Source organism: Streptomyces sp. NPDC002125 (assembly GCF_053593715.1).
Genome location: NZ_JBSFDD010000011.1, coordinates 1 through 56,143, shown reverse-complemented (window position 1 = coordinate 56,143; position 56,143 = coordinate 1). Strand labels below are relative to the sequence as shown.

The 56,143-nt window shown below is 72.6% G+C and carries 52 protein-coding genes (1 of these 52 cut by a window edge); 29 read left to right on the top strand and 23 right to left on the bottom strand.

Annotation, left to right across the window (positions count from 1 at the left end; all coding sequences use genetic code 11):
• The 5 genes in view from ACWCQM_RS20110 to ACWCQM_RS20090 are tightly spaced (each overlapping or abutting the next) and all read right to left on the bottom strand, a layout consistent with a single transcriptional unit that may run on beyond the window.
• On the bottom strand, positions 1-367 hold the 5' end (the start) of the coding sequence (locus tag ACWCQM_RS20110) for a cytochrome P450 (protein WP_450916528.1). Its footprint begins 869 nt before the window's first position; the window shows 367 of its 1,236 coding nt (coding positions 1-367); it begins with the start codon at positions 365-367; its stop codon lies off the left edge, out of view.
• A complete protein-coding gene (locus ACWCQM_RS20105) occupies positions 364-1,017 on the bottom strand; it encodes a GTP-binding protein (protein WP_450916527.1) in 654 nt (217 codons plus the stop codon). Before ACWCQM_RS20105 ends, ACWCQM_RS20110 begins: the two co-directional genes overlap by 4 nt.
• A complete protein-coding gene (locus tag ACWCQM_RS20100; protein ID WP_073743968.1) occupies positions 998-1,369 on the bottom strand; it encodes a DUF742 domain-containing protein in 372 nt (123 codons plus the stop codon). Before ACWCQM_RS20100 ends, ACWCQM_RS20105 begins: the two co-directional genes overlap by 20 nt.
• On the bottom strand, positions 1,366-1,806 hold the full coding sequence (locus ACWCQM_RS20095; RefSeq protein WP_450916526.1) for a roadblock/LC7 domain-containing protein: 441 nt from the start codon (positions 1,804-1,806) through the stop codon (positions 1,366-1,368). Before ACWCQM_RS20095 ends, ACWCQM_RS20100 begins: the two co-directional genes overlap by 4 nt.
• A complete protein-coding gene (locus tag ACWCQM_RS20090) occupies positions 1,803-3,326 on the bottom strand; it encodes an ATP-binding protein (protein WP_450916525.1) in 1,524 nt (507 codons plus the stop codon). Before ACWCQM_RS20090 ends, ACWCQM_RS20095 begins: the two co-directional genes overlap by 4 nt.
• A gap of 519 nt (positions 3,327-3,845) precedes the next feature.
• Here ACWCQM_RS20090 and ACWCQM_RS20085 point away from each other — a divergent pair.
• Positions 3,846-5,648, top strand: a complete 1,803-nt coding sequence (locus ACWCQM_RS20085; protein WP_450916682.1) for an LCP family protein — start codon at positions 3,846-3,848, stop codon at positions 5,646-5,648.
• A 162-nt stretch (positions 5,649-5,810) separates the two neighbouring features.
• Here the strand turns inward: ACWCQM_RS20085 and ACWCQM_RS20080 are convergent, their stop codons facing one another.
• Both ACWCQM_RS20080 and ACWCQM_RS20075 read right to left on the bottom strand, forming a co-directional pair.
• Positions 5,811-6,974 (bottom strand): serine hydrolase domain-containing protein, encoded by a 1,164-nt coding sequence (locus tag ACWCQM_RS20080; RefSeq protein WP_450916524.1) that lies wholly within the window; start codon positions 6,972-6,974, stop codon positions 5,811-5,813.
• Between the two features lie 63 nt (positions 6,975-7,037).
• Positions 7,038-7,967, bottom strand: a complete 930-nt coding sequence (locus ACWCQM_RS20075; protein ID WP_450916523.1) for a LysR family transcriptional regulator — start codon at positions 7,965-7,967, stop codon at positions 7,038-7,040.
• A 160-nt stretch (positions 7,968-8,127) separates the two neighbouring features.
• On the opposite strand from ACWCQM_RS20075, the gene ACWCQM_RS20070 reads away from it, so the two are divergent.
• From ACWCQM_RS20070 to ACWCQM_RS20020, 11 genes are all read left to right on the top strand, one after another.
• Positions 8,128-9,072 (top strand): EamA family transporter, encoded by a 945-nt coding sequence (locus ACWCQM_RS20070; protein ID WP_450916522.1) that lies wholly within the window; start codon positions 8,128-8,130, stop codon positions 9,070-9,072.
• A gap of 92 nt (positions 9,073-9,164) precedes the next feature.
• A complete protein-coding gene (locus tag ACWCQM_RS20065; RefSeq protein ID WP_450916521.1) occupies positions 9,165-9,683 on the top strand; it encodes a DinB family protein in 519 nt (172 codons plus the stop codon).
• Positions 9,684-9,751: 68 nt separating this feature from the next.
• Positions 9,752-9,919, top strand: coding sequence for a hypothetical protein (locus tag ACWCQM_RS20060; RefSeq protein WP_450916520.1), 168 nt, complete (start codon positions 9,752-9,754; stop codon positions 9,917-9,919).
• A 184-nt stretch (positions 9,920-10,103) separates the two neighbouring features.
• A complete protein-coding gene (locus ACWCQM_RS20055) occupies positions 10,104-10,910 on the top strand; it encodes a TIGR03084 family metal-binding protein (RefSeq protein ID WP_450916519.1) in 807 nt (268 codons plus the stop codon).
• Positions 10,907-12,610, top strand: a complete 1,704-nt coding sequence (locus ACWCQM_RS20050) for an acyclic terpene utilization AtuA family protein (protein WP_450916518.1) — start codon at positions 10,907-10,909, stop codon at positions 12,608-12,610. The genes ACWCQM_RS20055 and ACWCQM_RS20050 overlap by 4 nt, the downstream gene beginning before the upstream one ends.
• Positions 12,607-14,202, top strand: a complete 1,596-nt coding sequence (locus ACWCQM_RS20045; RefSeq protein WP_450916517.1) for an acyl-CoA carboxylase subunit beta — start codon at positions 12,607-12,609, stop codon at positions 14,200-14,202. The genes ACWCQM_RS20050 and ACWCQM_RS20045 overlap by 4 nt, the downstream gene beginning before the upstream one ends.
• Before the next feature lie 8 nt (positions 14,203-14,210).
• Positions 14,211-16,184, top strand: a complete 1,974-nt coding sequence (locus tag ACWCQM_RS20040) for an acetyl/propionyl/methylcrotonyl-CoA carboxylase subunit alpha (protein WP_450916516.1) — start codon at positions 14,211-14,213, stop codon at positions 16,182-16,184.
• A complete protein-coding gene (locus ACWCQM_RS20035; protein WP_450916515.1) occupies positions 16,181-17,353 on the top strand; it encodes an acyl-CoA dehydrogenase family protein in 1,173 nt (390 codons plus the stop codon). The genes ACWCQM_RS20040 and ACWCQM_RS20035 overlap by 4 nt, the downstream gene beginning before the upstream one ends.
• Before the next feature lie 82 nt (positions 17,354-17,435).
• Positions 17,436-19,013, top strand: a complete 1,578-nt coding sequence (locus ACWCQM_RS20030) for a 4-coumarate--CoA ligase family protein (protein ID WP_450916514.1) — start codon at positions 17,436-17,438, stop codon at positions 19,011-19,013.
• Positions 19,010-19,744, top strand: a complete 735-nt coding sequence (locus ACWCQM_RS20025) for an enoyl-CoA hydratase family protein (protein WP_450916513.1) — start codon at positions 19,010-19,012, stop codon at positions 19,742-19,744. The genes ACWCQM_RS20030 and ACWCQM_RS20025 overlap by 4 nt, the downstream gene beginning before the upstream one ends.
• Positions 19,732-20,310, top strand: a complete 579-nt coding sequence (locus tag ACWCQM_RS20020; RefSeq protein ID WP_073743994.1) for a TetR/AcrR family transcriptional regulator — start codon at positions 19,732-19,734, stop codon at positions 20,308-20,310. Before ACWCQM_RS20025 ends, ACWCQM_RS20020 begins: the two co-directional genes overlap by 13 nt.
• Before the next feature lie 107 nt (positions 20,311-20,417).
• Here the strand turns inward: ACWCQM_RS20020 and ACWCQM_RS20015 are convergent, their stop codons facing one another.
• Positions 20,418-21,527, bottom strand: coding sequence for a citrate synthase 2 (locus ACWCQM_RS20015; RefSeq protein WP_450916512.1), 1,110 nt, complete (start codon positions 21,525-21,527; stop codon positions 20,418-20,420).
• Between the two features lie 261 nt (positions 21,528-21,788).
• Here ACWCQM_RS20015 and pdxH point away from each other — a divergent pair, with 261 nt between their 5' ends.
• The gene (gene pdxH, locus ACWCQM_RS20010; protein WP_450916511.1) at positions 21,789-22,421 is read left to right on the top strand and encodes a pyridoxamine 5'-phosphate oxidase; all 633 of its coding nucleotides are present in this window, start codon (positions 21,789-21,791) and stop codon (positions 22,419-22,421) included.
• 4 nt (positions 22,422-22,425) lie between these two features.
• Here pdxH and ACWCQM_RS20005 read toward each other — a convergent pair whose 3' ends face one another.
• Complete coding sequence (locus ACWCQM_RS20005; protein WP_450916510.1) at positions 22,426-23,025, bottom strand: TetR/AcrR family transcriptional regulator; 600 nt, start codon at positions 23,023-23,025, stop codon at positions 22,426-22,428.
• A gap of 102 nt (positions 23,026-23,127) precedes the next feature.
• Between ACWCQM_RS20005 and ACWCQM_RS20000 the strand changes: the two genes are divergently transcribed.
• On the top strand, positions 23,128-23,913 hold the full coding sequence (locus ACWCQM_RS20000; RefSeq protein WP_267074252.1) for an SDR family oxidoreductase: 786 nt from the start codon (positions 23,128-23,130) through the stop codon (positions 23,911-23,913).
• 380 nt (positions 23,914-24,293) lie between these two features.
• Positions 24,294-25,679, top strand: a complete 1,386-nt coding sequence (locus ACWCQM_RS19995) for a PAS domain S-box protein (RefSeq protein ID WP_450916509.1) — start codon at positions 24,294-24,296, stop codon at positions 25,677-25,679.
• Positions 25,680-25,823: 144 nt separating this feature from the next.
• Here ACWCQM_RS19995 and ACWCQM_RS19990 read toward each other — a convergent pair whose 3' ends face one another.
• On the bottom strand, positions 25,824-26,579 hold the full coding sequence (locus tag ACWCQM_RS19990; protein ID WP_450916508.1) for an SIS domain-containing protein: 756 nt from the start codon (positions 26,577-26,579) through the stop codon (positions 25,824-25,826).
• Between the two features lie 211 nt (positions 26,580-26,790).
• Here ACWCQM_RS19990 and ACWCQM_RS19985 point away from each other — a divergent pair, with 211 nt between their 5' ends.
• Together ACWCQM_RS19985 and ACWCQM_RS19980 are read left to right on the top strand one after the other, a co-directional pair.
• Positions 26,791-27,483: a metal-dependent transcriptional regulator gene (locus ACWCQM_RS19985; protein WP_073744010.1), complete on the top strand. Its 693-nt coding sequence runs from the start codon at positions 26,791-26,793 to the stop codon at positions 27,481-27,483.
• Positions 27,484-28,273: 790 nt separating this feature from the next.
• Positions 28,274-29,167: an alpha/beta fold hydrolase gene (locus ACWCQM_RS19980; RefSeq protein WP_450916507.1), complete on the top strand. Its 894-nt coding sequence runs from the start codon at positions 28,274-28,276 to the stop codon at positions 29,165-29,167.
• 85 nt (positions 29,168-29,252) lie between these two features.
• Here the strand turns inward: ACWCQM_RS19980 and ACWCQM_RS19975 are convergent, their stop codons facing one another.
• Genes ACWCQM_RS19975 through ACWCQM_RS19965 form a run of 3 tightly spaced genes read right to left on the bottom strand, consistent with a single transcriptional unit; the run spans position 29,253 to position 32,568 of the window.
• Positions 29,253-30,899, bottom strand: a complete 1,647-nt coding sequence (locus ACWCQM_RS19975; protein ID WP_450916506.1) for a transporter — start codon at positions 30,897-30,899, stop codon at positions 29,253-29,255.
• Complete coding sequence (locus ACWCQM_RS19970; protein WP_450916505.1) at positions 30,896-31,852, bottom strand: ABC transporter ATP-binding protein; 957 nt, start codon at positions 31,850-31,852, stop codon at positions 30,896-30,898. The genes ACWCQM_RS19975 and ACWCQM_RS19970 overlap by 4 nt, the downstream gene beginning before the upstream one ends.
• 38 nt (positions 31,853-31,890) lie before the next feature.
• Positions 31,891-32,568, bottom strand: a complete 678-nt coding sequence (locus tag ACWCQM_RS19965; protein ID WP_073744019.1) for a bifunctional DNA primase/polymerase — start codon at positions 32,566-32,568, stop codon at positions 31,891-31,893.
• A 256-nt stretch (positions 32,569-32,824) separates the two neighbouring features.
• Between ACWCQM_RS19965 and ACWCQM_RS19960 the strand changes: the two genes are divergently transcribed.
• Together ACWCQM_RS19960 and ACWCQM_RS19955 are read left to right on the top strand one after the other, a co-directional pair.
• Positions 32,825-34,207, top strand: coding sequence for a transcriptional regulator (locus ACWCQM_RS19960; RefSeq protein ID WP_450916504.1), 1,383 nt, complete (start codon positions 32,825-32,827; stop codon positions 34,205-34,207).
• A 160-nt stretch (positions 34,208-34,367) separates the two neighbouring features.
• The gene (locus ACWCQM_RS19955) at positions 34,368-35,933 is read left to right on the top strand and encodes a hypothetical protein (RefSeq protein ID WP_450916503.1); all 1,566 of its coding nucleotides are present in this window, start codon (positions 34,368-34,370) and stop codon (positions 35,931-35,933) included.
• 75 nt (positions 35,934-36,008) lie between these two features.
• Here ACWCQM_RS19955 and ACWCQM_RS19950 read toward each other — a convergent pair whose 3' ends face one another.
• The gene (locus tag ACWCQM_RS19950) at positions 36,009-37,277 is read right to left on the bottom strand and encodes an ABC transporter substrate-binding protein (RefSeq protein WP_450916502.1); all 1,269 of its coding nucleotides are present in this window, start codon (positions 37,275-37,277) and stop codon (positions 36,009-36,011) included.
• Between the two features lie 174 nt (positions 37,278-37,451).
• Between ACWCQM_RS19950 and ACWCQM_RS19945 the strand changes: the two genes are divergently transcribed.
• Both ACWCQM_RS19945 and purU read left to right on the top strand, forming a co-directional pair.
• Entirely contained in the window at positions 37,452-37,898 is a 447-nt protein-coding gene (locus ACWCQM_RS19945) for an SCO4402 family protein (protein WP_450916681.1), read from the top strand.
• A 28-nt stretch (positions 37,899-37,926) separates the two neighbouring features.
• A complete protein-coding gene (gene purU / locus ACWCQM_RS19940) occupies positions 37,927-38,826 on the top strand; it encodes a formyltetrahydrofolate deformylase (RefSeq protein ID WP_450916501.1) in 900 nt (299 codons plus the stop codon).
• A 49-nt stretch (positions 38,827-38,875) separates the two neighbouring features.
• Here purU and ACWCQM_RS19935 read toward each other — a convergent pair whose 3' ends face one another.
• Together ACWCQM_RS19935 and ACWCQM_RS19930 are read right to left on the bottom strand one after the other, a co-directional pair.
• Positions 38,876-40,105 carry a zf-HC2 domain-containing protein gene (locus ACWCQM_RS19935; RefSeq protein WP_450916500.1) on the bottom strand — a complete coding sequence of 410 codons (1,230 nt, stop codon included), beginning with the start codon at positions 40,103-40,105 and terminating at the stop codon, positions 38,876-38,878.
• On the bottom strand, positions 40,102-40,671 hold the full coding sequence (locus ACWCQM_RS19930; RefSeq protein WP_450916499.1) for an RNA polymerase sigma factor: 570 nt from the start codon (positions 40,669-40,671) through the stop codon (positions 40,102-40,104). Before ACWCQM_RS19930 ends, ACWCQM_RS19935 begins: the two co-directional genes overlap by 4 nt.
• 289 nt (positions 40,672-40,960) lie before the next feature.
• Here ACWCQM_RS19930 and ACWCQM_RS19925 point away from each other — a divergent pair, with 289 nt between their 5' ends.
• The 3 genes from ACWCQM_RS19925 (at position 40,961) to ACWCQM_RS19915 (ending at position 42,988) form a co-directional block, all read left to right on the top strand.
• Positions 40,961-41,335 (top strand): STAS domain-containing protein, encoded by a 375-nt coding sequence (locus tag ACWCQM_RS19925; protein ID WP_450916498.1) that lies wholly within the window; start codon positions 40,961-40,963, stop codon positions 41,333-41,335.
• Positions 41,336-41,429: 94 nt separating this feature from the next.
• Positions 41,430-41,966, top strand: coding sequence for an EF-hand domain-containing protein (locus ACWCQM_RS19920; RefSeq protein ID WP_450916497.1), 537 nt, complete (start codon positions 41,430-41,432; stop codon positions 41,964-41,966).
• A 551-nt stretch (positions 41,967-42,517) separates the two neighbouring features.
• The gene (locus ACWCQM_RS19915; protein WP_450916496.1) at positions 42,518-42,988 is read left to right on the top strand and encodes an ATP-binding protein; all 471 of its coding nucleotides are present in this window, start codon (positions 42,518-42,520) and stop codon (positions 42,986-42,988) included.
• 276 nt (positions 42,989-43,264) lie between these two features.
• Here ACWCQM_RS19915 and ACWCQM_RS19910 read toward each other — a convergent pair whose 3' ends face one another.
• Positions 43,265-44,254, bottom strand: coding sequence for a GlxA family transcriptional regulator (locus ACWCQM_RS19910; RefSeq protein WP_450916495.1), 990 nt, complete (start codon positions 44,252-44,254; stop codon positions 43,265-43,267).
• 62 nt (positions 44,255-44,316) lie between these two features.
• Between ACWCQM_RS19910 and ACWCQM_RS19905 the strand changes: the two genes are divergently transcribed.
• On the top strand, positions 44,317-44,742 hold the full coding sequence (locus tag ACWCQM_RS19905; RefSeq protein ID WP_450916494.1) for a ribosomal maturation YjgA family protein: 426 nt from the start codon (positions 44,317-44,319) through the stop codon (positions 44,740-44,742).
• A gap of 67 nt (positions 44,743-44,809) precedes the next feature.
• The gene (locus tag ACWCQM_RS19900; RefSeq protein WP_450916493.1) at positions 44,810-46,126 is read left to right on the top strand and encodes an MFS transporter; all 1,317 of its coding nucleotides are present in this window, start codon (positions 44,810-44,812) and stop codon (positions 46,124-46,126) included.
• A gap of 113 nt (positions 46,127-46,239) precedes the next feature.
• Here ACWCQM_RS19900 and ACWCQM_RS19895 read toward each other — a convergent pair whose 3' ends face one another.
• The 5 genes from ACWCQM_RS19895 to ACWCQM_RS19875 all read right to left on the bottom strand — a co-directional run bounded on the left by ACWCQM_RS19895 (position 46,240) and on the right by ACWCQM_RS19875 (position 50,700).
• Positions 46,240-47,427 (bottom strand): flavin-containing monooxygenase, encoded by a 1,188-nt coding sequence (locus ACWCQM_RS19895; RefSeq protein WP_450916492.1) that lies wholly within the window; start codon positions 47,425-47,427, stop codon positions 46,240-46,242.
• Positions 47,428-47,536: 109 nt separating this feature from the next.
• Positions 47,537-48,130 carry a PspA-associated protein PspAB gene (gene pspAB, locus ACWCQM_RS19890; protein WP_450916491.1) on the bottom strand — a complete coding sequence of 198 codons (594 nt, stop codon included), beginning with the start codon at positions 48,128-48,130 and terminating at the stop codon, positions 47,537-47,539.
• 9 nt (positions 48,131-48,139) lie between these two features.
• Positions 48,140-49,051: a zinc metalloprotease HtpX gene (htpX, locus tag ACWCQM_RS19885; protein ID WP_450916490.1), complete on the bottom strand. Its 912-nt coding sequence runs from the start codon at positions 49,049-49,051 to the stop codon at positions 48,140-48,142.
• A gap of 133 nt (positions 49,052-49,184) precedes the next feature.
• Positions 49,185-49,850, bottom strand: a complete 666-nt coding sequence (locus tag ACWCQM_RS19880) for a pyridoxine/pyridoxamine 5'-phosphate oxidase (protein ID WP_450916489.1) — start codon at positions 49,848-49,850, stop codon at positions 49,185-49,187.
• 202 nt (positions 49,851-50,052) lie between these two features.
• Positions 50,053-50,700: a TetR family transcriptional regulator gene (locus ACWCQM_RS19875; protein ID WP_450916488.1), complete on the bottom strand. Its 648-nt coding sequence runs from the start codon at positions 50,698-50,700 to the stop codon at positions 50,053-50,055.
• A gap of 499 nt (positions 50,701-51,199) precedes the next feature.
• Between ACWCQM_RS19875 and ACWCQM_RS19870 the strand changes: the two genes are divergently transcribed.
• Positions 51,200-52,003, top strand: a complete 804-nt coding sequence (locus ACWCQM_RS19870; RefSeq protein WP_450916487.1) for a VOC family protein — start codon at positions 51,200-51,202, stop codon at positions 52,001-52,003.
• Positions 52,004-52,208: 205 nt separating this feature from the next.
• Positions 52,209-54,563: an outer membrane protein assembly factor BamB family protein gene (locus ACWCQM_RS19865; RefSeq protein WP_450916486.1), complete on the top strand. Its 2,355-nt coding sequence runs from the start codon at positions 52,209-52,211 to the stop codon at positions 54,561-54,563.
• 14 nt (positions 54,564-54,577) lie between these two features.
• Here the strand turns inward: ACWCQM_RS19865 and ACWCQM_RS19860 are convergent, their stop codons facing one another.
• Positions 54,578-55,249, bottom strand: coding sequence for a hypothetical protein (locus tag ACWCQM_RS19860; RefSeq protein WP_450916485.1), 672 nt, complete (start codon positions 55,247-55,249; stop codon positions 54,578-54,580).
• A 279-nt stretch (positions 55,250-55,528) separates the two neighbouring features.
• Here ACWCQM_RS19860 and ACWCQM_RS19855 point away from each other — a divergent pair, with 279 nt between their 5' ends.
• Positions 55,529-56,065 (top strand): hypothetical protein, encoded by a 537-nt coding sequence (locus ACWCQM_RS19855; RefSeq protein WP_450916484.1) that lies wholly within the window; start codon positions 55,529-55,531, stop codon positions 56,063-56,065.
• Positions 56,066-56,143 lie beyond the last annotated feature (78 nt).

Genomic DNA, 56,143 nt, shown 5'->3' with positions numbered 1-56,143 from the left:
GCGCGAACGGGTCGACGGCCTCCAGCGCGTTGCTGATCATGGCCGCGCGGACGGTGTGCCGCTCACCGACCGTGTAGAGGATCGACGGCTGCTTTCGCCCGATCATCGGCAGCAGCGGCCAGTTGTCCGGGATGTGCTCCCACTGGTTCCACAGCTCCGAGTCCCGGCTGAAGAGCACCGGGTCGTTGGTCACCTGGTGCAGCTCGCGGTAGCCGAGGATCAGCCACGCGGGGACGTCGCCGTCCAGCACGACGGGTGCCACGGCGCCGTTGTCCCGGCGCATGTCCCGGTACAGCTGCACGGGGTCGGTCTGGAACCGGGGACCGGACAGCGGGGCGAAGTTCTGGGACATGGGGCACTTGGTCATGGCGTGCGCTCCGGGGTCATCGCCGCGGCGGTCATGGCGCCCGCAGCCGCGCCGGCGCTCTTCTCGCGGGCGACGGAGAGGGCGTAGAGGTGCTCGACCAGCGTGATCAGGACGTACTTGCTGGACGAGCGGTCCCGGGCGTCGCACTCCACGAGCGGGACCTCGGGGGAGAGGTCCAGCGCCTCGCGGATCTGCTGCTCGGTGTGGAGCGGACCGCCGAAGTCGTTGCACGCCACGATGAACGGCGTGCCGTGGTGCTCCAGCCGGTCGATGGCGTACCAGGAGTCGGCGAGCCGCCGGGTGTCGACGAGGACGACGGCGCCCAGGGTGCCCGAGAAGAGGCTGTCCCAGAGGTACCAGAAGCGTTCCTGGCCGGGCGCGCCGAAGAGGTAGAGGACCGACCGCGCGTCGAGCGTGATGCGGCCGAAGTCGAAGGCGACGGTGGTGGACGTCTTGGAGTGCACACCGTCGAGGTCGTCGACGTCCTCGCCCGCACGGGTCATGGTCTCCTCCGTGTTGAGCGGACGGATCTCGCTCACGGAACGGACCATGGTGGTCTTGCCGACCCCGAAGCCGCCGACGACGACGATCTTCAGTCCGTTGTCGGCCGTCGCCTGCAGGGCGGCACGGTCAGAGGTTGCGGAGTCCAACGAGCACCTGTTCCAGGGTGTCGGTGTCGGGGAGACGGTCCTCGACACGTGCAGTACGGGGATGGCGGGCGCTGATCCGGCCGGTGTCGAGCAGGTCGCACAGCATGATGCGGACGATGCTGACGGGCAGGTTCAGGGTTGCCGAGATCTCGACGACCGCGGTGGGGCTGTCACACATCCGCAGGATCGCGACGTGTTCCGACTGCATCCCGGCGCTCGGTTCGCACTCGGCGACGACGAGCGTGACCAGGTCGAACGCGGCCGAGTCGGACCGGCTGCGGCCACCCGTGAGGGTGTACAGCCGGTCCGGATCGTCGTCGCGGCCGGGGCGGGGGCGCGGTAGCTGCGTCATACGTCCGCTGTCTCCGCGGCGGTGGCCACGGTGTCGGAGGAGGCACGCGGCGGGGCGACGAGGTATTCGCCGAGCTGCTCGACGAGCTCGCTCATGTTGTGGCCGACGAGGCCGACGTCGGAGTCCTCCGCCGCCACGACCGCCAGGTGGGCGCCCGCACCGGCTTCGACGATGAACAGCACACCGCCGTAGAACTCGGTCATCGCGGACCGTACTCCGCCGGTGCCGTCACCGAACTCGATGGACGCGCCGTGCGACAGGCTCTGGATGCCGGCGGAGATCGCGGCCAGCTGGTCGGCCTGGTCGACGGAGAGCTCGGGGGTCCGGCACAGCTTGAGGCCGTCCCGGGACAGGACCAGTGCGTGCCGGGCGCCGGGCGTGCGGTCGAGCAGGCCCTCCAGCAGCCAGTTGAGCTTCTCGTCGGTCGTCGCGCTCATCGGGTGTTGCCTTCCGGGTGCGGTGAATTGGCACGTACCGCCTGGCTGAAGGTGCTGAAGCGGGCAGCCTGGACCTTCGGGTCGGTGGTACGGGGCCGGGGGGAGTCGGCGTCGCCGGGGGCGGCGTTGCCGGTACGGGCTTCGGCGGCGGCCAGGGTGCGGCCGCGGCGTCGCTTGGGCAGGCCGCTCTCGCCGACCTGGGGGACGGAGCCGGTGGATTCGGCCGCGGACTCCGGCGTGCCGGACGCGGTCCGGGGCGCGGACCCCGCGGTGTCCGCCGCCCTCTCCGGGGTGCGGCCCGCGGACCGGCCCTCGGAGCCCGGGGTCGAGTGGTCCGGCTCCGGCTCGGGCTGCGGCTCCGGGCGCCGGTCGGCGTCCGCGAGGGGCGCGGGAGCCGTCGTACGGGAGATGAGCTCCTGCGGCAGCATGATCAGCGCGCCGGTACCGCCGCGCGCCGAGGGCCGGAAGGAGACGGTCAGGCCGTGCTTCCGCGCCAGCCGGCCGACGACGGCGAGGCCGAGCCGGGTGCCGGAGATGGCGGTGAGGTCCTGGTCGTCGGCGGACACGGCGCGCTCGGCGCGGCGCAGCTGCACATCGCTCATCACGAGGCCGCTGTCCTCGACGGTGACGACGATGCCCGCCGGCACCTCCTCGACGTACACGTGGACCTCGGCGGTGGGCGGCGAGAAGTTGGCAGCGTTGTCGAGGATCTCCGCCAGGGCGTGCATGACGCCCTCGGCGGCGTGGCCCGCGATGGCGACATCGCTGGTCGAGTGGAGGCGGATGCGCTGGTAGCTGCCGATCCGGCCCATCGCGCCGCGCAGGATCGACTCCATGACGATCGGCTTCGCCCAGCGGCGCCCGGAGCGCGCGCCGGTCAGCACGGCGATGGAGTCGGCGAGACGGCCCGCCTGGGCCGTGCGGTGGTCCAGGTGCAGCAGATCGCCGAGCACGTCCTCGGCGGTGTGCCGGTGCTCCATCTCGCGCAGGTCGGCCAGCATGCTGGTGGCCAGGGCCTGCATCCGGCCCGCGGCGTTGGCGCAGGCGGCGACGGCGGCGGCGCGCTCGGTCTCGCTGCGCCGGGCGCGGGCGGTCAGCCGGGCGGCCTCGGCGGTGAGCCGCTCGTGCTGCTCGGTGGCCTCGACGGTGACCCGGGCGACCCGGTCGTCCGCCTCGGCGGTGACCCTGGCCGCCTCAGCCGACGCGGCAGCCCTGATCCGGGCGGTCTCGGCGGTGAAGCGCTGGGCCTCGGCGGCGGAGGTCGAGACGAGGCGCGAGGTCTCGGCGGTGAAGCGCTCGGCGTCGGCCGCGCGCAGGGCGCGCAGATTGCGCGCGGTGGCGAGTGTGTGAACGGTGACGGTCACCGCGACGCACAGCAGCACGGCGGCTGCTGCCGCCCCCCACGACAGCGGGGCCCGTACCGAGTCGGGGGCGGCGGAGACCGCCCACAGGCACAGGGAACCGGTAACGGCTGCCGAGATCAGCAGGGCGAGCGCGGTCTGCCGGAGTTGAGGGCGCAATCGGAGTCCTTGGGGCGGACGGTGCGAGGGAAGGGACAGGTGTGACGCAGGTGCGGTACTGCGGGTACGGCGAGAGGTGCGGGTGTTGCGGATGTCACGAGAGGTGCAGGTGTGACAAGTGGGGCAATCAGGATGTTCCGGTGTGGTGGTGGTGAAAGAACCACAACTGGAGCTGATTGTTCCTGATCAAGTCACGGCAACTATAGGAGAATTGGCGACTTGTTTGGGGATTCCTTGTGGCCACTTCTGTTTGAAATCTGGCCGGAAAGGGCCCTTGTCGATCCCTTCGGATGCTGTCCGTCGGGTCAAGCACCTGGACGGGCGGGTGAGTAGCGATAAATGTCGCGTTATGTCCCCTGTGTGAGGCTTGAATTGTCACGATCGTCGCCCGTGAGCCGGTGGCCAGCTAATGTGAGCGCTCCGGTGCAGTCGGCCTGCCAGGTCGGGCACTGCCGTAAGACACACCGCGCGCCTTGAAGGGGGAGGCGCCGCGTGGCCCCGACGGAGGACGCAGCAACCGTGGACGCGCAAGGCCGTGGGCGGGACGAAGGCATCGACCCCGCAGACCAGTGGGTACTCAATCCGGACACCGGTGATTACGAACTGCGACTGACCCCTTCCTCAGGGCGATCGTCCGCGTCGTCCGGTTCCGGCCGTGGTGCCTCCGATGCCAGGACTCCCGGCCCGCGCCGCGGACGGGGCCCCGTGACCCCGCCGGAGGACGACCGGGCCGCCGTGCCCGGACAGCGCGGCGGGCGCAGGGGCTCCGGCGGCGGACGCGGAGACCGGGACGAGAGCCGCAGGCCGGGCGACCGCGACGAGGGGCGCAGGGCGGGCGGCCGAGCGGCACCGCCGGCGGCCGGGCGCCGCAAGGCGAAGCCCAGGAAGTCGCGCAAGAAGAAGGCCCTGGTGTGGACCGGCGGCGTGCTCGCCTTCCTGCTGGTGGGCACCGGTACCGCGGGCTATCTCGTCTACCAGCACTTCAACGGCAACATCACCGCCGTCTCCACCGACGGCGCGGGTACCGGCGGCTTCAGCAAGGACCGGGCGATCAACGTCCTGGTGATCGGGACCGACAAGCGGACCGGCGCGGGCAACGAGGGGTACGGGGACGCCGGCAGTGTCGGCCACGCCGACACCAACATCCTCTTCCACGTCTCCAAGGACCGTACGAACGCCACCGCGCTGAGCATCCCTCGTGACCTGATAACGGACATCCCGAACTGTCCGACCACGATGGAGGACGGCTCCAAGAAGGACATCCCCGCGACCACCGGCGGGCGGTTCAACACCAGCCTCGGACAGTCCGACCGCACCCCCAGCTGCACCATGCGCACCGTCACCGAGCTCACCGGCATCACGCCCGACCACTTCATGGTGGCCGACTTCAACGCGGTCAAGTCCCTGACCACCGCGGTCGGCGGCGTGGACGTCTGCCTCGCCAAGGACATCGACGACAAGGACTCGCACCTCAAGCTGTCCAAGGGCGAGCACACCCTCCAGGGCGAGCAGGCCCTCGCCTTCCTGCGTACCCGTCACTCCGTCGGCTTCGGCAGCGACCTGAGCCGCATCGAGATCCAGCAGCAGTTCCTCGGCTCGCTGATGCGCAAGCTGAAGTCCAACGACACCCTGACGAGCCCCACCAAGATGTGGTCCCTCGCGGAAGCGGCCACCAAGGCGCTCACGGTCGACGACAAGATCGCCGACATCAACCAGCTGCGCAAGCTGGGCATGGAGCTGGCCTCGGTCGACCCGAAGAACATCACCTTCACCACGGTCCCGGTGCTGGACAACCCGAACGACAAGGCCACCGTCATCCTCGACGAGTCCAAGGCCCCCCAGGTCTTCTCGATGATGCGCGAGGACGTCTCCTTCACCGCCGTCGAGAAGCAGGAGAAGGCCGCGGCCAAGGCCGCTGCGGACGCCAAGCTGAAGGGCGAGATGGCCGACCCGGCGGACGTGAGGGTCGACGTCTACAACGGCGGGGCCCCGGCGGGCTCCGCACAGAACGCACTGGACTGGCTTCAGAACGAAGAGGGCGTGCTGAAGTCCACCAACAAGGCGAACGCCCCCGCGGACGTGAAGAAGACGCAGCTCGTCTACGCCCCCAACCAGGCCGACCAGGCCCGGCGGCTGGCCGACTTGATGGGCCTCTCGGCCTCGGCCCTCAAGCCGACGACGACGGACGCGGGCGAGATGGACCCGATGGTGCTGACGCTGGGCCCGGACTTCAAGACGGCGGGCAGCCCGCTCACCGCGCCGCAGAAGGCCCCGGAGGACATCCAGCGGGTGGAGGCGGACAAGGCGGTCTGCGCCAAGTAGCCCCCTCGCAACGGCGCCCGGCCCCCGCACGATGTGCGGGGGCCGGGCGCCGTTCGGGCGGCCTCCGGCGGCCCGGGTGTTCAACGGCGCCCGTGGTGCGGCTGGGGCGCATCGTCGCTGTCCCGGTCCTGACGGACCCCGTGGCCGTACGGCCCCCGGGTGTCAGAGCTTCGCGACGGCCTCGCTGACCGCCGCCGAGAGCCGCTCGTTCTCCGGGGCCGCACCGCCCGGCAGGGCGAAGCGCCGCCGGGTGTAGCCGTAGGCCACACCGCTCGCGGGATCGGCGTACGCCTGCGAGCCCGCCGCCCCGGAGTGGCCGAAGGCGCCCTCGCCCAGGGCCGGGTAGACCGCCTGCGACGCCTCGAAGCCGAGGGCGAAGTGGTCGGTCTCGCCGGTCACCAGGTCGGTGCCCTTCCACCGCACCCGGCCGGCCTCCGCCACCGACTCCGGGGTGAGGAGCGGCGCCCGGCCGTCCAGCCCGGTGACCGCGGCGGCGTACATGCCCGCGAGCCCTCGCGCCGAGCCCACGCCGCCGACCGACGCCGGGCCGAGCGCGCGCAGCGCGCGGTTGTTGACGAGGGCGATGAGATCGAGCGGCTCGTTCCCGCCGAAGCCGAACGCGAGTGCCCGCAGGCTGTCCGGGTCGAGCGGGTTCGCCGCCATCTCCGCCGTCTGCTCCGGGGTGGGGACGCCGGGCCTGATGTCCACGTACCGGGACTCCAGCGCCTCGGGCAGGCCCAGGTGGAAGTCCAGCCCGTACGGGGCGCGCACCCGCTCCTCGAAGAGCTCCTGGATGGACCGTCCGGTGGCCCGCCGGACCACCTCGCCGGTGAGGGCGCCGATCACGAGCGCGTGGTAGCCGTACTCCGTGCCGGGCGTCCAGTAGGGCCGCTGTCCGGCCAGCCGCGCGGCGATCAGCCGGTCGTCGGCCAGCTCCTCCGCGGTGAAGCCGCCGTCAGCCCAGACCAGCCCGGCACGGTGCGACACCAGCTCGCGGACGGTCAGCTCGCCCTTGCCGCCCTCGGCGAACTCCGGCCAGTACGAGGCGACCGTACGCTCCGGATCGATGACGCCGTCCTGGACGAGCAGGGCCACGACGAGATGGGCGGCGCCCTTGGTGGAGGAGTACACGGCGGGCAGCGAGTCCCCGTCGATGCCCTCCCCGGCCCACAGGTCCACTACGAGCCGGCCGTCCCGGTACACCGCGAGCTGGCCGCCGGGCTCCGTGTGGTCCGCGGCGAGTACGGCGGCGAACTCCTCCCGTACGCCCTCGAAGCCCGCCGCCACCGTGCCGTGCACGGTGATGGTGCCGTCTGTGTCCGTCATGAGTGCCCCCAGAGCTGATCGACCCGACCGGTACAGGTCTGCCAACTCCCTTGCCGCCAGGCTTCATTCCCCCTGTGGCGTGAAATTTCCGGGTGGTTCCCGCTGTTCGCGCGCCACGATCTCGCGGGCGAGCGCCGCCAGCCGGGGCAGCGCCGGATGGCCCGGCCCGTCCCTGCGGGCCAGCAGGACGGGCAGCGGCGGGGCGTCGTCCAGCGGCACGTAGGTGACCCCCGCGTGCGGGTGCATCCCCGAGGTCGACGCCCCCGAGACCCCGTTGCCGCGCCCGGCCGCGATCGCGGTGAGCCAGTCGTCGGTGTTGGCGACCGTGAGGGTGGCGGCGGGGCGCGCCTCGGGCGGCCAGAGGCCGAGCGTGGTGGCCCCCGAGACGGTGTTCAGGACGATGGGGTCGCCGGTCAGGTCGGCCAGCGAGAGCGAGGCGCGGCCGGCGAGCGGTCCGTCGGCGGCGACGGCGGCCACCCGGCCCTCCGTGAACAGCACCTCGGTGGCCAGCCCCGGGGTGTCCACGGGCCCGCGCAGCAGTGCCGCGTCCACCTCGCCCCGGGTGAGCCCCGCCGTACGGTCGTCGATGCGCAGCAGTTCGAGCGGGGTCGACGGATACCGCTGCTGCCAGGTCCGCAGCAGCGGTGTGGTGTACGGGCCGAACGCGGACCAGGCGTGCCCGAGCCGTAGCGGCCAGTGCCGCAGCCGTCCGGGGTCGAGGGCCTCGTCGAAGGCGCCGACCGCGGCGGTGGCCTTGTCGCGGAAGGCGACGCCCTCGGGGGTCAGGGCGAGGTGGTGGGTCGACCGGTCGACGAGCCGCACACCCAGCTGCCTCTCCAGGGCCGCGAGCGTACGGGAGACCACGGGCTGGGTGACCCGGAGCCGGGTGGCCGCGCGGGTGACGCTGCCCTCGTCGGCGATGGCCAGGAAGGCCCGCAGATGGCGGATCTCGATCCCTCGTCCACCGTTGCCCGTGCCCTGTCCAGTGCTCATGCGTCCGGAGCATAACGGGAGAGCAATCGGCATTTCACGGGAGGCGCGCCGGTCCCTAACGTGAGGATGTGGGCGACCACTCCTCGGTGTCGTATCGTGCACCTCTGGTTCAATGTATTGTACTGAGCGAAGCTGAACGAGACTGGATGAGAGGTTCCTGGTGAAGGACTCGCGCGCTGCCGTAGAGCCGGCCGCAGCGGTTGCCGTACCGGAGGCGGTGGCCGCGTTCGACGCGCCGGACCGCCCCGGTGGTGGCAGGCCCGCGCTCGGCCCGATCGCGCTGGTGGTGGCGAGCGGGCTCTCCGTCCAGTTCGGCGCGGCGGTCGCGGTCCTGCTGATGCCCAAGGCCGGGGCGCTCGGGGTCGTCACGCTCCGCCTCGCCGCCGCGGCGGTGGTCCTGCTGGTCGTCTGCCGGCCGAAGCTGCGGGGGCACTCGCGCTCCGACTGGGGCACCGTGGTGGCGTTCGGCGTGGCGATGGGCGCCATGAACACGCTCTTCTACCTCTCCCTCGAACGCATCCCGCTGGGCGCCGCCGTCACCCTGGAGGTCCTGGGCCCGCTGGTCCTGTCCGTGGTCGCCTCCCGCCGGCTGGTCAACCTCGTCTGGGCGGCCCTGGCGCTCGGCGGTGTCGCTCTGCTCAGCGGCGGCGGCTTCGACCGCCTGGACCCGGTCGGAGCGGCGTACGCCCTGGCCGCCGGCGCCATGTGGGCGGCGTACATCGTCTTCAGCGCCCGCACCGGCCGCCGCTTCCCGCAGGCGGACGGCCTGGCGCTGGCCATGGTGGTGGCGGCGGTGCTCTCGCTGCCCCTCGGCATCATGGAGGCCGGCTCGAAGCTCGTGGTCCCCACCACGCTCGGCCTGGGCATCGCCGTGGCCCTGCTGAGCTCGGTCCTCCCGTACACCCTGGAGCTGATGGCCCTGCGGAGGCTGCCCGCCCCCACCTTCGCGATCCTGATGAGCCTCGAACCGGCCATCGCCGCCACGGCGGGCTTCCTCATCCTCGACCAGGCCCTCTCCTCGACGGACGCCGTGGCCATCGCCCTGGTCATCGGGGCGAGCATGGGCGCCGTACGCAGTCAGGGGCGGCGCTCCCGGAAGCGCTGAGGCCGTCGCGCGCGGGGGGGGCCTCTCCGTTCCCCCTGCGCGGCCGGGCGTCCGATCCTAGGGTGGTCGCGACGGCCGACCTGGAGGAACACATGCCGGAGCACGACGATCTCCTCGCCCTCGTGACGGATCAGCGCACGAACTTTCTCTACACCGTCGCGGAGCTCGACGACGCCGGGGCCCGCGCCCGGACCACGGTCAGCGAGCTGACCCTCGGCGGACTCCTGAAGCACCTCGGACTCGTGCAGCGCAGCTGGCTCGACGTCGTCGAGGGCACCGCCCCCGCCAAGATCGACTGGTCGGACCTCGACCCCGACGGCAACCGGATGACCGACGACGAGACGGTGCCCGGACTGCTGGAGGCCTTCCATGCGGCGGCGGCCGATTTCGACCGTACGGTGCGCGAGGAGACCGACCTCGACCGCGAGGTCACGCTGCCCCAGTACCCCTGGTCGCCCCCGGAGCCGGACGTCTGGACCGTCCGCCGCGTCCTGTGGCACATCTTCCGCGAGATCGCCCACCACAGCGGCCACGCCGACATCATCCGCGAGGCCCTGGACGGTGCCAGCACCACGGCGAAGATGGCCGAAGCGGCGTCGAAGAGGCAGTGACGGGCCCACCGCGCCGGGACGGGGCGCCGGAGGGACGATGGAAGGGAGCCGAGGAAGGAGGCCCGCGCATGGGAGCCCCCAAGGAAACCGACGAGTACGCCGGGCTGTACTCGCACACCCCCTCGCAGGCCGAGGGAGAGCGCGACGAGCCGTCCGTGCGGGGCACGGCCTCCGAGACGCACCCCGACGTCCCCCGGACCGAACCCTCGCAGGCCGAGGGCGACCGCACGGAGTAGCAGGCCGAGCGGGCGGACGGGCGGGCGGAGACGGTCAGCGGCGTCCGGCCGACACCTTGTGCCCCCGTAGGCCGGGAAAGCCCCCCACCGGCGCGGGCGAATAAATCATGCAAGCATGCTTGCTTGTTTTATGGGGCGCTGGCATGCTCCGGGGCACACCGCCACGCCCCGAGGGGAGCGCACCGTGTCCGACGCATCGGCCGTGACCGTCGCCGTGCTCGACGACCTGCGTGAGGAGAGCGACGAACTCGACCTGCTGGTAGCCGGGTTGAGTGCGCACGAGTGGACCGTGCCCACCCCCGCCGAGGGGTGGACCGTCGCCCACCAGATCGCCCATCTCAACTGGACCGACGAGGTCGCGCTCGTCGCCGCCACCGAGCCCGGTGCCTTCGCCGCCGAGGTCGAGAAGGCGCTGGCCGCGCCGGACAGCTTCGTCGACGAGGCGGCCGGGGAGGCGGTGGCCGCGCTGACGCCCGAGGCGCTGCTCGTGGAGTGGCGGGAAGGGCGGGCCCGGCTCCAGGACGCCCTGCGCGCGGCGCCCGCGGGGGCGAAGCTGCCCTGGTACGGGCCGCCCATGAGCGTGGCGTCGATGGCGTCCGCGCGGCTCATGGAGACCTGGGCGCACGGCCAGGACGTCGCCGACGCGCTCGGCGTCGCCCGCAAGCCGACCGCCCGGCTGCGGCACGTCGCCAGGATCGGCGTACGGGCCCGGGACTACGCCTACTTCGTCCGGGGCCAGCGACCACCCGCAGAGCAGTTCCGGGTGGAACTGCTGGCCGAGGACGGCGGACCGACCGTGTACGGGCCCGAGGAGGCCGCCCAGCGGGTCACCGGGCCGCTCCTCGACTTCTGCCTGCTCGTCACCCAGCGCGCCCACCGTGACGACCTCGCCGTCGAGGCCGTGGGCGCGGACGCCGACCGGTGGCTGGACATCGCGCAGGCCTTCGCCGGACCGGCCGGACCCGGACGGCCCCCGAAGGCGGACCGATGACCCGGCCGCTGCGCATCGGCAACGCGTCCGGCTTCTACGGCGACCGGTTCGACGCCGTCCGCGACATGCTCACCGGCGGTCCGCTCGACGTCCTGACCGGGGACTACCTCGCCGAACTCACCATGCTGATCCTGGGCCGCAGCCGCCTCAAGGACCCGAAGCGCGGATACGCCTCGACGTTCCTGAGGCAGCTGGAGGAGAGCCTCGGGCTCGCCCACGAACGCGGGGTGAGGATCGTCACCAACGCCGGCGGGCTGAATCCGGCCGGACTCGCCGACGCCGTACGGGAACTGGCCGAGCGGACCGGTGTCCCCGTGCGCGTCGCACACGTCGAGGGCGACGCGCGGCCCGTGCCCGACGGCTACCTCACCGCCAACGCCTACCTCGGCGGCGCGGGCATCGCCGCCTGTCTGCGCGCCGGGGCCGACGTCGTCGTCACCGGCCGGGTCACCGACGCCGCCCTCGTCACCGGGCCCGCCGCCGCCCACTTCGGCTGGGGTCCCGACGCCCACGACGCCCTCGCGGGAGCCGTCGTCGCCGGGCACGTCCTGGAGTGCGGGACCCAGGCGACCGGCGGCAACTACGCCTTCTTCGGCGACCACGACGTCCGCCGCCCGGGGTTCCCGCTCGCCGAGATACACGAGGACGGCAGCAGCGTCATCACCAAGCACGACGGCACCGGCGGCGTCGTCGACATCGGCACCGTCACCGCGCAACTGCTGTACGAGACGGGCGGTGCCCGCTATCCCGGACCCGATGTCACCGCCCGGCTCGACACCGTACGGCTCACGCAGGCCGGACCCGACCGGGTGCGGATCGACGGCGTACGCGGCGAGGCCCCGCCGCCCACGCTCAAGGTGGGGCTCAACCGGCTCGGCGGATGGCGCAACGAGGTCGTCTTCGTGCTCACCGGGCTCGACATCGAGGCCAAGTCCCGCCTGGTGCGGGACCAGTTCGCCGACGCCCTCGACCGCGCGGGCTCGAAGCCGGCCGAGGTGCGCTGGGAGCTCGCCCGCACCGACCGGGCCGACGCGGGCACCGAGGAGACCGCGAGCGCCCTGCTCCGGCTCGTCGTGCGCGACCCGGACGCGGACGCGGTCGGCCGGGCGGTCTCCGGGGCCGCCGTCGAGCTGGCGCTCGGCAGCTACCCGGGCTTCCATGTGACCGCCCCGCCGGGCAAGGGCGCGCCGTACGGGGTCTTCGAGGCCGCGTACGTACCGGCCGGCGAGGTCGAGCACGTCGCCGTACTGCCCGACGGCTCCCGGGAGACCGTCCCGGCGGCCGGTCCGTACCGGGAACTGGCCGGGGTCGCCGAACCGGCCCTGCCCGAACCGCTGCCCCAAGGGCCCACCCGGACCGTGCCCCTCGGGTACGTCGCCGGCGCCCGCAGCGGCGACAAGGGCGGGGACGCCAACGTCGGCGTCTGGGTCCGCACGGACGAGGCCTGGCGGTGGCTGGCCCACGAGCTGACCGTCGAGCGGTTCCGGGAACTGCTGCCGGAGACCGCCGGGCTCACCGTCGGGCGCCATGTCCTGCCCGGACTGCGGGCGCTCAACTTCGTCGTGCGGGGCCTCCTCGGCGAGGGCGTCGCCGCGCAGGCCCGCTTCGATCCGCAGGCCAAGGCGGTGGGGGAGTGGCTGCGCTCCCGGCATGTCCCCGTCCCCGTACAGCTGCTGGACGACACGGAGGTGACCGCATGAGCGTCCTGCCCACCGCACTCGACACCACCGGGCCCGAATACGCCACGAACCGCGAGGCCATGCTCGCCAAGCTCGCCGAACTGGACACCGAGCACGCCAAGGCCCTGGCGGGCGGCGGCGAGAAGTACACCGCGCGGCACCGGGGGCGCGGCAAGCTCCTCGCCCGCGAGCGGATCGAGCTGCTCGTCGACCCGGACACCCCGTTCCTCGAACTGTCCCCGCTGGCCGCCTGGGGCAGCGACTACGCGACCGGCGCGTCCCTCGTCACCGGGATCGGGATCGTCGAGGGCGTCGAATGCCTGATCACCGCCAACGACCCCACCGTACGCGGCGGAGCCTCCAACCCCTGGACCCTCAAGAAGGCCCTGCGCGCCAACGAGATCGCCTTCGCCAACCGGCTGCCCTGCGTCTCCCTCGTGGAGTCCGGCGGCGCCGACCTGCCCTCGCAGAAGGAGATCTTCATCCCCGGCGGGGCCCTCTTCCGCGACCTCACCCGGCTTTCCGCCGCCGGAATCCCCACCGTGGCGGTCGTGTTCGGGAACTCCACGGCGGGCGGGGCCTACGTCCCCGGGATGTCCGACCACACCGTGATGATCAAGGAGCGGTCCAAGGTCTTCCTCGGCGGCCCGCCCCTGGTGAAGATGGCCACCGGCGAGGAGAGCGACGACGAGTCGCTCGGCGGCGCCGAGATGCACGCCCGCACCTCGGGCCTCGCCGACCACTACGCCCTGGACGAGCACGACGCGCTGCGCCAGGCCCGGCGGATCGTGGCCCGGCTCAACTGGCGCAAGGCGCACCCCGATCCGGGCCCGGCCGAGCCGCCGAAGTACGACGAGGACGAGCTGATCGGCATCGTGCCCGGCGACCTCAAGGTCCCCTTCGACCCGCGCGAGGTCATCGCCCGGCTCGTCGACGGCTCGGACTTCGACGCCTTCAAGCCGCTCTACGGGACGAGCCTGGTCACCGGCTGGGCGCGGCTGCACGGCTATCCCGTCGGCATCCTCGCCAACGCCCAGGGCGTGCTCTTCAGCGAGGAGTCGCAGAAGGCCGCGCAGTTCATCCAGCTCGCCAACCAGCGCGACATCCCGCTCCTCTTCCTGCACAACACCACCGGCTACATGGTCGGCAAGGAGTACGAACAGGGCGGCATCATCAAGCACGGCGCGATGATGATCAACGCGGTGTCGAACTCCAGGGTCCCGCACCTGTCCGTGCTGATGGGCGCCTCCTACGGCGCCGGCCACTACGGCATGTGCGGCCGGGCCTACGACCCGCGCTTCCTCTTCGCCTGGCCCAGCAGCAAGTCCGCCGTCATGGGCCCCCAGCAGCTCGCGGGCGTCCTCTCGATCGTCGCCCGCGCCTCCTCCGCCGCGAAGGGGCTGCCCTACGACGATGAGGCCGACGCCGGGCTGCGCGCCATGGTGGAGCAGCAGATCGAGTCCGAGTCCCTTCCGATGTTCCTCTCTGGGCGGCTGTACGACGACGGGGTCATCGACCCGCGCGACACCAGGACCGTCCTCGGGATGTGCCTGTCCGCGATCCACACGGCACCGGTCGAAGGCGCGCGCGGCTTCGGCGTCTTCCGGATGTGAGGCAGAGGATGATCACCACACTGCTGGTCGCCAACCGGGGCGAGATCGCCTGCCGGATCTTCCGCACCTGCCGCGAGCTCGGCATCGCCACCGTCGCCGTGTACTCCGACGCGGACGCCGGCGCCCTGCACGTGCGCGAGGCCGACACCGCCGTGCGCCTGCCGGGGAACGCGCCCTCCGACACCTATCTGCGCGGCGACCTCGTCGTCGCCGCGGCGCTCGCCGCGGGGGCCGACGCCGTGCATCCGGGATACGGCTTCCTCTCGGAGAACGCCGGCTTCGCCGCCGCCGTGCGGGACGCGGGCCTCGTCTGGGTCGGACCGCCGGTCAAGGCCATCGAGCTGATGGCGTCCAAGACCCGGGCCAAGGAACTGATGGCCGCCGCGGGCGTGCCGCTTCTGGCCCCTGTCGACCCGGGAAGCGCCACCGTCGCCGATCTGCCCCTGCTGCTGAAGGCGGCGGCGGGCGGCGGCGGGCGCGGGATGCGGATCGTGCGGGACCTGGCCGCGCTGCCCCAGGAGCTGACCGCCGCGTCCGCCGAGGCGGCGAGCGCCTTCGGGGACGGCGAGGTCTTCGCCGAGCCCTGTGTCGAGCGGGGCCGGCACGTCGAGGTCCAGGTCATGGCGGACGGAGAGGGGACGGTGTGGGCGCTCGGCACCCGCGACTGCTCGCTCCAGCGCCGCCACCAGAAGGTCATCGAGGAGGCCCCCGCGCCCGGCCTCGACGAGGCGCTGCGCGGGCGGCTCCATGACGCGGCGGTCGCCGCCGCGCAGGCGGTGGGGTACCGGGGCGCGGGAACCGTCGAGTTCCTCGTGTCGGCCGAAGGACGCCCGTACTTCCTGGAGATGAACACCCGGCTCCAGGTCGAACACCCTGTCACGGAGGCGGTGTTCGGGCTCGATCTCGTCGCCCTGCAACTGCGCGTCGCCGAGGGCGCGCCCCTGCCCGCCGCCGCGCCACCGGAGCCGGCCGGACACTCCGTCGAGGCCCGGCTGTACGCCGAGGACCCGGCCCGTGACTGGCAGCCACAGACCGGATCACTGCTCACACTCGATCTGCCGGACGAACCGGGCATCCGCCTCGACACCGGCTACACGGGCGGCGACACCATCGGGGTGCACTACGACCCGATGCTCGCCAAGGTCATCGCCCACGCCCCGACCCGCACGGAAGCCGTCCGGCTCCTGGCCCGCGCGCTCGAACGCGCCCGTATCCACGGCCCGGTCACCAACCGGGAGCTGCTCGTACGCTCCCTGCGGCACCCGGACTTCGTCGCGGGACGCCTGGACACCGGCTTCTACGACCGGCACCTGGCCGCGCTGACGGCGACCGGCGGCCCGGGGGAGGAGGAGGCCCGCACCCTCGCCGCCACCGCCGCCGCGCTCGCCGCAGCCACGGCGGGGGGCGCGACGGGCCCCGCCCGCTTCGGGGCCTGGCGCAACCTCGCCTCGCAGCCGCAGACCCGGCGCTACCGGAGCGAACCCGACGGCACCGAGTACGAGATCGCCTACCGCACCGGCCGGGACGCCATCCCGGTCCCCGGTTCGGGCGAGCGGGTCGTCGCCGTACACCCCGGTGCCGTCACCCTCGAAACCGGCGGTGTGACACGGCACTTCGCCGTGACCGCGCACGGCGACCGGGTCCATGTCGACACCGCGTCCGGCTCGTACGCCTTCACCGCCCTGCCCCGCTTCACCGACCCCGCCGAGCGCACCGAACCCGGCTCCCTGCTCGCCCCCATGCCCGGCACCGTCGTCCGCCTCGCCGAGGGACTCGTGCCCGGCGCCGCCGTCGAGGCCGGGCAGCCGCTGATCTGGCTGGAGGCGATGAAGATGGAACACCGCATCCTCGCCCCCGCCTCCGGCACCCTCACCGCGCTCCACGCCGCCCCCGGACTCCAGGTCGAGGTCGGCGCGCTGCTCGCCGTCGTACAGGACGCCCCCGCGAACGCCCCCGCGCACCAGGAGGAGACGACACCATGAGCACCGTCCTCGAAACCGAGGAGCACCGGGCGCTGCGCGCCGCGGTCGCCGCCCTCGGCAAGCGCTTCGGCCGCGACTACAGCACCGGCCTGGCCCGCAAGGGCGAGCACCCGCGCGAACTGTGGGAGGAGGCCGGCAAGCTCGGCTACCTCGGCGTCAACCTCCCCGAGGAGTACGGCGGCGGAGGCGGCGGCATGGCCGAGCTCTCCATCGTCCTGGAGGAGCTCGGCGCGGCGGGCAGCCCCCTCCTCATGATGGTGGTCTCCCCGGCGATCTGCGGCACCGTCATCGCCCGCTTCGGCACCGAGGCCCAGAAGCGGACCTGGCTTCCTGGCCTCTCCGACGGCTCCCTGACCATGTCCTTCGGCATCACCGAGCCCGACGCCGGCTCCAACTCGCACCGCATCACCACCACCGCGCGCCGCGACGACGGGGGAGGCTGGATACTCAGCGGCCGCAAGGTCTTCATCTCCGGCGTCGACATCTCCGACGCCACCCTGATCGTCGGCCGCACCGAGGACGCGAAGTCCGGCAGCCTCAAGCCCTGCCTCTTCATCGTCCCCCGCGACACCCCCGGCTTCACCCGCACCCTGATCGACATGGAACTCCACGCCGCCGAGAAGCAGTTCGAGCTGACCCTCGACGACGTGACGCTGCCCGCCGACGCCCTCGTGGGCGAGGACAGCGAGGACGCCGGCCTTCTCCAGCTCTTCGCGGGGCTGAACCCGGAGCGCATCATGGGCGCCGCCTTCGCCATCGGCATGGGCCGCTACGCCGTCGAACGGGCCGTGGACTACGCGAAGACCCGCACCGTCTGGAAGGGCGCGCCCATCGGCGCCCACCAGGCCATCGCCCACCCGCTCGCCCAGGCGCACATCGAGCTGGAACTCGCCCGGCTGATGATGCAGAAGGCCGCCAGGCTCTACGACGACGGCGACGACACCGGCGCGGGCGAGGCCGCCAACATGGCGAAGTACGCCGCGGCCGAGGCATGCGTCCGGGCCGTCGACCAGGCCGTCCACACCCTCGGCGGCAACGGCCTCACCCGCGAGTACGGGCTCGCCTCCCTCGTCACCGCCGCGCGCGTCTCCCGTATCGCACCCGTCAGCCGCGAAATGATCCTGAACTACGTCTCCCACCAGACCCTGGGCCTGCCGAAGTCGTACTGACGTCCTCGGTCGTGTCACGGGTCTCCCCAACCGCTCCCGCAGGGGCGATTCTGGCTCTCCACCCGCGTCGAAGGGGACCGCCATGGTGTTCCACAGCGAGTACGCAGATGTCCCGGCCCTCGATACACCCATCCACGAAGCCGTCCTCGGGAACGCCGCGGACTTCGGTGACACCCCGGCCCTGGTCGACGGGACCAACGGGATGACCGTCACCTACGCCCAGCTCGACACCTTCCACCGGCGCATCGCCGCCTTCCTCGCCGATGCGGGACTGCGCAAGGGCGACGTCCTCGCCCTGCACAGCCCCAACACGGTCGCCTACCCGCCCGTCTTCTACGGGGCGACCAGGGCCGGTGCCACCGTCACCACCATCCACCCGCTGGCCACCGCCGAGGAGTTCGCCAAGCAGCTCCAGGACTCCGCCGCCCGCTGGATCGTCACCGTCTCCCCGCTGCTCGACGTCGCCCGCGGCGCCGCACGGATCGCGGGCGGCATCGAGCAGATCTACGTCTGCGACCAGGCCGAGGGCCACACCTCCGTACTCGACATGCTGGCCTCCACCGCCCCCGAACCGGAGATCGCCTTCGACCCGGCCGAGGACGTCGCCGTACTCCCGTACTCCTCGGGGACCACCGGCACCCCCAAGGGCGTCATGCTCACCCACCGCTCCATCGCTACCAACCTGGAGCAGCTCCGGCCCTTCGTCCCCCTCGGCGAACGCGACCGCATCCTGGCCGTGCTGCCGTTCTTCCACATCTACGGGCTGACGGCCCTCATGAACGGGCCGCTGCGTTACGGCGCCACGGTCGTCGTCCTGCCCCGCTTCGACCTCACGCAGTTCCTCGAAACGATCCAGACCCACCGCATCGCGGGCCTGTACGTCGCCCCGCCCATCGTCCTGGCCCTCGCCAAGCACCCGCTCGTCGGTGAGTACGACCTCTCGTCGCTGGAGTACATCGTCAGCGCCGCGGCACCCCTGGACGCCGAACTCGCCGCCGCCTGCTCCACCCGGCTCGGCGTACCCGCCGTGCGGCAGGCCTACGGCATGACCGAACTCTCGCCCGGCACCCATGTCGTGCCCCTCGACGCGGAGAACCCGCCGCCCGGCACCGTCGGGAAGATGCTGCCCGGCACGGAGATGCGGATCGTCTCGCTCACCGACCCCGGCATCGACGTCCCCGTCGACAACCCCGGCGAGATCCTCATCCGCGGCCCTCAGGTGATGAAGGGCTACCTCGGCCGCCCCGACGCCACCGCCGCCATGATCGACGAGGACGGCTGGCTGCACACCGGGGACGTGGGGAGGATCGACGAGGCGGGCTGGCTGTACGTCGTCGACCGGGTCAAGGAACTCATCAAGTACAAGGGCTACCAGGTGGCCCCCGCCGACCTGGAGGCACTCCTCCTGACCCACCCGTCGATCGCCGACGCCGCCGTCATCGGGGTGTACGACGCCGACGGCAACGAGGTCCCCAAGGCGTTCGTGGTCCGCCGCCCCGGCGCCGAGGGCCTCGGCGAGGACGACGTCATCACCTATGTCGCCGACCGGGTGTCCCCGTACAAGAAGGTCAGACAGGCCGAGTTCATCGAGGCCGTGCCCCGCGCGGTGTCCGGCAAGATCCTGCGGCGGGAACTGCGCGACCGGGAGAAGCAGCGATGACCCTGGCACCCCCCGTCCACGAGCGCGGCATCACCACGCTCACCCTCGACGCACCCGCCAGGCGCAACGCGCTCTCCGCGCGCCTGGTCGGCGAACTGACCGAGGCCCTGGCCGGCTGCGCGGCCGACGACTCCGTGCGGGCCGTCGTCCTCACCCACACCGGCACCACCTTCTGCGCGGGCGCCGACCTGACCGCACCACCCGAACCGGCGGCGTTCGTCGCCCTGATGCGCGCGATCGTCGCCCTGCCCAAGCCCGTCGTCGCCCGGGTCACCGGACACGTCAGGGCGGGCGGGCTGGGGCTGCTGGCCGCCTGCGACATCCCGGTGGCGGGAGCGGACGCGACCTTCGCCCTCACCGAGTCCCGCCTCGGCCTCGCCCCCGCCGTCATCTCCCTGCCCCTGCTGCCCCGCCTCGACCCGCGTGCCGCCGCCCGCTACTACCTCACGGGCGAACGCTTCGACGGGCCGGAGGCCGCCCGCATCGGCCTCGTGAGCATCGCCGCCGAGGATGTGGACAAGGCGCTCGTACCGGTACTGGACGGACTGCGCAGGGCCTCCCCCCAGGGCCTGGCCGCATCGAAGGAGCTGGTCACGGCTACTGTGCTGCGTGGTTTCGACCAGTACGCCGAAGATCTCGTCACCCGCTCCGCAGCGCTCTTCGCCTCCGACGACGCACGGGAGGGGATGACGGCCTTCCTGGAACGACGGGATCCCTCATGGGTGCTGTGACCTCCCCGAAGCAGGACAGGAGCCGCGCCACCCGGCAGCGGCTCCTGGCATCAGCGGTGGCCTGCCTCGCCGAACACGGCTGGGCGGGCTCCACCGTCTCCGTCGTCGCCGAACACGCCGGGGTCTCGCGCGGCGCCGCCCAGCACCACTTCCCCACCCGTGAGGACCTCTTCACCGGCGCCGTCGAATACGTCGCCGAGGAACGCTCGGCCGCCCTGCGCGCCCTGCCCGTCCAGGGCCGCGCGGAGGTCGTCGGCGCGCTCGTCGACCTCTACACCGGCCCGCTCTTCCGGGCCGCGCTCCAGCTCTGGGTCGCCGCCTCGAACGAGGAGCAGCTCCGGCCCCGGGTCACCGAACTCGAAGCCCGCGTCGGCCGGGAGACCCACCGCATCGCCGTCGGCCTCCTCGGCGCCGACGAGACCCGCCCCGGGGTCCGCGAGACGGTGCAGGGCCTCCTCGACATGGCCCGGGGCCTCGGCCTCGCCAACCTGCTGACGGACGACGGGGCGCGACGGCGCCGGGTCGTCACGCAGTGGGCCGCCCTGCTCGACGACGCGCTGGGCTGAGCGTCCCGCGGATCGTCGTGAGGTCACGGACCGCCGAGGGGCCTGTACGCCCCGCCCGGCTGTCCGTGACCTCTCATCGACCGGTCCCGGTCGCACCCGGCCCTCCGTCAGTTCCCCAGGTCCGCCAGCTGGTCGTACCCCTCGATCGAGCGCGGGTCGCGCGTGCCCGGGCCGACGTACGTCGCCGAGGGGCGCACCAGGCGGCCCGTCCTCTTCTGCTCCAGGATGTGCGCCGACCAGCCGGCCGTGCGGGCACAGCTGAACATCGACGTGAACATGTGCGCCGGGACCTCTGCGAAGTCCAGCACGATCGCCGCCCAGAACTCGACGTTCGTCGCCAGGACGCGGTCCGGGCGGCGGGCGTGGAGCTCCTCCAGGGCCGCCTTCTCCAGGGCCTCGGCCACCTCGAAGCGCGGGGCGGCCAGCTCACGGGCCGTGCGGCGCAGGACGCGGGCGCGGGGGTCCTCGGCGCGGTAGACGCGGTGGCCGAAGCCCATCAGCCGCTCGCCCTTGTCCAGCGCCTGCTTCACATAGGCCCGGGCGTCGCCGGTCCGCTCGATCTCCTCGATCATGCCGAGGACCCGGGACGGAGCCCCGCCGTGCAGCGGGCCGGACATCGCGCCGACCGCGCCGGAGAGGGCGGCCGAGACGTCCGCGCCGGTGGAGGCGATGACACGGGCCGTGAACGTCGAGGCGTTCATGCCGTGTTCGGCGGCCGAGGTCCAGTAGGCGTCGACCGCCTTGACGTGCTTCGGGTCCGGCTCGCCGCGCCAGCGGATCATGAACCGCTCGACGACGGACCCCGCCTTGTCGATCTCGCTCTGCGGGACCATCGGCAGGCCCTGGCCGCGGGCCGACTGGGCGACGTAGGACAGGGCCATCACGGCCGCACGCGCGAGGTCGTCGCGTGCCTGCTCGGCATCGATGTCGAGCAGCGGTTTCAGGCCCCACACGGGCGCCAGCATGGCCAGCGCGGACTGCACGTCCACGCGGATGTCGCCGGAGTGCACCGGGATCGGGAACGGCTCGGCGGGCGGCAGGCCGGGGTTGAACGCCCCGTCCACCAGCAGCCCCCAGACGTTGCCGAACGACACATGGCCGACGAGATCCTCGATGTCGACGCCGCGGTAACGGAGCGATCCGCCTTCCTTGTCGGGCTCGGCGATCTCCGTCTCGAACGCGACGACTCCTTCAAGTCCGGGTACGAAGTCGGACATCGGGCGGCTCCTTCGGCTCGGCGGCTGTATGACGGCGACAAAGGCCTGTCCACGATACTGGCGGGTTCCCACGACGCGGGGAAGGGTGACGTCCGGCACAGCCTCCTCCCGGCTCGCGGACCGGGAACCGAACCCCTGCCCGCAGGGAACACCGGCCCGCTGCGGCAGGATGGCCCCGTGCCCACAGCTGATGCCACTCCGACTTCCGCTTCCGCCTCCTCTCGCACCCCGTCATCCGATTGCACCACCGATCCGGCCGCGATGCGCGAGCAGTACCGCTCCGAGGACTTCACCGAGAAGGACCTCGCCGCCGACCCCATGGACCAGTTCGCCCACTGGTTCCGCCAGGTCGCGGGGGGCGGCGCGCTCCACGAGCCGAACGCGATGGTGGTCTCCACGGCCGACTCCGAGGGGCGGCCCTCCTCCCGCACGGTGCTGCTCAAGCACTACGACGACCGCGGCTTCGTCTTCTTCACCAACTACGGCTCCCGCAAGGGCCGCGAACTGACCGCGAACCCGTACGTCTCGCTGCTCTTCCCCTGGCACCCGCTGGCACGCCAGGTCATCGTCACCGGCACCGCCTCCCGCGTGGGCCGCGAGGAGACGGTCGCCTACTTCCGCACCCGCCCGCACGGCTCCCAGCTGGGCGCCTGGGCGAGCGACCAGTCGACCGTGGTCGGCTCCCGGCAGGAGCTGACCGCCCGCTACGAGGAGCTCGCCGCCCGCTACCCCGAGGGCGAGAAGGTCCCCGCGCCGCCGCAGTGGGGCGGTTTCCGCGTCGTACCGGACGCGATCGAGTTCTGGCAGGGCCGCGAGAACCGGCTGCACGACCGGCTGCGCTACGTGCGCGAGAGTCCGGCCGCCGGCTGGCAGGTGGAGCGGCTCTGCCCGTGACCCGTCAGGCCGCCCCTGGCCCCTGAGGAGGCGGCGGCAGCAGGCGTACGAGGTCCAGGAGGTCGGCCTCGGCGATCTCCTGGCCCAGGAACACCGTGCGGTAGACGACATGGCCCACCCAGCTGTCCACGACCGCCCGCACCGGCAGGTCCCGCGGCAGCCCGCCCCGCTCCACGCCCCTGCGCAACAGCTGCGAGAGGGGCGCGGAGTGGGCCGCGAGGAGATCCCGCAGATCGGCCCGGCCCGGCTCCCCGCGCTCGGTCAGCGCGCCCGTCACCACCCCGGGGTCGCCCAGCAGGGTCAGGGTGCGCACCAGGTCCCGCAGCCAGAGCAGAGCGTCCTCGCGCACGTCGCCGGTGTCGGGGGCCGGCCCCGGGGCGAGCCGGTCCGCGACCGCCTCGGTGACCACGGCCGCCTTGTTCGGCCACCAGCGGTAGACCGTCATCCGGGCCACCCCCGCACGCGTCGCGATGCGGTCCATCGTCACGCCCTTGTAGCCCAGCTCGTCCACCAGCTCCCGCGTGGCCGCCAGGACGGCCTCATGGGCGTCGGGGTCCCGGTGCGGGCCGCGCCGGGGGCGCGAGGCGGGGTGTTCGTCGTCCATGGAACCTCCTCAGCCGCACGATACGGGCACCACGGAATATTTAGACTGTACGTACTGTCTAGTCTAGTGTCATCCGGCACATCTCAGCGTGGAGGTTCAGTCATGGAAGACCGGTTCGGCGGCAAGGTCGTCCTCATCACCGGCGGCGGCTCGGGTCTCGGCCGCGCGGCGGCCCTGCGGGTCGCGTCCGAGGGCGCCAGGCTCGCCCTGGTCGACGTCAGTGAGCAGGGCCTCGCGGACACGGCGGCCGAGGTCGAGAAGGCCGTGCCCGGCGCGGAGGTCCTGCGGATCACCGCGGACGTCAGCTCCGAGGACGACGTGCGGCGGTACGTCTCCGCCACGGTCGAGGCCTACGGGCGCATCGACGGCTTCTTCAACAACGCGGGCATCGAGGGCAAGCAGAACCTCACCCAGGACTTCGGCACCGACGAGTTCGACCGCGTCGTGTCGATCAACCTCCGCGGCGTCTTCCTCGGCCTGAAGTACGTGCTCCCGGTCATGAAGGGCCAGGGCTCGGGCTCGGTCGTGAACACCGCCTCCGTCGGCGGCATCCGGGGCGTCGGCAACCAGTCCGGCTACGCGGCTGCCAAGCACGGCGTCGTCGGCCTCACCCGTAACTCCGGTGTGGAGTACGGGCAGTTCGGGGTCTCCGTCAAGGCGATAGCCCCCGGCGCGATCATGACCCCGATGGTCGAGGGCTCGCTCCGTCAGATCGACCCGGTGAACTGGGAGGAGGCCGGCGCGGCCTTCGTCAGCGGCAACCCGATGCGGCGCTTCGGCAAGCCGGAGGAGGTCGGCAACCTGGTCGCCTTCCTGCTCTCCGACGAGTCCGGCTTCATCAACGCCACGGTCGTCCCGATCGACGGCGGCCAGTCCGAGCAGTACTGACACTCCCCGCGAAACGCAGAAACCCGCAGGCTCTGGTCCCTCCTTGCGGAGGAGCCGGCCGGACTTACCGGCGAGCCTGCGGGTCGGTGACTGCTTGGGTTTCGGCAGACAGCCTGCCGAGGTGCACGATGTGCGACGACGGGCTGTCAGCCCGCAGCCACCTCACGAATCCGATAAGACTGCACTTTTCGGATCACCTCCTTTCAACGTGTACGCACAGCCTAGGAACCCCCCGGGGACCGCACAAGCGAATTAACGGGAGCGCCGGTGGACACCGGATTTCCGGGAAGTGGCTGTGTGGTGGCTCACGTTCGAGTTCAATTGTCTGACGTGCGGCAATGCGGAACGCGAAGCGGAAGACGCCCTGCGGGAGGTACGGAGTGAGTGCTTCCAGGAGCACCGGGACCACCGACGCGCTCGGTCCCGACGAGGGCCCCGAGCGGGAGCCGTCGGCAGTCGTTCCAGGCTCCCGTCTGCTCGCCGCGCTGCTCGACGGGATGGACGCCGCGCTCTGCGCGTTCGACGCGCACGGCACGATCACCCACTGGAACCGCGAGGCGGAACGGATTCTCGGCTGGACCGCCGCCGAGGCCGTCGGACGGCGCGGCTTCGCGGGATGGGCCGTGCGGAGCGCGGACGCGGACGACGTGGAGAAGCGGCTGCTGGCCGTCATGGACGCCCCGGGGCGCCAGGTCCACGAGTTCGCGCTGCTGCGCAAGGACGGTGGGCGCGTTCTCGTCCGTACGCAGTCCTCGGGCGTGCGCGGAGAGGACGGCAAGCCGGCGGGGGTGTACTGCGCGTTCAGCGAGGTGCACACCCAGATCGACCTGGAGCGCTCCATCGCGCTCAGCGAGGCACTGTTCGAGGACGCGTCCTGGGGTGTCGTCGCCGTCGACGTCGATCTGCGGCCGACCATCGTCAACGCGTACGCCGCCCGGGCGCTGGGCGGCGGGCGCACCACGCTGCTGGGACGCCCGCTGGGCGAGCTGATCGTGCAGGGTGTCGAGGACCTGGAGGGCGCGCTCCAGCACGTCCTGGCCGAGGGCCCGCCGCCCGCGCCCGCCGAGCTGTGGGTGACGCTGCGGACAGCGGAGGGCGAGCGGCGGCGCTGCTGGCGCAGCGGGTTCCTCCGGCTGGCCTCGCCGCTCGCGGAGGAGCCGGTTCCGCTGGGCGTCGGCTGGCTGTTCCGGGACGTCACGGCGGCGAAGCTCGCCGAGCAGGAGGCGGACCGGGTGCGCTTCCGGGCCGCCCAGCTGCACCGGGCGGCCCGGCAGGCCGCCGAGTGCGAGGACCCGATGGAGGCGGCGACCACGTCGCTGGACTACGCCCTGGCGGGGTTCGCCGACCACGCGGTGCTGGACGTGCGGGCGGACCTGGCGGCGGGGGAGCGGCTCGTACGGGCCGCCGCGACGCCGTCCGACGCCCCGGGCCCGTGCCTGCCGGTCTCCGGCGGCCCGCTCCCGGTGCGCTACGGCCCGGGGCACCCCGCACTCCAGGCGGTGGAGCGCACGGGGTCCGTCCGCGCCGCCGCTCCGGCCGGAGCGGGCGCGGCGTGGGCGGTGGAGCACCAGTGGCCCGGTGACTCGGTGCACGCGCTGAGCACGGTGCTGCGCAGCCGGGGCCGGACGCTGGGCGTGGTGACGTTCCTGCGCGCGGCGAACCGCAGCGCGTTCGAACGGCCTGACGTGGTGTACGCGGAGAGCGTGGCGGTCCGGGTCGCCTCGGCGGTCGACCTGGCCAGGCTGACCGCCGAACCGGGGCTCTGAGGGCGCCGTTGCCGGTCCGGCCGGGGTTCCGAGGGCGCCGTTGCCGGTGCCGATCGCTGGGCGGGGCTCCGGGGGTGCCGTTGCCGGCGTCCGGCCGACCGCCGGGCCGGCATTCCGGGAGGCCGGAGGCGGAGCCCGGCGGCGTCAGTGGCGGTAGAAGATCCGGTCGCCGTACTCCCGCATCACGCGCCCGTTCCACTCGTGCCCGCCGTCGACGTTGCCCGAGCGCAGCAGCGGCGGCTCGATGCCCCGGGCGACGAGCTCCTCGGCCGCGGTGGCCATCATGGCCTGCATCAGCGCGCTGGTGACGACCGTGGACGCCGGGGCGAACGGGGCCTCGATGCCCTCCGCCGTCAGCTCCGCGTCCCCGACGGAGATCTTGCTGTCGAGCACGATGTCGCAGTGGTCCCGCAGGAAACCGCCCGAGGTGTGCCGGGACTTGGTGCCTGTCGTGTACGCGACCGAGGTGACCCCGATGACCGTCAGCCCGAGCGCCCGCGCGTTCTGCGCCATCTCCACGGGCAGTGCGTTGCGCCCGGAGAGAGAGATGATCACGAGCAGGTCCCCGGCACGGGCCGGGCTGGAGTCGAGAACCGCGCTCGCGAGGCCGTCCACCCGCTCCAGCGCGGAGCCGAGCGTGGCGGGCATGACGTCGACGCCGACGGTGCCCGGCACGGCGAGCAGGTTCATCAGGGCGAATCCGCCTGCGCGGTAGACGACGTCCTGGGCCGCGAGCGAGGAGTGCCCCGCCCCGAAGGCGAAGAGCCGCCCGCCCGCCGCGACGGTGTCGGCGATCGCGGCACCCGCGGCGGCGACGGCGCCGGACTCCTCGTCGCGCACCCGCTCCAGCAGGCCGATCGCTGCGTCGAAGAACTGACCGGCGAGCTTGCTGTCGCTCATCGAGGAGGCCTTTCCTGCGGGTGATGGGGTGTCCGTGCGGTGCCCGTGCCGCGGATCACGTTGCGGTCTGGACCACTGGGCTGTCAATAGGGGCCCGGACCGGCCGGCAGCACAGGCATGCGACGGCGGGGCACGGTTGTCGGCGCTATGCGTCAGAATTGGTGGAGGGCCATCGCACGACGACTTCATGTCACAGCATCGAGGGGCACGTATGTCCGGACTGATCGATACAACGGAGATGTATCTCCGCACCATCCTCGAGCTCGAAGAGGAAGGCGTGGTCCCGATGCGCGCCCGGATCGCCGAACGGCTGGACCAGAGCGGTCCGACGGTCAGCCAGACGGTGGCGCGCATGGAGCGGGACGGACTGGTCCAGGTCGCGGGCGACCGCCATCTGGAACTGACCGAGGAGGGGCGGCGCCTGGCGACGCGGGTGATGCGCAAGCACCGCCTCGCCGAGTGTCTGCTCGTCGACGTCATCGGCCTGGAGTGGGAGCAGGTCCACGCCGAGGCGTGCCGCTGGGAGCACGTGATGAGCGAGGCCGTGGAGCGGCGGGTGCTGGAGCTCCTTCGGCACCCGACGGAGTCTCCGTACGGCAACCCGATCCCGGGTCTGGAGGAGCTGGGCGAGAAGGCCGAGGCCGATCCGTTCCTGGACGAGGGCATGGTGAGCCTGGCCGAGCTCGACCCGGGCTCGGAGGGCAAGACCGTGGTGGTGCGCCGGATCGGGGAGCCGATCCAGACCGACGCACAGCTGATGTACACGCTGCGGCGGGCGGGCGTGCAGCCCGGTTCGGTCGTCAGCGTGACCGAGTCGGCCGGCGGGGTGCTGGTCGGTTCCAGCGGCGAGGCGGCCGAGCTCGACGCCGAGGTCGCGTCGCACGTGTTCGTCGCGAAGCAGTAGGAAGAAGCAGAAGCAGAGGCCGGGGCGGTGGCTCGGGCCGAAGCGGAATGAACAGCCGGAACAGCGAGCGGCAAGACATTCGGACGGCGTTGATCAGCCGTTGACCAGCGTTGATGCACGTATCGGCGTCGTGACGGCATGTGCAGGCGCCGGTGCGGATGCACGTGCAGATCTGCGCCGGTAAGCCCGCTTTCTGTTTTCCGCCCGGAATCGCAGCGCCCGGGCGAAACGCGTGCCAGGCTGTGGCCAGGCATTGACCTGGGGGCGCCGGCAGACCTTGCCGCGCGGTCGGGGAGGGAGCGGGAAATGCGCCCGTCGCACTGGCACGTGCGCTGTGAGGGGGCGGCCGGGTTCTGTGACGCCTCGACGGCCCCGCGGGCCGGGCGAGCCGCGCCGCCGGTGCGGCACGATCGCGGGCCCGAAGGACCGGGCGGACCGGGCGGACCGGGCGGACGCGGCAGGTCGGCCGGGCGTGGCAGGTTGGCCGGACCCGGTGGATTCATCTGTTCAGGAACAGGGCGAGGCCCCGGTGCCCGAAGGCGCCGGGGCCGGTCCTCCCCTGCGCTGACCTGGAGCCCCGAGCTCTCGAGGTCAGTCCCCGCGGACCCCTTGTCCCCGAGTGATCCGCTTCCCGGTGAAGGTCTCCCCCCGGCCGGGCGCATCAATCCTGAACCGCTGTCACCCAAACGTGGGATCGTGCGAGCCGGACCCGAGTTTTCGAATAAAGGTTCGATAGTCTGGCGTGTACGCGGAACACGGTGATCGAGGACCCGAAGGGAGTGCCAGACCTATGGTGCGGCGCGTTGATGTGACCGGGTCCGACGGCGTACGCCTCGCGGCCTGGGAGTTCGCCGATCAGCCCAAAGGGCGCCCGGAGTCCGGGCAGGCCCCCGGGATCTTATTGCTGCACGGCCTGATGGGGCGGGCCGCGCACTGGGCCTCCACCGCCCGCTGGCTCTCCGAACGCCACCGGCCGGTCGGCCTCGACCAGCGGGGACACGGCCGTAGCGAGAAGCCGTCCGACGGGCCGTACACCCGTGACGCCTACGTCGCGGACGTCGAGGCGGCGATCGAACAGCTCGGCCTCGCCCCCGTCACCCTCATCGGGCACTCGATGGGCGCGCTCACGGCGTGGCAGCTCGCCGCGAAGCGCCCCGATCTTGTCAAGGCTCTGATCATCTGCGACATGCGGGCCTCCGCGCTCGGCGGGGCCTCCCAACGCGAGTGGGAGGACTGGTTCGACGCCTGGCCGCTGCCCTTCGCGACGCTCGCCGACGTACGGAAGTGGTTCGGCGAGGACGACCCCTGGGTGGAGCGGCCCAACCCCTCGCGCGGCGAGTTCTTCGCCGAGGTGATGGCCGAGAGCTCCGACGGCTGGCGGCCCGTCTTCTCCCGGGAGCAGATGCTCGTCTCCCGGGCCACCTGGGTCTACGACGCCCACTGGGAGGAGCTGGCGCAGGTGCGCTGCCCCACCTTGGTCCTGCGCGGGATCGACGGGGAGCTGGGCAGGGCAGAGGCCCAGGAGATGGTCCGCGTCCTGCCGCGCGGGCAGTACGCCGAGGTCGCGGACGCCGGACATCTCGTCCACTACGACCAGCCGGACGGCTGGCGCACGGCGGTGGAGCCCTTCCTCGAACAGCTCGCGGAGGACTTCCGGGACGACAGGGAGCCTGTCAGCCCCTGACCGCCCGTCAGGCCATGACTCCGGCCCGGGAAGCCCCTGGCCACCCGAGCCGCCGGGTCCCAGTCCCGGACCCGCGCCCGGTCGCTCAGCCCTTGCTGACCGCGGCCAGGATCTCCGGGAGCCGGTCCGCCGTGCGCGGCGCCGCCAGCCGCACGCCCAGCCAGCTGATGAACGTCCCGTAGACCGCGCCCACCGGCAGCAGCAGCCACAGCAGGCCGTGGTGGTCCGCCCCATGCAGCCAGATCGTCAGCGCGATCACCGGGGCGCTCAGCACGGCCGCCGCCACCATCCCGCCGAAGAGGGAGATCCAGGCGAGCCCGGCCTGCCCCGGCGCGACGTTCTTGAACGCCCCGTCCTGCGGGATCGAGTACGGGAACAGCGCCGAGGCCAGGGCGCCCGTCGCCAGCATCGCGCCGAGCAGGGCGAAGGACAGCCCCATGACGCCCGGCAGCGCCGCCCAGTCCCCGACCACCGCGGCCGTCACCACCGTCACCAGGACCGTGTACGGCAGGGTGATCAGCAGCAGGGCCAGGGCCCGCGCACGCAGTTCGAGGTAGGCGTCCCTGGCCGACGACACCGAGAGCGCCACCATCCAGAAGGCGGAGGTGTCCTGCCCGAACTGGTTGTACATCTGCATGCCGAGCATGCCCGCCGCGAAGCACGCGAAGTAGACCGATCCGACGCCCTGCACCGCGTTGAGCACCGGCACGATCAGACCGATCGCCAGCGCCGTCACCCAGGACGCCTTGGTCTTCGGGTCCCGTACGACATAGCGCAGACTCCGCTGCATCACCGTCCCCGTGCGCCCCTCCGGCAGCAGCGCGTGGAGCCCCGAACGGTCACCGCCCGACCGCTCGGCGGACGGCTCGGCCGCGGCGATCGTGGAACCGTCCGGCGCCGTCATCAGCTTCACCAGGCTCCGCTGCCACAGCCCCATCAGGACCCCCAGCGCCAGCAGCGAGACCAGCACCTGTGCCACCGCCGTCCCGTACGCCCCCTCGGAGGCGGACCCCACGGCCCCGAGGGCCGAGGCCGGCGGCAGCCAGCGCACCACGTCCGCGACCGGCTCCAGCGACGACAGCCCGCCCGCCCGGCTCAGGCTCTGCGCCCCGAGGTTGACGAACTGGATGCCCACCCCGATCACCAGCCCGCTGAGCACCGCGAGGTCACGGCCCTTGCGCGAGGTCAGCAGCCGGATGTTCGCCGTGGCGACGGACCGCGCGAGCGCCACACAGACCAGCAGCGTCAGCGGCACGGCGATCACCCCGGACACCACCGCCGCGGCGCCGTGCGCCACCGCGATCACCGAGCCCAGGGCCAGCACCAGGGTGAAGAGCGGCCCGATGCCGATCAGCGAGGCCACCAGCAGCGCCTTGATCAGCGGCCCCGGCCGCAGCGGCAGCATCGCCAGCCGGCTCGGGTCCAGCGTCTCGTCGCCGCTCGGGAAGAACAGCGGCATCACCGCCCAGCCCAGCGCCAGAAGCGCGCTCAGCAGCACCACCAGGGTCTCCGCGTGCGGGGAGCCACGCAGCGCGATCAGGCCGATCAGCTGGCCCGCGGCGAGCAGCAGCGTGACGACGAGGGAGGCCACATAGGCGGCCCGCCGCCCGGACGACTGGCGCAGACCGTTGCGCAGCAGCGTCAGCTTGAGGCTCACGAACACGGGGACGAGTCCCTGGCCGCGTACGGCAGGGACGGCGGACCCGGTGGGGGCGGCGTCCAGGACGGTCATCGGGCACCCCCCAGCCAGTCCAGGGAGTCACCGGTGTCCCGGGCGCCCGCGCCGACCAGTTCGAGGAAGGCGGCCTGGAGGGAGGCGGCGTCGCCCCGCACCTCGGCCAGCGTGCCGTGCGCGCGGATCCGCCCGCCCGCCATCACGGCCACCCAGTCGCAGAGGGACTCGACGAGCTCCATGACATGGCTGGAGAAGACCACGGTCGCCCCGGAGCGGGTGTAGCGCTCCAGAACCCCGCGGATCGTCTGGGCGGACACCGGGTCCACACCCTCGAACGGCTCGTCGAGGAAGAGGACTTCGGGGTTGTGCAGCAGCGCCGTCGCCAGCCCGATCTTCTTCCGCATCCCGGTCGAGTAGTCCACGACCAGCTTGTGCTGCGCACCCGCCAGATCGAGGACGTCGAGCAGCTGGGTCGCGCGCTTGTCCACCTCGGCGCCGGGCAGCCCGCGCAGCCGGCCGTTGTACGCCAGGAGTTCACGCCCGGAGAGCCGCTCGAAGAGACGCAGCCCCTCGGGGAGCACCCCGATCCGCGACTTCACCTCCACCGGGTCGCGCCACACGTCGTGGCCGGCGACCTCGATCCGCCCCATGTCCGGCCTGAGCAGCCCGGTCACCATGGAGAGCGTGGTGGTCTTCCCCGCGCCATTGGGACCCACCAGGCCGATGAACTTGCCGGCGGGCAGCTCCAGATCGATCCCGGAGACGGCGACCTGCTGCCCGAACCGCTTCCACAGCCCTTCCACCCGCACGGCCACCGGCGAAGCCGCCCCGCCGCCCTGCGAAGTCCCGCCGCCCGGTGAAGTCCCGCCGCCCTGCGATGTACCGCTGTCCCGCGATGTTCCGCCGTCCCGCGAAGTCCCGTCCACCGCCGTCCTGTCGACGGCCGGGGGCACGCCGCCCGCCCCGCTCGCCCCGTCCGCCCCGCCCGTGCTGTCCGCCTGGTCCGGCATGGCACTGCCTTTCGGTATCCCCGCCTGTGGGGACCAGCCTACGAAAGGCGAGCGCGGGCGTCGGCCGCCTCCCGTGCACAGGCGTACGCGAGCGGGTTGATCAGCTCGTCCGCGTCCGGCAGCCACAGATTGACGCGGGAGGGCCTGCGGGCCCACTGCACGGCGCCCCGGCCGCCCACCCTGGTCGGCGGCCCGGCCACGTACTCCCCCTCGCCGCGCCCCACCATGCCGATGGCCCGGGCGTCCCAGCCCAGCTGCCGGACGAGGGCCGGTGCCTTGGCGGCGGCTCCCGGCAGGACGAAGAAGAGCATCCGCCGGTCCGGGGTGCGGGTCACCGGGCCGAGCGTGAGACCCATCCGCTCCATCCTGGCCATCGCGAGGAAGCCTGCGGACTCCGGTACGTCGAGGGCGTCGAAGGTCCGCCCGGCCGGCAGCAGCACCGACGACCCGGGCTGCCTGGACCACATCCTGCGGGCCGCCGCCGCGCTGCCCGTCGCCTGGCCCGCCCAGTCGGGGCGGGCGGGATGCGCCCCCGGTTCCTCGCAGAGGGCGTCGCCGCACGAGCAGCGCTCCGTCCCGCCCACGGCTTCGAGCCAGGTGCCGGGGAACACGTCCCAGTGCCGTTCCTGGGTGTACCACGCAGCGGCTTCGAGCAGCTGTTCACACCGCTGTTGAGGGATACGTGCGGCTTCCGTCACTCCGATGGGCTCTTCCACGCACACACAACTCCGGTCGCCACCAGGGGTTACGGGCGCGCGTGCGGTCAATATGGCGGATCGATCCTGCATATGGGGCGCACGGATGCATGGGCGGGGGCGCGCGTGAGCAAGCGCACCGATCCGCGGGTAACCCCTTGCAGAACTGTGCCAACTCGCCACCACGCGTACCCGATGCAGATGAATATGCGCATTTCTCGTGCCGTGCCGGGCAGTGATGCCTCACCAGCTCACTGCGGTCCCAGGGGGAAAAAGAATGGCAGCCAGGCCTCTCGTCGCCCGTCAGCCGAACGAACGGCTCCAGACGCTCATCCAGGAGGCGGCGTGCTCCAACGCCGGTCTCGCACGCCGGGTCAACATGGTCGGAGCCGAGCGGGGTCTCGACCTCCGCTACGACAAGACGTCCGTGGCCCGCTGGCTGCGCGGCCAGCAGCCACGCGGCAGGGCGCCGGGAATCATCGCCGAGGCGATCGGCCGCAAGCTCGGCCGGACGGTCACGATCGACGAGATCGGCATGGCCAACGGCAAGAGCCTCGCCTCGGGCGTCGGCCTGCAGTTCGCGCCCACCGTGATCGGCGCGATCGAGCAGGTCTGCGAGCTGTGGCGCAGCGACGTGGGCCGGCGCGACCTGCTGTCCGGCTCCGCCGTGGCCGCGTCCGCGCTGGTCGAGCCCAGCCGTGACTGGCTGATCACGGGCGCCGACCCGCAGGTGGCCCGGTCCGCCGGGAGCAGGGTCGGGATGCCGGACGTCGAGGCGGTGCGGGCGATGACGGCCGCCCTCGTCGACCTGGACCACCGCTTCGGCAGCGGACATGTGCGGCCCGTCCTCGTGCACTACCTCAACAGCGTGGTGTCCGGGCTGCTTTCGGGGGCGTACCGCGAATCGGTCGGCCGCGAGCTCTTCGGCGCCGTCGCCCGGCTCACCGAGCTCGCCGGATACATGGCCGTCGACACCGGACAGCCGGGTCTCGCCCAGCGGTACTACATCCAGGCGCTGCGCCTGGCCCAGGCCGCGGGCGACCGGGCGTACGGGGGCTATGTGCTCGCCGCGTCGATGAGCCATCTCGCCGCGCAGCTCGGCAACCCCCGGGAGATCGCCCAGCTGGCGCGGGCCGCGCAGGAGGGCGCCCGGGGCCGGGTCACCCCGCGCGCGGAGGCTATGTTCCACGCCGCCGAGGCCCGGGGCCACGCGCTGATGGGTGACGCCCGCACCTGCCAGGTGGCGGCGAGCCGCGCGCTGGCGGCCCTGGACCAGGCCGACCCGGACACCGGCGACGACCCGGCCTGGATCACGCACTTCGACGCCGGCTATCTCGCGGACGAGCTGGCGCACTGTCACCGCGACCTGGGACAGGCCGAGCCCGCCGCCCGCCGCGCGAAGGAGGCCCTGGCCGCACTCCCGGAGTCCCGTGCCCGGCGCCGGGGCATCGGCCTGGTGCTGCTCGCCAGCGCGCAGGTGCAGCAGCGCGAGGTGGAGCAGGCGTGCCACACGGGGCTGCGCGCGATGGAACTTCTGGGGACGGTGCGCTCCAGCCGGGGTGCGGAATATCTCGACGACCTCCAGCAGCGTCTGGAGCCGTTCGGGAACGAGCCGGCGGTCCGGGAGTTCGGCGCCAGACTGGAGCTCCAGGCCGCCTGACCGGGCGCCTTCGGCGAGTTGACCAGGAACAGCGTCGCGGGCGTGCTGCGCGTTACCGCCGTGTGGAGGGGTGGTGAGGGGCCTTGGGCGCTTGGCGTCGCGCGCGGGCCACCCGGTAGCGTGAGCCGACGATTCCATAGGTTGACACGTAGGAGTCCCGGTGACGCAGAGCGGACAGGGTGACGAGCGGCAGCTTCCCGCTGTACGGCCCGCGCACGAAGGTGTCGTGCTGCCCGCGGACGGTGGTGCCCCCTGGACCCCGGGCGCGCCACCGGCCGCGCAGCCGGACCAGGCGGCCCCTGCGGGCGGGCAGCCGTGGGGCCAGCCCTGGGGACCGCAGGCCACCCCGCAGGAGGGCCACGCACCGGGACAGCTGCCGCCGGAGCAGCGGTCTCCTGGTCCGTACGCACCCCAGCACGGCCAGTACCAGGCCCCGCAGCAGTCGTACGCACCCCAGCAGCCCCAGCAGCCCCAGCAGCACCAGCACGGCGCGTACCAGCAGCACCAGCCGCACCAGCAGGACGCGTACCAGCAGCCGCAGTCCTACGCCCAGCCGCTGCCGCCCGAGAACGCCCCCGGCGCCGGGCAGGCCGGAGCGCAGGGCATGGGGCAGGGCGGGGACGCGGACGCCACGCAGTACATCGCGCCCGTGCCGGGCGGCTCCTTCCCCGGCGGGCTGCCGCCCGAGCGCCCCGCGGAATCCACCCAGTACCTGGGACAGTCCGCCGCGCCCGCGCAGCCCTCCGACGCCGACGCCACCCAGTACATACCCCCGGTGCCCGGCGGCGCTCCGTACGGCATCCGTCCCGGAACACCGAGCGACCGGCAGCCGCCCGCGGAGTTCGACAGCCTCTTCCGCAGCGAGGAGCCCGCGGGCGCCACGCAGCAGATGCCCCGCTTCGACCCCGGGCAGCAGCAGGCCCAGCAGCACCGGCCCTACCAGGCGCAGCAGCCGCAGGGCGCTCAGCCGTACCAGTCGGGCCTTCAGAACCTCCAGGGCGGACCGGGCGGACAGACCGGGCACGGAGGCCACGGAGGCCACGGTGGATACGGTGGATACGGCGCGGACGAGCCGGACCAGGGCCACGGCCCGCAGCGCAGACGGTCCGCGCACATCCCGCTGATCGCCGCGGTCGTCATCGGCTGCGCCGTGATCGGGCTCGGCGCGGGCGCGCTGCTGAGCGGCGGCGACGAGAGCCCGGACGACAAGCAGCCGGTGGCCTCCCAGAGTTCGTCCGCCGCGGAGCCCAGCGAGGCGGCGGCCGACCCCGCGAAGCCGCAGGCGGAAGCGCTCGACAAGCTCCTCGCGGACAGCAACAACAGCCGTGCCGCGGTGATCAGCGCCGTGGAGAAGATCCGGGGCTGCCGGGCGCTGGACCAGGCCGAGACCGACCTGAGGGGCGCGGCCACGCAGCGACGCGGCCTGGTGACCAGGCTGGAGGCGCTGAGCGTCGACCAGCTTCCCGACCACGAGCAGCTGAAGACCTCGCTGACGAAGGCCTGGCAGGCGTCGGCCGAGGCCGACGACCACTACGCCGCGTGGGCCCGCCAGGCGAAGGACGACAAGAAGGTCTGCAAGGGCGGCAAGGCCCGCACGACGGACGAGACGAACAAGGGCAACGCGTCCAGCAGCGATGCCACCATTCAGAAGCGCAAGGCCTCGGGCCTGTGGAACTTCATCGCGCGCAAGTACACGCTGACGGAGCGCGCGCCGACGCAGCTCTGACGCGACGGCCTCCGGCCCCCGTACATCACGGGGGCCGCCCGCGGTGTGCCGGACCCCCTGGTCCGCCGTCCCGCGTCAGACGCCGGAGCCGGCGTTCACGAGCGTCTCCGTGACGTCCACGAAGCCCTTCTTCGCGGACGTGAGACGCCCGTCACGGACCACCTGGAACGTCACCCGCCCATTGACGATGCGCCCGTAGGCGGCCGTGCCCACCATGTCCTGGAAGCGCCAGCGCAGGACCGGCGTCAGGCCGCCGGTGTCCACCTCGGTGCCGCGGTTGAGGCTGACGGAGACACCGCCCGCCGTGATCGAGGACTCGTCCATCGCCTCGATGACCGCCTTGAGCACGGTGTAGGCGATCCAGGTCGTCTGCACGCCCGTGTCCTCGGGATCGATCCGGTTGTCCTTGAAGGCGTACTTCTCGATCACCTGGCGCATCTCGTCCCAGCGGGCGTCGCCCGAGTCCGGGTACCAGCCGGTGACGAGGGCACCCTCGAAGGGGCTGTTCCGGCCGCCCGTGCGGTCGATGAGGTCCTGGCCCACGCTGCCCAGCACGGACGAGATCCGTACCTCGTCGTCCTTCGACTCCAGCCGGCGGAAGGAGTCGAAGAACGTCCCCGTGCCCTTCCCGAGCACCGCCGTCACGCAGCCGCCGCCCGCCTGCTCCAGCGCCTTGGCCGCCTGGGAGTCGTACGAGGTGGCCTCCTCGGGCGCGCTGATGTCGTAGGACGCGGGCCGGTCGCTCCGGCTGAGGCTCGCGTCGAGGAGCCCGGGCAGCGTGTCGCCGACCAGGGTGTCGGGCCGCACCAGCGAGACCCGCTCGCAGTCGGCCGCGAGCTGCTCCCCGTTGCCCGCGACGAGCGCGGGCTGGCCGCCGTTGACGGGGTAGGACAGATAGCTGGTGAACTCGTCGGCGGAGGCGCCGTAACCGCCTATGTACGGGATTCCGGCGGACTCCAGCGGGGCCAGGAACGCCCGCCCGTATCTGCTGTACGAGCCGACGACCGCCGCCACGTCCTCGTCCGCCGCCCGCCGGGCGCACTTCGAGGCCCCGCTCGCGGTGTCCTGCTCGTTGCAGGTGAGCACCCGGAGCTCGTGGCCGTCGATCCCGCCCTGCTCGTTGATCCAGCGGGCGTAGGTCCTCGCCATGGCCGGCATGCCGGCCATGTTCACGGTGTCGGCTCCAGTGGTGTCGGGGGCCCAGGTCATCACGGTGACGGGCTCCCTGGAGCCCCCCGAGGCTCCAGGGAGTACACCGCAGCCGGATATCAGCAGCGCCCCGGCCGCCACCGATGTGAGGAGCTTGTAGGGGCGGGGGGAGGAGAGGCGTCGCCATCCGGTCATGGGCATGAACTTTTGCGGCTCAGGGGTAACGCCGCAGTGTGCCGTGGTCAACGCACGGTGACGTACAGGTGAATTGCGGGGGGCCGCGCACGGCCGCCGGAGGGGAACGTACGATCGACAACCGTGCAGCAAGGTTCGGAGAACACTTCCCGTCGCGGCCGTCGCTCCTCCACCATGGGCGGCATGCCGCTCAACGACATGCCGTGGTGGCGCTGGCGCAGCAACGTGCGCTCGGCGCTGCACATGCTCTCCGACCCCGTCTTCCACCACGAGTGCTGGCTGGCCGGCCGGGAGGGGTACGGCGACGTCACCGACGCCGTGTACCGCCTGGTCGAGGACACCTGGCTCGACAACTGGTCAGCCGAGAAGTACGTCGGCACGATCTTCCGCGACTCGGCCGAGGCCGCCCTCGTGGACGTCGCCGCTCTGCGGGTGCTGCGCATCATGCACCAGACCGGCGCGGACGCCCCCGTGTCTGCCTATCTGGAACACCCGGGCTGGGGCGAGGCGGTCATGGCCGCCCGCGAAGCCCATGTGATGCTCGCCACCAATGACGCGGAGGACCCCGACTCCCCGCCGCGCTCCCTGGACGTGCTCCGCATCATGACCAGATCGGCGTGACCGGCGGGCGGTGTGGCACCCTACGGGAATGACCGCGCCGCAGCCTGCCGAATCCGTAACCGCTGCCTCGGACGCCACCGCCGAGCAGTACGTCCTCACGCTCTCCTGCCCCGACAAGCAGGGCATCGTGCACGCCGTGTCGAGCTATCTCTTCATGACCGGCTGCAACATCGAGGACAGTCAGCAGTTCGGCGACCACGACACCGGTCTCTTCTTCATGCGCGTCCACTTCTCGGCGGACGCCACGGTCACCGTGGACAAGCTGCGGGCCAGCTTCGCCGCGATCGGGGACTCCTTCCGGATGGAGTGGCAGATCCACCGCGCGAGCGACCGCATGCGCATCGTGCTGATGGTCAGCAAGTTCGGGCACTGCCTCAACGACCTGCTGTTCCGCTCCCGCACCGGTGCGCTGCCCGTCGAGATCGTGGCGGTCGTCTCCAACCACACGGAGTTCGCCGAGCTCGTCGCCTCGTACGGTGTGCCCTTCCGGCACATCCCCGTGACCAGGGACAACAAGCCGGAGGCCGAGGCGCAGCTGCTGGAGCTGGTGCGCGGCGAGAACGTCGAGCTGGTCGTCCTGGCGCGCTACATGCAGGTGCTCTCGGACGATCTCTGCAAGCAGCTGAGCGGCCGGATCATCAACATCCACCACTCGTTCCTGCCGAGCTTCAAGGGCGCGAAGCCGTACCACCAGGCGCATGCGCGCGGGGTGAAGCTGATCGGTGCCACGGCGCACTATGTGACCGCCGACCTCGACGAGGGGCCGATCATCGAGCAGGAGGTCGAGCGCGTCGGCCACGGCGTCACGCCGGACCAGCTCGTCGCCGTGGGGCGTGACGTGGAGTGCCAGGCGCTGGCCCGCGCGGTCAAGTGGCACGCGGAGCGGCGCATCCTGCTCAACGGCCGCCGCACGGTCGTCTTCGACTGAGGTCCGAAGGTCCCGGGACCCGGCGGACGGCCTCGGTGAGCCGCCGGGATCACAGCCGGCTCAGGGAGGCCGCCGCGCACAGGACGTCGCGGATCGCCTCGCGGTCGCCCTCCTGGCCGGCCGCCGCCTCGACCGGCGGCACATGCCCGGCGACCAGCCGGCAGAACTCCACCCCGTCCAGGGCGACCTGCGCGACCGTGTGCGCGGGGGAGCCGAGGGCGGCGGGCGAGTCCAGCGCGATGTACCAGTCACCGCCGCCGCGGCCCTCGACCTCCAGATGGAGCGAGCGCCCCGGCCTCCCCGCCGTGACCAGCTGCTTGGCCGGTGCGGCGAGCCCCGCACGGCGCCGCTCGGCGAGGGTCGCGGGGAGCAGCCGGGCCGCCAGGTCGATCATGTCGTGGAGATGGGCGGCGGCGGGCGGCTCGTAGGGATAGTCCACGGCGTTCGCGATGTCACCGCCGTGCACCCAGCACTCGAAGGCCCGCTCCAGGAGCGAGTCGTGCAACGGGAGGGCGAAGTCGCCGTAGGGGACGGAGAGCTCCGCGACACCGCGGCCGGCGAACGAGACCGTACGGACGAGCGCGTGGCTCTGCTCCCGCCACGGTTCCCGCACGGTCCGGGTCGGCGGGCGGTGGGCGGACGACCAGTAGGACTCGGTGCGCTCGGTCGGCGAGGCCGGCTTGTCGCCCCTGCCGAGCGGGTCGTCCAGGCCCAGCGCCGTGGACACCAGCCCGTCGACGGCCATCAGATGACCGATGACCCCGGCGACCGTCGTCTTGCGGTTCACCTGGCGCTCGCCCTCGAACCACCTCAGCCGCACCGGGGCGTGCCACTCCGAGTCGCCTATGTCCCGCAGCAGCGCGTCGAGCCTGGCTGTCTCCGCGTCGTACGGAGCGGCCCAGGCGGGTACGGGAATGCGTGGCGGGCGGCGCCCCATACAGCCCTCCAGCACGCGGGACCTGAGCATCGGGTCCAGATCCAGGGTGCCGTCGGTGTGCAGCAGGCCCACCGCGTCGCGCAGCCGCAGCGCCTCGTCCGCGCAGGGGGCGCACGTGGTGAGGTGGTCCTCGACCGCCGCGGTCTCCTCGGCGGAGCAGGCGGCCAGGGCCCAGGCGCCGAGCAGCGACTTGAGCACCTTGTGGGTGAGCGGCTGACCGGAGCCCCCGGGCAGGACCGGAGGCAGCTGCTCGCGGTCGTCAGCGGCCGCCCGGGGGCCGGGTATGCGCCGTTCGACCGGCTGCTCTCCGTCGCGGGCCTCGCCGCTCCTGTCCTCGTTCACGGTGTCGGCCCGTATCCGGGAGGCGCGGTGTCCGCCGACGGCCGGGTGTTCGCGGTGGAGAGCAGCTGGAGCCCGAGCCGCAGCCGGCGCCTCGCCTCGTCCCCGGTGACGCCGAGGTCGGACGCGGCCTGGCGGTAGTCCCTGCGCTGTACGTACGCGAGCTCCAGGGCGGCGCGCAGGGGAGCGGGCATGGAGGCGACGATGTAGTCGGCGCGGGCCGCCGCGGTGGCCCTGAGCACCCGCTGCTCCAGCTCCTCGGCGTCCTGCCCCTCGGCCCCTTCGTGCGCCCCGCGCAGCAGCAGCACGGACCGGCGGTGGGTGAGCCGCGCCACCCAGGAGCGCATCGAACCGTGCTTGGGGTTGTAGGCGTCCGGGTTCTCCCAGACGTAGCAGAAGACCTCGCGGGTCACCTGGTCCGCGGCGTCCTCGTCGTCGAGCATCCGGTGGGCCTGGCTGTGCACGAGGGCGGCGAAGCGGTCGTAGAGCTCACCGAGGGCCGCCGCCTCGCCCCGCGCCAGCCGCTGCTGCATGCGGCGGTCCCAGCGCGGTGGTGCGTCTTTCGCCATCGAGCCCCCAGCCCTGTTCCCCTCGTCACGTCGAAATGTAGTCGGCGCCATCGGCCGTGCACGTACCTTTGCGACAAGTACGTCCCTTCAGTGGCGCTGAATGATAAGGAATGAACGACGCCTTGCCATTCCTTGACCGCGTAAACGATCCTGAAGTGATCATTTCTGGGTGAATCGCGTACGGGGCCGATGCGCCGAACCGTGTTTCGCCGGAGCCCAGGGGGGCAGCCGCGAGGAGGAACGGTAACGTCCGGATCCTCCGGAACCCCGGAACGAGAGGCCGAGTCGCGTGACGCTGAAGGTGTACGAGACCGAGCAGGACGCGTGGACCGTGCTGCGCATCCACGGCGAGCTCGATCTCGTGAGTTCACCCGTCGTGCGCCAGTCCGTCCATGGAGCGGTGGCCGCGGGCCGCCACGACGTGGTCCTCGACCTCTCGGGCGTCCTGTTCTGCGACTCCAGCGGCGTCGGCGTCCTGATCGCCTCCCGCCGCCTCATGAAGTCCTGCGGCGGCCGGCTCCGGCTCATCCTCCCGGCCCGCGGCGCGGTGGACGGCTCGCACGTCAACAAGGTGCTCGGCGCCCTGGGGGTACGCCGGCTCTTCGACGTCTACCCCGACGCGGACGCGGCGACCGACGACGCGTCCGAGCCGCTCACCGCCTGACGGCCGCCCCGCCGCGCCGTCGGCGTACGAGGTTGTCACATCACTGATGGACATCGGTGACACGTGACGCCCTCCGGCGTCGTACGCTCCCCGCATGGACAGCGCAGAGTACGAGCGCAAGATCGCGCACCGCTTCGCCGCCTTCGACCAGGACGGCAACGGCTACATCGATCGCGCCGATTTCAACGCCGCCGCGGCCCGCCTGCTCACCGAGTTCGGCACGAAGGCCCGCTGCGACAGGGGCCAGGCGCTCTACACGGGTGCCGAGGCCTTCTGGCAGGGCATGGCGGGTATCGCCGATGTGGACGGGGACCAGCGCGTCACCCGTGAGGAGTTCGTCGGCGGGGCGGTGAAGCGGCTGCGGGACAGCCCCGGGCGCTTCGCGGAGATCGCGCGCCCCTTCCTGCGGGCGGCGATCGCCGTCGCGGACGGCGCGGACCTCGAGGGGAACGCCCCCGCCTCGGCGCCGGTCGCCGCCGTGGAGCGCGCCCTGAGGGTGCTGGGCGCCCCCGACGACATCGCGAGCGTCGCCGCCCGGAGTCTGGACACCGACCAGGACGGCCGGATCGCGGAAACGGAAGCGGTCGCCGCCTTCTCCGCCTACTTCACCGTGATCGAGCCGGACGCGTAGCCGCACGCGCACAACACGCCCAACGGCGCGAGCAGTTCGCGCACTTCCACGGCCCGGCCCGGGGTGACCCGGGGCCGGGCCGCGGTGCTGCCGGGGCGCAGTCGTGCCTGACCGGGGGCGTACGGAGGGTGCGCCGGGAGTGACACAGCGCATCCGGTGACCATATGCGCCCCGGGTGCGAGCGGTCACCGGGCGGAGTCGCGCGGTCCGGCTCGGGTACGCTCCGTTGGATGCGAGTGGCACTGGAACCGGAGGATCCGGGTGTGGCCCCTGTGGGCGCCCCGGTCGGCGCACGGTGCGCTGCTCGCACCCCACGGAGCTGCGCGGGGCCTGTCGGGGGCATGCTTCCCGGGGCGCCGAAGCGCTTCTGTTCGACTCTCCGCAGCACGCGTCGCACAGTATGGACCACGCGTACTCCTTCGCGCTGGAATATGCCCGAAGCGCTTGTTGCGGTGACTGTACGTCAACCATGCTGTCTCGCAGGGGAGTCACGTTCCGTGACCCTGAGGAGGCGCGAGGCGATGTGTCCGCCGGTTCGGATGGTGTGAGCGGTGCAGGTGCTTCAGGTTCAGTTGGAGGTCGGGGCGGATCCCGCGGAGGTGGGACGGGCCCGCAGATGGGCGCGGTCGCGGCTGATCGGGTCCGGGTTGGAGGACGACGAGCCGCTCGCGGAGACGCTGATCCTGCTGATCTCCGAGCTCGTCACCAACGCGGTGGTCCACACGGGCTGTCCGGCCGTGCTGCGGATGCTGTTCGGCACGGCGGGCCCGGCGGGTTCACCGGGTTCGGCGGGGACGGTGAGGGTCGAGGTGGCCGACACCAGCACCCGCCCGCCCCAGCCGCGCCACGCGGAGGGCGAGGACACCGGCGGGCGCGGACTGGAGCTGGTGGACGGCCTGGCCGACCGCTGGGGCTGGCAGCCCGAGGGCGCCGGGAAGCGGATCTGGTGCGAGGTGGACCGGGGCGGCCCGGTGATGGTCCCGGCGATCCAGGAGCAGCCCGGCGACCGGGCCCGCCTCTGAGAGGGCGCTCCCGAGGCCGCGGGTGATCCCGGGGCCCGAGGCCGCCGGCCGTCCCGGAGCGCCGAGATTGCCGCGCGCACGCTACTGATCCCGGCCCCGAGGCGGCCGTGATCCGGGCGCCGCGTACGCCGTGATGTCGCCGTGTACGCCGTGATCCGGGCGCCGTGTACGCCGTGATCCGGGCACCGCGTACGCCGCAATCCCGGCGCCGCGTACGCCGCAATCCCGGCGCCGCGTACGCCGTGATGCCGGTGCCCCGCCCCGGAGCCCGGTGTCTCACCGTCCGGCGGACGCCGATCGGAACGTCCGCCGGTAGACCGTGGGCGAGACCCCCAGCGTGGCCTGCATGTGCTGCCGCAGGGAGGTCGCCGTACCGAAGCCCGCGTCGCGTGCCACCTGGTCGATCGACAGGTCCGACGACTCCAGCAACTGCCGCGCCCGCTCCACCCGCTGCTGGGCGAGCCACTGCCCCGGACTGACGCCGACCTCCTCGCGGAAGCGCCGGGTGAAGGTGCGCACGCTCATCGACTCCAGCCGTGCCAGGTCGCGCAGCAGGATCGGCTGCTCCAGCCGCCCCAGCGCCCAGGCCCGCGCGCTCGTCGTCGTCGCGGACCCCGGCTCGGGGACGGGCCGGCTGATGTACTGCGCCTGGCCGCCGTCGCGGTGCGGGGGCACGACGGTGCGGCGGGCGACGTCGTTGGCGACGGCGGTGCCGTGGTCGCGGCGCACGATGTGCAGGCAGAGATCGATCCCGGCGGCCACCCCGGCGGAGGTCAGCACGTCGCCGTCGTCGATGAACAGGACGTCCGGGTCGACACGGATCTTCGGGAAGAGCCGCTGGAAGTGGTCGGCGGAGGCCCAGTGCGTGGTGGCGGGGCGCCCGTCGAGATATCCGGCGGCGGCGAGGGCGAAACCACCCGTGCAGATGGCGACCATCCTCGTCCCGGGCCTGATGTACGCGAAAGCGGCGGCCAGTTCGCCGGTGAGCCGCCCCTCGTCGTACACCGGCCCAAGCTCGTAGGAGGCGGGTACGACGACGGTGTCGGCGGTGGCCAGCGCCTCGGGGCCGAGCTCGACCATGATGCTGAAGTCCGCGTCCGTGCGGACCGGGCCCGGTGGGCGCACGGAGCAGGTCACGATGTCGTACAGCGGCTCGCCCTCGCCGGCCGGCCCGGCGCTCCGGGCGCGGCCGAAGATCCTTTGCGGGATGCCCAGTTCGAAGGGGATCACCCCGTCGAGCGCGAGGACGACCACGCGGTGGCGCATACGGACTCCCGTTCTCCCGCGGATTGAGTGCTACCGGGTACGGCCTGATAAACGTACCGGTCATGAACGAGAAGCTGACCGCGAGCGCGGCTGTTCCCCCGGCGTCGGCCGTCCGCGCGGCAGCGCTCGCCGCGGCCGTCGTGACCGTGGCGGCGGGCCTCGGTGTGCGCGCGGCGGCGGGAGGGGAGGCGGCGAAGTACGCGGGCGACGCCCTCTACACCGTGCTGATCCACACCCTCGTGGTCCTCCTCGCGCCCCGGGTGCGGCCACCGGCCGCCGCGGGAGTGGCCCTGGCGGTCAGCTGGGTGGTGGAGCTGCTCCAGCTCACCGGCGTACCGGCCGATCTGGCCCGGCGGAGCATGGTGGCACGACTGGTGCTCGGCTCCACGTTCAACGCCCCGGACCTGCTCTGGTACGCCGGGGGAGCGGCCCTCGCCTGGGCCGTCCACCGCCGGCTGGTGCGCGGGGGCTCCCCCGCGCATCCCTGACCACGGGTGGCCCGATCCCTTCGAAGGGTGTCCCCCAGGCCACTCGTCCGGGGCTCCCGCCGCCCCGATGCTGGAGCGCGTGACCCAGACAACCGACAGCGCGGCCGTCTCCGCCGCCCCGCCCCGTCCCTCGCGCCGCATCCACCGCGCCTGGGTCGTCGCCGCCGTCACCTTCGTGACGATCATCGGCGGCGCCGCGTTCAACTCCCTGCCCGGCCTGCTCATCGACCCCCTCCACTCGGAGTTCGGCTGGTCGCGCGGCGAGATCGGTCTCGCCGTCTCCATCGACATGGCGCTCTACGGGCTGACCGCGCCGTTCGCCGCGGCGCTCATGGACCGGTTCGGCATCCGCCGGGTCGTGGTTCTCGCCCTCGGCGCGGTGGCGGCCGGGGCGCTGGCCAGCGTCTGGATGACGGCGTCCTGGCAGCTGATGCTCTACTGGGGCCTGCTCGTCGGCCTGGGCACCGGCTCGATGGCCATGGCCTTCTCGGCGACCGTCACCAACCGCTGGTTCGTCGCCCGACGCGGACTGGTCACCGGCATCCTGACCGCGGCCGGGGCCTCCGGCCAGCTGATCTTCCTGCCGCTGTGTGCCTGGATCGTCGACGAGCACGGCTGGCGCCCCGCCTCGGTGACCGTCGCCCTGGCCGCGCTCGTCGTCGTCCCGTTCGTCTGGCTCCTGATGCGCGACCACCCGGCCGACGTCGGCCTCGCCCCGTACGGAGGGGAGTACGCCGAGAAGCCGGCCCCCGCGACGGGCGCCGCGACCCGCGCCGTGCGCGTCCTGTTCGACGCGGCCCGCACAGGGCCGTTCTGGCTGCTGGCCGGATCGTTCGCCATCTGCGGCGCCTCGACCAACGGCCTGATCCGCACCCACTTCGTGCCCTCGGCCCACGACCACGGCATGGCGATCACCGCGGCGGCCTCGCTGCTGGCCGTCATCGGGATCTTCGACGTCATCGGCACGATCTTCAGCGGCTGGCTCACGGACCGCTTCGACGCCCGCAGACTGCTCGCCGTCTACTACGCGCTGCGCGGGATCTCGCTGCTCTTCCTGCCGATGCTGCTGGCCCCCGCGGTGCACCCGCCGATGGTCTTCTTCATCGTCTTCTACGGCCTGGACTGGGTCGCCACGGTCCCGCCGACCCTGGCGCTGTGCCGGGAGCAGTACGGCGAGGACAGCGCGATCGTCTTCGGCTGGGTCCTGGCCTCGCACCAGGTGGGCGCGGCCCTGGTCGCCTTCCTCGGGGGCGTGGCCCGCGATGTGACGGGCTCCTACGACCTGGTCTGGTACGCCTCGGGCGCCCTCTGCGCGACGGCCGCCCTGATGGCCCTGGTCATCCGCAGGCAGCCGGAGGACCGGCCCGTGACCCTGACCGCCTGAACCCGGCCGGACGGGCCCGCTGCTGTTCCCCCTCTCCGGCGGACGTGCGGGGAGACGGGGTGGGGGCGGATGCGGCAGGGCCCGCTGAGGCCGCCCGCCGTCCGCCGCCTTCGTCAGCCCACCGAGGCCAGCCTCTTCGCTATCTTCCGTGCGTCCAGGGCGATTTCGCGGAGCATGCCACTGATCGGATTGGTGAACCCGGTGAAGTACAGACCGGGTGCCCGCTCCGGTGTGCGCGCGCCGTGCGCCACGGGCCGGCCCCGGGAGTCGAGTACGCCGAGGTGGCCCACCAGGGGCTCCAGGGCGCGTTCGTAGCCGGTCGCCGCGATCACCACGTCGGGTGTGATCCGGGTGCCGTCCGCCAGGACCACCGCGTCCGCGTCGAACGACTCGACGGCCGCCACGGGGACCACCCGGCCGGTCTTCACCGCGTCGATCAGACCGACGTCCTGGATCGGGATCGCCCCCTGCTTGACCCTGCTGTACAGACCGGTGTCCGGGCGGGGCAGGCCCTGGGCGGCCAGGTCGGGGACGGCGACCCGGCTCAGCAGGCGTCCCGCGCGGTCGACGAGCCCGACCGGCAGCCTGCGGACCAGCACCGCGGTCGCCTGCGCGGGCCAGCCGGCCGTGGAGCGGCGCACGATGTGCGGGGTCGTGCGGACCGCGATCCGCACCCGGGAGGCCCCGCCCTCGACCAGGTCGACGGCGATCTCCGCCCCGGTGTTGCCGATCCCGGCCACCAGGACGTCCTTGCCCGCGTACGGCGCCGGGGCGCGGTACTCCGCCGCGTGCAGCAGCTCGCCGGTGAAGCCCTCGCGGCCGGGCCACGCGGGTGTCCTCGGGGTGTGGTTGAAGCCGGTGGCCACGACGACCGCGCGCCCGGTGAGCACCCGCCCGCCGGTCGCGTCCAGCTGCCAGCCGGTGCCGTCCGGGGTCCGGCCGATCCGGGTCACCTCGACGCCCGTGACGACTTCCAGCTCGTGGTGCTCGGCGTACTTCTCCAGGTAGCGCACCATGTCCGCGCGCGAGACCCAGCGCCCGAACCTGCGGGGCATCGCCAGCCCGGGCAGCGCGGACCAGCGCCGGGTCGTGTGCAGGTGCAGCCGCTCGTAGTGGCGGCGCCAGGACGCCCCGACGTGCCCGGACTTCTCCAGCACCACCGCGCGTACGCCCTGTTCCCGCAGGGCCGCGGCGGCGGCGAGACCGCCCGGGCCGCCGCCGATCACATAGACCGGCCGGCCGTCGGTGCGGTCGATGGAGTCGGGCAGGGAGTCACCGGAGGCGGAGGTGAGTTCGGGCATGGTTCGGAGCGTAATAGGACATGGACATGATGGGTCCCGGTTCGGGTGGGAATCGGTTGCGAAATGATCACGGATGCCCGCCGCGGGGCTCGGGCGGCGGGCACGCCCCTCACAGACCGGGCGCACCCCACACCGGGAACCAGCGCGAGAGGTCGCTCTCCACCCGCAGGTCGTCGCCCAGCACCGCCCGCACCTGGAGCTCCAGCTCGTTGTCGCGCCGCTCCCCGCCGCCCGGGGCGGGGGCGAACGGATAGAAGGTGCCCCGCTTGTAGAGGTAGACCAGCGCGAGCGGTCGGCCCTCCGGGTTGCGGAATCCGATCATCGAGCAGAGCAGATGCGGGCCGAAGCCGCCGTCCCGCAGCAGGGTGTTGACCGCGTGCAGGTCGTTGACCAGGGCCGCCGTACCGTCGGTGCTGCCTGGCTCCTGGCGGGCGAGGAGCCAGGTGTAGCCGTAGGTGTCACGGCTGAACTCCACGGGGATGCCGCCCCGCTCCGTGTCCGCGTCGAGCAACTCCCGTACGTCCTCCCGGATGCGGGCGAACGTGCCGCCCTCCACCCCCGCGAAGCACACCGAGCCGGTCCCGGTCGGGGTGAAGCCCGTCCCCGCCTGGACGGTCAGCGCGGCGGAGGGCACCGCGAAGAGCTGGTCGAGATCGGGGCGGACCGGCTTGCTGCGGCCCAGGATGCTGTCGAGCAGGCCCACGGGGACTCCTTACGGGCGGGACAGGCCGGCGGAGATACGGGCCAGCTGGTCCAGCCGCTGTTCGAGGGTCGGGTGCGAGGAGAGCAGCCGGCCGAGGCTCTCCTTGGCGGCGAAGGCCGGCACGAAGTAGAAGGCGTTGTACGGCTCGGCCTTCCGCAGGTCCTCCGTCGGAATCCTGGCCATCTGCCCGCTCACCTTCGTCAGGGCGGAGGCGAGCGCCGAGGGGCGGCCGGTGAGCAGGGCGGCCGTGCGGTCGGCCGAGAGCTCGCGGTAGCGGGAGAGCAGCCGGGTCAGCAGGAAGCTCAGGGCGTAGACGACCGCGCTGATCAGCGGGATGAGCATGACGATGATGCCGGCGGGGTCGTTGCCCCGGCTGTTGCGGGCGAATCCGCCCCAGAGGGCGACCCGGGTGACGACCCCGGCCAGCACCCCGAGGAAGGACGCGATCGTCATCACGGCCACATCGCGGTGCGCGACGTGCGACATCTCGTGGGCCAGGACGCCTTCGAGCTCCTCCGGTTCCAGTCTGCGCAGCAGCCCGGTCGTGGCGCAGACCAGGGCGGTCTTCTCGCTCCGCCCGGTCGCGAAGGCGTTCGGGACATCGCTCCGCGCGATGGCCACCCGGGGCTTCGGCATGTCGGCGAGCGCGCAGATCCGGTCGATCGCGCCGTGCAGCTCGGGCGCCTCCTGCGGCGTGACCTCGCGGGCGCCCATGCCGTACGCCGCGATGCGGTCGCTGAACCAGAACTGGGCGATGAACAGACCGCCCGTGATGACCAGGATCACCGGCCACGAACCCCGCAGGACGGCGAGGAGCACGCCCACCAGGACCACGTACAGCAGACCGATGAAGAACATGGTGCTCACCATGCGTGCGGTCAGGCCACGGTCCGGGGCGTAGCGGGAACGGGCTCGTGCCATGGGGACCTCCAGCGGATTCATCCGCCTCCCATGATGCCCCTTTCATGTGAAAACCGGATGAAAGTCCGATTCGGGGTCCCCTGGGGCGCAGGCCCCGCCCCGGGGGAGCCCGGGGCGGGGCCTGCGCCCGCGCTCAGGGCCAGAGGAGCTCGCGGGTCCAGTCCGCGCCCTCGCGCCGGTAGCGCAGCCGCACGTGCCGCCGCCGGGCGTCGCCCTGGAAGAACTCCACCTCCCGCGGCTCGGCGACGTACAGCGTCCAGGTCTCCGCCTCGGCGTCCGGTTCGGCCCGCGCCCGCTCCCAGGCGGCCTCGGAGGCCCGCACGAGGTCCTCGTGCGTGGGCAGCACCTCGCTCTGCGACCCGGTCAGCGCGGAGGCCAGGGCGCCGGTGGACCTGGCCCGCAGATCGGCCCTGCTCTCCTCGCGGCCGGCCGGGGCGACCGGGCCGCGTACGCGCACCTGGCGGCCCTGGGCGGGCCAGTAGAAGCCGAGGGCCGCGTACGGCCGGGCGGCGAGCTGGCGGCCCTTCGCGCTGGTGGCGTGGGTGGCGAAGTGCCAGCCCCGTGCGTCCGCGTCGTGCAGCATCAGCGTGCGCACATCGGGCCTGCCCTCGGCGTCCGCCGTCGCCAGGGTCATGGTGTGCGGCTCGGCCTGGCCCGCCGCCACCGCCTCGGCGAACCAGGTGTGGAAGAGGGCGAGGGGGTCGGCGGGCGCGGTGGAGGGGTCGAAGGAGGGGAGGGGGACGTCCCAGACACGCTGCGCGTGGAGCAGGTCGCGAAAGGCCTTCTGTGCATCGCTCATGACCCCATTCCACCGCCTCGCGCCCGGTCACGTAACTTCGGCGCCTCGTACGCGGTGACGGAACCCGCACCGCCTCGCACCCGGTCGTGGAAACGCCGACGGCGGACCACAGGGGTGGTCCGCCGTCGGTGAGACAGGACGCGGGGAGCCGCGGAAAGGCCGCGGCGCCCGGTTGTATGCGGGGGAGTCGTGTGGTGGGCGTCTACCTGGCCGGCTTCTTGCCGGTGATGCCGAGATGGACCAACAGCGCGAGGTTCGGCCGGATTTCGGCCTGCTTCACGCCCCAGGCGGTGAAGCCCTTCTGGTGCGAGGCGACCCCCGCCAGCATGACGACCAGGGAACCGGCCACGGCCGCGGGGCTGACGTCCTTGTCCACCTTGCCCTTGGACTGGAGCTCCTTGACCGATTCCGTCAGGGAGTTGGTGACCGAGTTGAGAACCTTCATACGGATCTTGGAGAACCGTTTGTCTCCCTCGGCCGCGCCGAGATCGATGACCCGGAGGATCGCGTCGTGGCGGCGCCAGAAGTCGAGGAATCCCTCGACGAGTTCTTCGGAGGTCTGCCAGCCGGCCTTGCCGACCCAGGAACGGCCGCTGACCAGTTCGGTCAGTCCGGTGCCTTCCTTGACCATTTCCTCTGCGAGTTCGAGAACGGCGCCCTCGACATCGGGGAAATACTGGTAGAAAGTCGCGGGTGAAGTCCCCGCCTTCCGGGCCACGTCGATGACTTTGACGTCCCGGTACGGCGAGGAGCTGAGCATCTCGCTGAGGCAGTCGAGCAGCTTCTGCCGCGTCGCCTGACCTCGCCGACCAGCCACGCGGCCGTCGACGGTGCGTACTTGTCCTGTCATGCCGTCAGCTTACCGAGGGGTGATCCGAGCGCGATTTGGCTGACTGCAAATGGGGAACGGCCCAGTGCGGACGGGGTGAACAGCGCAATTCACGGTGATGCGGGAGCAGTTTTTCCGCCGGTGTCGCGATTTCCGCCGGTGTTGCGCTTTATCGAATTGCGCGCCCCCGTCGCGCGCCCCCGGGGGGCGCGCACTCCCGGGGGCTCGCTCCCGGACCGCACTCCCCCGTCGCGCCCGGGATGCCCCGGAGTGATCGTGTTATCAACAGCCTGTGGATAACTTCGGTGGACAACCTCCGTCCATGACGGTCGCGGAACCTTCACGATTCGGGCAAAGGTTCTATTCAGGCTCCCCGGGGCGCGCCCTGCGGCCCCCGACGCTACGTTGAGTGTGACGGGCGTCACCGCCGCCCCCGTCGCGGTGCCCAGCGATCCACAGGCGTCCGTGGCGGCCACCGCCACCGCACCGCGCCCCTCACCACGACGGAAGGACCCGGGCCATGGCCGTATTCGCGCAGTCCGCGCCGTGCTGGGTGGATGTGCAGCTCTCCGACCTGGAGGCCGGCAAGCGCTTCTACGGCGGGCTCTTCGGCTGGACCTTCCGCGCCGGCGACGGCATGCCCTTCGCGGACGCGTACAGCGACGGCCGACTCGTCGCCGCGCTCGCCGCCAAGCAGGACGGGCGCATGCCCACGACCTGGGGCGTCTACTTCGCCACCGACGACATCCTCGCCACCGTCGCCCTGATCCGTAAGGCGGGCGGCCAGGTGATCACCGATCCGGTGCGGGCCGGCCGGGCCGGTGTCCTCGCCCAGGCGGCGGACCCGGGCGGCGCGGTCTTCGGGCTCTGGCAGGCGGGCGACCGGGCCGGCTTCGAGAAGCAGAACGCTCCGGGCTCCTTCTGCTGGACCGAGGTCTACACCCGGCAGCCGGAGCGCGTGGACGCCTTCTACGAGGAGGTCTTCGGCTTCCAGGGGACCGACATCGAGCTCCCGGGCGGCGAGGACGGCTCGGGGCAGCCCGAGCCCTTCCGCGTGTGGTCGCCCGCGGGCACCGAGCCGGGGGAGGACACCGCGATCGGCGGACGCGCCGTGATCACGGACGCGTTCCCCGAGATGATGCCCAGTTACTTCCTCAACTACTTCGCCGTGGCCGACTGCGTCGGCGTCGCCGGGAACGCCGTACGCCTCGGTGGCCGGATCACCGCCCCGCCCATGGACATCCCGTACGGGCGGATGGCGGTCCTCCAGGACGACCAGGGTGCGGCGTTCGCCGTCCTCCAGCCGACCGAGCTGCTTCCTTAGCGGGACGTGACGCGTACCGGAAGGTGTCCTGAAAGGGGTGGAGTGCCATAAGACACCCCGATCCGCCCCCGGGTTCGCAACCGGGCGCCGAGCCAGGAAGAATCAGGGTGCGCACCGCCAGGTGGTGCTCAGTGGTGAGACGCTGCATGTGGCGGGATTTCGCGGGCTTCTGTTCCTGAGGTCCGTACGGGGAGGTGGCAGGCAAGTGGAGCAGCTGACGCAGCATGACCCGAGGCGGATCGGCCCGTTCGAGGTGCTGGGACGGCTCGGAGCCGGCGGCATGGGGCTGGTCTATCTCGCGCGGTCGGCGTCGGGCCGCCGGGTGGCGATCAAGACCGTGCGGACGGAACTGGCCGAGGACCAGCTGTTCCGGGTCCGTTTCACGCGTGAGGTGGAGGCCGCACGCGCGGTCAGCGGCTTCTACACCGCGGCCGTGGTGGACGCGGACCCCCGGGCGGCCGTCCCCTGGCTGGCCACCGCCTACGTCCCCGCACCCTCCCTCGAGGAGATAGTGAGTGAGTGCGGGCCGATGCCGACGCAGGCCGTGCGCTGGCTGGCCGCCGGGATCGCCGAGGCCCTCCAGTCGATCCACGGAGCCGGTCTCGTCCACCGTGACCTGAAGCCGTCCAACGTCCTCGTGGTCGAGGACGGGCCGCGCGTCATCGACTTCGGTATCGCCTCCGGCGTCTCCAACACCCGCCTGACCATGACGAACGTGGCGGTGGGCACCCCCGCCTACATGTCCCCGGAGCAGGCCCGCGACTCGCGCAGCGTGACCGGCGCGAGCGACATCTTCTCGCTGGGCTCGACCCTCGTCTTCGCGGCGACCGGGCACGCGCCCTTCCACGGGGCGAATCCGGTCGAGACCGTGTTCATGCTGCTGCGCGAGGGTCCCGACACCGAGGGACTGCCCGATGATCTGCGCCCGCTCATCGAGTCCTGTATGCAGATGGACGCGACCCGGCGGCCCAGCCCGGCGGACCTCCAGGCCCAGCTGGCCCCGCACTTGTTCGCCTCGGGCAGCGACGACAGCGGCACCGCTTCGGCCTGGCTGCCGGGCGTCGCCACCGCCATGATCGAGCAGCGCCGGGGCGGCGGCCGTGCCGTCACCGTCGCGCCCGCCCCCGTGGTCGTGCCGCCGCCCCCGTCCCAGCCGCCGCCCGTCGCCGACCCGGACGGCGCCTGGCGCGGCGGCGACCTGCGGACCGGGCCCGCCCTCGACGGCGGCCCCGTGCACCTGCCCGGAGCGAAGGTGCCGATCGGCCCCGGGCCGCGCCCCGTGGACGTACGGGGCCCCGCCGCCGCGCACGCCGACCCGGCCACCGGCTGGGTGCGTCCGCCCGGCGGGCAGGGCGCCGTGGCGGCGGCCACCGCTCCGGTGCCCGCTCCCGCGCAGGCACCCGACGCGGCCCCCGCCGCGCCGGAGCGCTGGCGGCCGTGGCGTTTCCGCATGTCGAACGATGTGTGGGGCACCCCCGTCGTGGTCGACGACCTGCTGTACGTGACGTCCTTCGAGGTCCACGCGCTGGACGTGGGCAACGGCAGGCGCCAGTTCAAGACCCGCGACGTGGCCTGGACGATGACCGTCGACGGCGGCCGTATCCACGCGTCGGACGGCCCGTCCCTGTACGCGCTGGACGCGGCCACCGGCGCCGAGCGGTGGCGGCTCCAGGCCGACGCCTGGGTGTACGCCCTCAAGGCCGACCGGGGCACCGTCCTGACCGCGACGCGCGGCGGCGGCGTACAGGCGTGGGAGGCGTCCAGCGGCGAGAAGCTGTGGGAGACCTCCGGCGCCCAGACGGACTTCGAGACACCGGAGGCCGGGCCCGTCATCCACGAGGGCACGGTGTTCCTGTGGCAGGACGCCCGGCTGCGGGCCGTCGACGCCCGCACCGGCGCGGAGCGGTGGTCCTACCCCGTGGGCGACGCCGCGTCCTGCGGCGGGGTGCCCGTCCGGGTGACGCCCGCGTCCGACGGCTTCGTCTACGTCGCAGCGGGCACCCGGGTGCTGGCCGTGGACGCGGTCTCGGGCCGGGTCCGCTGGCACTTCGAGTCGCCGGCCGTCTTCCTCTCCCCGCCCGCCTTCGCGCCCGGCCCCGCCGTCACGGGCGGCGGGGTGTACCTCGCCGACTACCTCGGCACCGTGTACGCCCTGGACGCCCAGAACGGCAAGGACCGCTGGCGGATCGCGACCGAGGCCCGGCAGTCCATCGAGCCCGTGCTGGTCACGGCGGGCAACGTGCACGTCGGCAGCGGCAGCGCCCTGTACACGCTGGACGCGGTGACCGGCACGCCCAAGTGGCGCTTCGCGGCGGGCGGCGAGGTCGTCGGCGCGCCGGTCGTCGCCGACGGCCGGGTCCACTTCGGCTCGGCGGACCATGTGCTCTACACCCTGGACGCGGCGGGCGGCCAGCTCCGCTGGAAGCTGGCCACGGGCGGCGAGATCACGGGCTCCCCGGTGGCGCGGGCGGGCGTCGTGTACGCGTGCAGCAAGGACCGCTGCGTCTACGCCCTGGACGCGCTGAAGGGCACGGGCACGGGGAACAGAGCGCGGGCCTGACGCCCCGGAGCGCCTCAGGGGTGGGGCGGCCGGTACCGGTCCGAGCCGTGCTGCTCCCCCTCGTCGGGGTACTGCACGGGGTGCTGCGCGGTGTCCTCGTCGTCGCGCGGAGCCCGGTGCCGGCCGGGCCCGGTGTACGGATCGGCCTCAGGCTCGGGCCCCGGCGACGTCTGCGCGGACGGGCCGGGCTCCTGCGTCGGCGGCCAGGTGTCCGGGTGGTCCGCCTGCGGCACGGGATACGGCTCGGCGGTGCGGCCGGTCCGCTCCGCCCTCCGGGGGCGCCCCGACATCACCAGCGCGCCCAGCAGGAGCAGGACACCGCCCGCCAGCGCCTGCGCGACACCCCACCGGAGCCCGGACCCGTCGCTGTCGACGGACAGTCCGTCCGCCGCCTGTCCCTGCCGGACCATCCACAGCACGGTGAAGCCCAGGACGATCAGGCCCGCGAGAGCCACCACCCAGCGCGAGCGCAGGACGACCCCCACGAGGGTCACCAGCGCGGCGAAGAGGAACGGCAGCAGGATCGAGGCCATCACGGACGACGAGACGCCGGTGATGCCGTCGAACAGGTCCTGGACGCGGTAGTCGCGCCCCAGGCGGTTCTGGTACCAGCGCTGGAAAGGGCTCTGGACGGCCGCCGCGGCTCCCACGAGTGCGACGACGGAGCCGAGGACATTGCGGAACATCGCCAGCCTCCCGGGCCATGGCGCACGGCTGTGCGCACCGCTCCCCGGCTCGACGCTACGCCTGGCCGATCTTCCCTGCCATCGGAGGAGCGCGGCCGGGGGCCGGGCCGGGGGAGCCCGCCCGTGGACCTGCTGCCGGGACAGCCGCCGCAGACCATGACGAGACCGTGACAGGGCCATGACCGAGCCATGGGTAACCGCCCGGAATGCTGGGCGTTACGTTGTCGCGCGGCCGCGCGGCGGCCGAGGAAACCGACTACTCCGAGGGGGACGGCGTCGATGATGCGGCGACGGATCAGGTTCGCGGCGGTACTGGTGGTGGTGGTGCTCGCGCTCACCGGATTCTCCACGTCCAGCAGCGGCGGCAAGGGCGGGAAGAGCCGCAGCGGCAAGAGCAGCAGCAGCTCCGGCGGTGGATGCTCCAATTCCAAGAAGAGCAACGGCAGTTACCACGACTACGACGACGATGACGACTACAGCGGCTCGTCGGGCTCCTCCGGCGGCTCGACCAACTCGACACCCGGCCCCACCGCTTCGGACGCCCCGGAGGTCCGTGTCATCAGCTGCGCGACGCCCAGGAAAGGCAAGCGCAAGGCAGTGACGTACTCCATGGTGGAGATCCGGTCGACGGCGAGCGTGGAGGAGACCTACGAGGTCGACGTGACGTTCGTGGATGCCAAGGGCCTGACCGTCGACACGGGCGAGGTCATGGTCGACGTCGGTCATGGCGACACGGTGGCCGTCAAGGTGAAGATGGACAGCCCGGGCCTGGTCTCCCGCGTGAAGCGGTGCCTGGTCACGGCGGAGACCTTCTGAAGCACCGAAGACGCGGGCGGGGGCGGGGGGCCGGGCGGGGGCGGCCCCCGCCCCCGGCCCGGCGGGGGGGGGGGGGCC

Coding starts and splice junctions, on each gene's coding strand:
- ACWCQM_RS20100 (WP_073743968.1), bottom strand. CDS start 1,369: ATGACGCAGCTACCGCGCCCCCGCCCCGGCCGCGACGACGATCCGGAC.
- ACWCQM_RS20095 (WP_450916526.1), bottom strand. CDS start 1,806: ATGAGCGCGACGACCGACGAGAAGCTCAACTGGCTGCTGGAGGGCCTG.
- ACWCQM_RS20080 (WP_450916524.1), bottom strand. CDS start 6,974: ATGACGGACACAGACGGCACCATCACCGTGCACGGCACGGTGGCGGCG.
- ACWCQM_RS20075 (WP_450916523.1), bottom strand. CDS start 7,967: ATGAGCACTGGACAGGGCACGGGCAACGGTGGACGAGGGATCGAGATC.
- ACWCQM_RS20065 (WP_450916521.1), top strand. CDS start 9,165: ATGCCGGAGCACGACGATCTCCTCGCCCTCGTGACGGATCAGCGCACG.
- ACWCQM_RS20060 (WP_450916520.1), top strand. CDS start 9,752: ATGGGAGCCCCCAAGGAAACCGACGAGTACGCCGGGCTGTACTCGCAC.
- ACWCQM_RS20050 (WP_450916518.1), top strand. CDS start 10,907: ATGACCCGGCCGCTGCGCATCGGCAACGCGTCCGGCTTCTACGGCGAC.
- ACWCQM_RS20045 (WP_450916517.1), top strand. CDS start 12,607: ATGAGCGTCCTGCCCACCGCACTCGACACCACCGGGCCCGAATACGCC.
- ACWCQM_RS20040 (WP_450916516.1), top strand. CDS start 14,211: ATGATCACCACACTGCTGGTCGCCAACCGGGGCGAGATCGCCTGCCGG.
- ACWCQM_RS20035 (WP_450916515.1), top strand. CDS start 16,181: ATGAGCACCGTCCTCGAAACCGAGGAGCACCGGGCGCTGCGCGCCGCG.
- ACWCQM_RS20030 (WP_450916514.1), top strand. CDS start 17,436: ATGGTGTTCCACAGCGAGTACGCAGATGTCCCGGCCCTCGATACACCC.
- ACWCQM_RS20025 (WP_450916513.1), top strand. CDS start 19,010: ATGACCCTGGCACCCCCCGTCCACGAGCGCGGCATCACCACGCTCACC.
- ACWCQM_RS20020 (WP_073743994.1), top strand. CDS start 19,732: ATGGGTGCTGTGACCTCCCCGAAGCAGGACAGGAGCCGCGCCACCCGG.
- ACWCQM_RS20015 (WP_450916512.1), bottom strand. CDS start 21,527: ATGTCCGACTTCGTACCCGGACTTGAAGGAGTCGTCGCGTTCGAGACG.
- pdxH (WP_450916511.1), top strand. CDS start 21,789: ATGCGCGAGCAGTACCGCTCCGAGGACTTCACCGAGAAGGACCTCGCC.
- ACWCQM_RS20005 (WP_450916510.1), bottom strand. CDS start 23,025: ATGGACGACGAACACCCCGCCTCGCGCCCCCGGCGCGGCCCGCACCGG.
- ACWCQM_RS20000 (WP_267074252.1), top strand. CDS start 23,128: ATGGAAGACCGGTTCGGCGGCAAGGTCGTCCTCATCACCGGCGGCGGC.
- ACWCQM_RS19990 (WP_450916508.1), bottom strand. CDS start 26,579: ATGAGCGACAGCAAGCTCGCCGGTCAGTTCTTCGACGCAGCGATCGGC.
- ACWCQM_RS19985 (WP_073744010.1), top strand. CDS start 26,791: ATGTCCGGACTGATCGATACAACGGAGATGTATCTCCGCACCATCCTC.
- ACWCQM_RS19980 (WP_450916507.1), top strand. CDS start 28,274: ATGGTGCGGCGCGTTGATGTGACCGGGTCCGACGGCGTACGCCTCGCG.
- ACWCQM_RS19975 (WP_450916506.1), bottom strand. CDS start 30,899: ATGACCGTCCTGGACGCCGCCCCCACCGGGTCCGCCGTCCCTGCCGTA.
- ACWCQM_RS19970 (WP_450916505.1), bottom strand. CDS start 31,852: ATGCCGGACCAGGCGGACAGCACGGGCGGGGCGGACGGGGCGAGCGGG.
- ACWCQM_RS19960 (WP_450916504.1), top strand. CDS start 32,825: ATGGCAGCCAGGCCTCTCGTCGCCCGTCAGCCGAACGAACGGCTCCAG.
- ACWCQM_RS19950 (WP_450916502.1), bottom strand. CDS start 37,277: ATGACCGGATGGCGACGCCTCTCCTCCCCCCGCCCCTACAAGCTCCTC.
- ACWCQM_RS19945 (WP_450916681.1), top strand. CDS start 37,452: ATGGGCGGCATGCCGCTCAACGACATGCCGTGGTGGCGCTGGCGCAGC.
- purU (WP_450916501.1), top strand. CDS start 37,927: ATGACCGCGCCGCAGCCTGCCGAATCCGTAACCGCTGCCTCGGACGCC.
- ACWCQM_RS19930 (WP_450916499.1), bottom strand. CDS start 40,671: ATGGCGAAAGACGCACCACCGCGCTGGGACCGCCGCATGCAGCAGCGG.
- ACWCQM_RS19920 (WP_450916497.1), top strand. CDS start 41,430: ATGGACAGCGCAGAGTACGAGCGCAAGATCGCGCACCGCTTCGCCGCC.
- ACWCQM_RS19910 (WP_450916495.1), bottom strand. CDS start 44,254: ATGCGCCACCGCGTGGTCGTCCTCGCGCTCGACGGGGTGATCCCCTTC.
- ACWCQM_RS19905 (WP_450916494.1), top strand. CDS start 44,317: ATGAACGAGAAGCTGACCGCGAGCGCGGCTGTTCCCCCGGCGTCGGCC.
- ACWCQM_RS19900 (WP_450916493.1), top strand. CDS start 44,810: ATGCTGGAGCGCGTGACCCAGACAACCGACAGCGCGGCCGTCTCCGCC.
- ACWCQM_RS19895 (WP_450916492.1), bottom strand. CDS start 47,427: ATGCCCGAACTCACCTCCGCCTCCGGTGACTCCCTGCCCGACTCCATC.
- htpX (WP_450916490.1), bottom strand. CDS start 49,051: ATGGCACGAGCCCGTTCCCGCTACGCCCCGGACCGTGGCCTGACCGCA.
- ACWCQM_RS19880 (WP_450916489.1), bottom strand. CDS start 49,850: ATGAGCGATGCACAGAAGGCCTTTCGCGACCTGCTCCACGCGCAGCGT.
- ACWCQM_RS19875 (WP_450916488.1), bottom strand. CDS start 50,700: ATGACAGGACAAGTACGCACCGTCGACGGCCGCGTGGCTGGTCGGCGA.
- ACWCQM_RS19870 (WP_450916487.1), top strand. CDS start 51,200: ATGGCCGTATTCGCGCAGTCCGCGCCGTGCTGGGTGGATGTGCAGCTC.
- ACWCQM_RS19860 (WP_450916485.1), bottom strand. CDS start 55,249: ATGTTCCGCAATGTCCTCGGCTCCGTCGTCGCACTCGTGGGAGCCGCG.
- ACWCQM_RS19855 (WP_450916484.1), top strand. CDS start 55,529: ATGATGCGGCGACGGATCAGGTTCGCGGCGGTACTGGTGGTGGTGGTG.